Raw genomic sequence first — 52,062 nt, forward strand, 5'->3', positions numbered from 1 at the left:
CGTCCGGCAGGTTCGGCAGCGTGAGCTCGACGCCGCGCAGGTCGAGCGTGCCGGGCAGCGGCTGCTCGCGCTTCACGCTCGGCAGCGCGCGGCTCGCGTCGGGCCGCGCGGCGACGGGCGGCGCATTGCCGGTCGAGTTGTTCTGCGCGTCGGCCGGCAGCGATTCGACGTAGCGCAGTTCGTCGTCGGTGTCGTTGTAGCGGAGCACGGCGGGCGGCGCGCCGTCGACGACCACGTACGGGCGCGGGATCACGTCGCTGTAGCGCAGCAGCCAGTATTCGGCGACGAACGGCAGCTCGATGCGCTCGCCCGGTGCCAGCCGCACCGAGCCCGGTTGCGGCGTCAGTTCGTACAGGTCGCCGGTGAGCCGCCGCAGCGCGAAGCCGGGGCGGTCGATCCGCAGCAGGCGGCGGATGCTGTGCAGGTAGAGCTTCCAGCCGCCGTCGGCGATCGCCTGGTGGCCGCGGTTCTGCAGGATCAGGCGGCCGGTCGCGCAGGCCGCGCCGTCGGCGCCGAGATCGGCGCACGGCACGCCGGCCGCGGCTGCATGATTGTTGTCGACGGCGACGCGCAACGCGAGGCCGTTCGACAACTGCGCCGCGAGATCGGCCGGCGGCACGGGTGGACGGACGGTGCCGGCCGTCGCGAGCGCCGCGCTCGACGCTGGCGGTGCGCCGAGCGCGACCGGCGACAGCGCCGCGATCAGCAGGCCGGCAAACAGGGTGGACAAGGTTCGGTTCATGCGGACTCCTGAGACAAAAGGGGGCGTAGCGGCGTCACGGGATGACGTCGCTGCGAGCGGGTCTTTCAACGGAGCTGCGGGGACAACAGGGTGCGCGGGCGATGCGGCTGCCCCGCGCGAAGTCGGCACGCGGGCGCGTGCGTTACGGAACGGGTGGCGGGCAGGCGTGCCGGTCGGATCGGCGCGGGCGGGTACGCGTCTTCATCGGCGGTGCACGGCAGCGGCTGCTGCTGATGGTGACGCCGTGACGACGTGCCCATGGGCAGCGACGCGCGCGCGACCTGCGCGGTCGATGACGGCGACACTCGCCGACGACGCACAACCGGCCGCCACGCGCCGACGACGAGACGGCGCGCCAGCGCGCGCCACATTCGGGATTCGCATGTCTCCCCCACCCGGAAGGATTCGGCCTGTCAGCGGCCGTGTCCAAAGATCTTATGAAACCTTTTATTGGTATTCAAGTGGTATCAATCTGGCGCTAAATTGGCATCGCACCGGCGGGCCTGTCCAGCCGGCCGGAGGCGAAAAAAAACCTCGCGCGAGGCGAGGTTCCTTCCGGACGGCGGCGGCGCGATCGGCCGCGCGCGCATCAGTCGTGGCGAACGCGTGCTTCCTGCGTCTTCTGCCGCGCTTCGAGCCACATCGCATTGACGATGCCGAACGACAGCGCGACGCCGATACCGAGAATCCAGCTGAAATACCACATGATCCGACTCCTTGCGAAACGGTGGGCGAGGGCGCGTGCGCGCCCCGGCCCGGTTCAAAGCATCAATACAGCGAATGCTTGTTCTCTTCGAGCACCTCGCGCGTGACCTTGCCGCGCATCACGCGATACACCCAGCTCGTGTAGAGCAGGACGATCGGCAGGAACACGATCACCGCGAACAGCATCACCTGCAGCGTCATGTGGCTCGACGTGGAATCCCACACGGTCAGGCTGCTGCGCGGGTCGAGCGACGACGGCATGATGAACGGGAACATCGAGAAGCCGGCGGTCAGGATCACGCCGGTGATCATCAGGCCTGTGCAGAAGAACGCCGTCTTCTCCTGCTTCGAGCCGGCGAGCAGCAACGCGATCAGGCCACCCGCGATCGCGACGACGGGCGCCGCGATCATCCACGGGAATTCGCCGTAGTTCGCGAGCCACAGGCCCGAGCCGGCGGCGACGTCCTTGAGCAGCGGGTTCGCGACCGTATCGGTGGGCGCGGCGTGCGTGATGTGGAAGCCGCCGATGGTCGACGCGACCAGCACGCCGGCCAGCACGAACAGCACGACCGCGAGGAACGACGCCACGCGCAGCGCGACCGACGCACGGCGCGCGATCACGCCGTCCGTCTTCATCTTGATGAAGGCCGCACCGTGCGCGACGAGCATCGTGAGGCTGACGAGCCCGCACAGCAGCGCGAACGGGTTCAGCAGCGCCCAGAAGCCGCCGTAGTAGGTCACGCGCAGGTCGCTGTCGAACTTGAACGGCACGCCTTGCAGCAGGTTGCCGAACGCGACGCCGAACACGAGCGCCGGCACGAAGCCGCCGACGAACAGGCCCCAGTCCCAGCCCGCACGCCAGCGCGGGTCGGGCCGCTTGCTGCGGTAGTCGAAGCCCACCGGCCGGAAGAACAGCGCGAACAGCACGAGCAGCATCGCGAAGTAGAAGCCGGAGAACGACGCCGCGTAGACGAGCGGCCAGGCCGCGAACATCGCGCCGCCGGCCGTGATCAGCCACACCTGGTTACCTTCCCACGTCGCGCCGACGGTGTTGACGATGATGCGGCGCTCCTCGTCGGTCTTGCCGAGGAACGGCAGCAGCGCGGTCGCGCCCATGTCGAAGCCGTCGGTGACGGCGAAGCCGATCAGCAGCACGCCGACGAGCAGCCACCAGATCAGCTTGAGAGTTGCATAGTCCATAGCGATTCCTTGTTCCGTTTCAGGTGCGTGCTCACGCCGTGGCGCGCTCGCTGGCGGCCGCGATTTCGTGGTGATAGCGGCCGGTATGCAGCGACGACGGGCCGAGGCGCGCGTACTTGAACATCAGCTTGATCTCGATGACGAACAGCGCGGTATAGAACAGGATGAAGCCCGCGAGACTCAGGTACAGGTCGCTCGGCTGCAGGCTCGACGCGGACAGGTGCGTCGGCAGCACGCCGGCGATCGTCCACGGCTGGCGGCCGAGCTCGGCGACGATCCAGCCGAATTCGATCGCGATCCACGGCAGCGGGATCGCCCACACCGCATAGCGGAGGAACCAGCGGCGGTTGTCCTGCAGCAGTTCGCGGCGCGCGCAGAACCAGAACGCGGCGATGAACGTCGCGACGAACAGGAAGCCGAGGGCCACCATGATCCGGAACGAGAAGAACACGGGCGCGACCGGCGGGATCGTCTTCTTCGCGGCGGCCTTGATCTGCTCGGGCGTCGCGTCGACCACGTTCGGCGTGAACTGCTTGAGCATCAGCCCGTAGCCGAGATACTGCTTGTGCTGGTCGAACAGCGCGCGGGTCGCGTCGCTCGTGTCGCCCTGCTTGATCTTCTGCAGCGCGCCGTACGCGACCATCCCGCTCTGGATGTGCTCCTCGCTGTGCTTCGCGAGCTCGCGCAGGCCGATCACCGGTTCGTCGATCGAGCGCGTCGCGATCAGGCCGAGCGCGTACGGGATCTTGATCGCATAGTCGGTGCGCTGTTCTTCCTGGTTCGGGATGCCGATCAGCGTGAACGATGCGGGTGCCGGCTGCGTTTCCCATTCGGATTCGATCGCGGCGAGCTTCATCTTCTGCACTTCGCCGGTCGTATAGCCCGATTCGTCACCGAGCACGATCACGCACAGCGTCGCCGCGAGGCCGAAGCCGGCCGCGACCGCGAACGAGCGCAGCGCGAAGTCGACGTCGCGCTTCTTCAGCAGGTACCACGACGACACGCCGAGCACGAACATCGCCGCCGACACATAGCCGGCCGACACCGTGTGCACGAACTTCACCTGCGCGACCGGGTTGAACAGCACGTCGAACAGGCTCGTCATCTCCATGCGCATCGTCTGGTAGTTGAACTCGGCGCCGACCGGGTTGTTCATCCAGCCGTTCGCGACGAGGATCCACAGCGCGGACAGGTTCGAGCCGAGCGCGACGAGGAACGTGACCATCAGGTGCTTGACCTTCGACAGGCGGTTCCAGCCGAAGAAGAACAGGCCGACGAACGTCGATTCGAGGAAGAACGCCATCAGGCCTTCTACCGCGAGCGGTACGCCGAAGATGTCGCCGACATAGTGCGAGTAGTACGACCAGTTCGTGCCGAACTGGAATTCGAGCGTGATGCCGGTCGTCACGCCCATCGCGAAGTTGATCCCGAACAGCTTGCCCCAGAACTGGGTCATGTCCTTGTAGACCTGTTTGCCGGTCATCACGTACACCGCTTCCATGATGACGAGCAGCCAGGACAGGCCGAGCGTCAGCGGCACGAACAGGAAGTGGTAGAGCGCCGTGATGCCGAACTGCAGACGTGACAGATCGACGACTTCACTACTTATCATGGTGGTCTCCCTCGGTAGATGCAGGCGCCGGTACCGAGAGCAGCTTCTCGGCGACGGCGGCAGGCGGCAACGACATGTGCTCGGCCTGCGGATGATTGAAGAATGCGTATTTGAGCGACATCAGGAGGATCAGCTTGACGATCAGCACCAGGGTGATGTCGCGGGCGAGGGTCGGGCCGCGTGCCCACGCGGCGATGCGCGCGCGCCAGCCGATCGTGCCGGCCGGCCGCGCGGGCGGCGGCGCAGGCTCTTTATTGATCGAGATCAAGGCGAATATCCTGAATCGATTTAAATCTGATTTGGGGCGACTTTACGTCGGATTTATGACGGCCGTGAAGCTGTTTTAATCCTTTTGCGCCTGACATGCCAATTTTAAAAGGACGGCTTTCCGATGCCGAGTGCTGCGCTGCGGCAGACCGTCGCGAAACACGGGCCGAAACTTGAGGCAGATCAAGGTTATGCGGAAGGGGCCCCCAAACGGCCTATTACCTGACGAATCAGGTCAATTAATCCGCACTGAAACGCGCCGAGAAACGAACGAGGCAGCGAATGAAAAGCAGCGGAAAAGACGGGCGAAAAAAAACCGCTGCCGGTCGGGCAGCGGTTTTTGATGAAGCGCTCTAAATCGCAGCGATTTACGCGTATTCGGCGAGGGCGGTGCGCATCTTTTTCATCGCGCTCGCCTCGATCTGGCGGATGCGTTCCGCCGACACACCGAACTCGGCGGCGAGATCGTGCAGCGTCGAGCCGCCCGAGCCGTCGTCGTCGACGTGCAGCCAGCGCGCCTCGATGATGCGGCGGCTGCGCGCGTCGAGTGCGCCGAGTGCCTGCGCGATGCCGTCCGTCTGCAGCGTGTCGCGCTGACGCGCGGCCAGCACGGCGGTCGGTTCGTTGTGCGAGTCGGCCAGGTAGGCGATCGGCGCGTACGACTCCTCGCCGTCCTCGACCTGCCCTTCGAGCGCGATGTCGCCGCCCGACAGGCGCGTTTCCATTTCGGTCACGTCTTCGCGCTTGACGTTCAGTTCCTTCGCGAGGCCGTCGATTTCCTCGGGCGTCATCGCCTGCAGGCCTTTCTTGTGGCTGCGCAGGTTGAAGAACAGCTTGCGCTGCGCCTTCGTCGTCGCGACCTTCACCGTGCGCCAGTTGCGCAGGATGTACTCGTGAATCTCGGCCTTGATCCAGTGGATCGCGTACGACACGAGACGCACGTTCTGGGCCGGATCGAAGCGCTTCACGGCCTTCATCAGGCCGATGTTGCCTTCCTGGATCAGGTCGCCGTGCGGGAGACCGTAGCCGAGATAGTTGCGCGAGATCGACACGACGAGCCGCAGGTGCGACAGCACGAGGCGGCGTGCCGAGTCGAGGTTGTTGCCCTCGCGGAATTCGGTCGCGTACTGGCGTTCCTCTTCCGGCGTCAGCAGCGGAATGCGATTGACGGCCTGGATATACGCGTCGATGTTGCCAAGCTGGCCCGGCAACATCGATTGGGCTGCGAGCGCCAGCGAGCCTGCCGATGCGGCCTTGGCCGGCGTCGGGCTCAGGGTGTTCGGGAGGGTCAGGGCGTTGCTCACTAAAAACTCCTTTGGAATCAGGGACAAACCCCCGGTCTCGGATGAGATTCCGGGAGCCATCTTAGCACTCCCGGAAACCGAGTGCTAATTCCTTAGAGCAAGCGTGGGCATCGGAGTTCCCGCTTTTTCTATCGAGCAAGTCGAGTCGATAGTCTATTCTGCGACAGAGGGGGCGAAGCGAAGTTCCGTAAGCCGTTGTTTCTGATGGTAATCAGTAGACGATTTCAATTTTTGTCGTTTTGGAAGCAAGCCATTTCGCTTTGTGATGCCGATCCGAAAAGTCCTTTACCATACCATTCAGTTCGCTTGAGCCGGCCGATGCGGCTGGCTCCATTCAACCCCCAAAGTTGGAGTGACAGATGAACAATAAGAAGAATCGCCGGCCCCGCAGCCGGCTTGCGCTGCACGCGATGCTGGCGGCGTCCCTTCTGGCCGGATCGGGTGCGGCATGTGCGGATCGATGGGGGATTCAGGCGGGCGGTGGTTTTTCGGATCGCCGCGGGGTCGACAAGGCCGATCTCGGCGTGGTGTGGGATCCGGGCTGGAACTGGTGGGAAATCGGCGGCTGGCACTTCGCGTTCGTCGTGGAAGGGCACGCCGGCTACTGGCACACGGGCGGCAACGTCCACGGCAACATCGGCGAATTCGGCGTGACGCCGATGTTCCGCTTCATCAGGAGCGCCGGGGAGATCCGCCCGTTCATCGAGGCCGGCGGCGGCGTGAGGCTGCTGACGCACCCGACGATCTCGGATCACTTCTCGTTGGGCACCGCGTTCCAGTTCGCGCCGACGGCGGGGGTGGGCGTGCAGTTCGGCCAACGGCAACAGTATCAGGTCGGCTACCATTTTGAACATGTGTCTAACGCGGGTATCAAAGAGCCGAATCCTGGTATAAATTTCCACCAGTTCTACTTGCAGTACAACTTCTGATCCGCACGCCCGCGCACGGCGTGCGCGTTGCCGAGGAGTCAGGCGATGGCGAAGGTGGTCGATGCGATCCGCGCGCTCGAGCGCGATCGGTTCCGGGCGATGGTGGACGGGGACGGCGAGGCGCTCGACACGCTTTTGTCGGACAAGGTGTTCTTCGTCCACACCAACGGCAAACGCGAAACCAAGCAGCAGTTCATCGACGCCATCGTCGCCGGCCGCCGCCGCTATCGCCAGATCGAAATCCAGTCGCAGGACGTGCTGCCCGTCGGCGATGAAACCTGCGTCGTCACCGGGCGCGCGTTGATCGAGATGGAAACGAACAACGGCGGCCTGGTCTTCCCGATTGCCTATACCTCCGTCCACACCCACCAACAGGGCCGCTGGAGCCTGTTCGCGTGGCAGGCGACGCGGTGCGCGACCGAGACATGAGCGCGCGTGGCGCTTCTTTTCATGTCCCGACCGAAGCGGCCTTCTGGGCCGCTTTTTGCTGCCTCGTGCGACGCGGATCGCGCGGCGCACGGGCGGTCACGCCCCGCTCGCTGACGTTTGAACCCTGAAACGGAACCTGCCGCTCAGGCCGCCGCGCGGCGATCCGCGCAGTGCCATGCCGAGCGGTTGATCGCGCTGACCACCGCGTCGAGCGCGGCGCTCGCCGCATCGGCGTGCAGGCCGACGCCGTGCCGCAGCGGCGCATCGCCGACCCGGCAGCCGACCGATACCGCGATCCGTCCATCCGTCGTGCGGGCGTGTTCGCACGACGCGACGTCGATCGCGGCGCCGGCGGCCGCCGCGAATGCCGCGGCCAAACGTCGCACGGCCTCGTCGGGCGTCGTGTCTGGCGCGGGCACTGCCGCGATCTCGCGGTTCTGCCAGCGCACGCCGTTGCCGTGTCGCTCGGCCGGCCCGTCGGTGTCGAAGAATTCGCGCGCGAACAACGCGCAGATCGCGTCGCCGGTCACTTCCTCGCCGGACGCGTCGGCGAGCGTCTGCACCGCATGGCTGAATTCGATCTGCACGCGGCGCGTGGGCGTGAAGCCCATCCCGCGTTCGAGCAGGAACGTCGCGCCGCCCTTGCCGGACTGGCTGTTCACGCGGATCACCGCGTCATAGCTGCGGCCGAGGTCGGCCGGGTCGATCGGCAGGTACGGCACTTCCCAGGCCGCGTCGGGGCGCTGCTGCGCGAAGCCCTTGCGGATCGCGTCCTGGTGCGAGCCCGAGAACGCGGTGAACACGAAGTCGCCCGCATACGGGTGGCGCGGATGCACGGGAATCTGGTTGCAGCGTTCGACGACGCGGCGCACCGCGTCGATGTCGGAGAAATCGAGGCCCGGATCGACGCCCTGCGTGTAGAGATTCAGCGCGAGCGTGACGAGATCGACGTTGCCGGTGCGTTCGCCATTGCCGAACAGGCAGCCCTCGATGCGGTCGGCGCCCGCGAGCAGCGCGAGTTCGGCCGCCGCGACCGCGGTGCCGCGATCGTTGTGCGGATGCACGGACAACACGATGCTGTCGCGGTACGCGAGGTTGCGGTCCATCCACTCGATCTGGTCGGCGAACACGTTCGGGCTCGCGGCTTCGACGGTGGCCGGCAGGTTGACGATCATCTTGTGATCGCGGGTCGGCCGCCAGGTCTGCGCGACCGCGTCGCAGATCTCGCGCGCGAACGTCAGCTCGGTCATGCTGAAGGTTTCCGGCGAGTACTGGAAGGTCCACTGCGTGTCGGGGCGCGCGGCGGCGTGTTCCTTGATGATGCGCGTGCCGTCGATCGCGAGCGCCTTCACGTCGGCCTTTGACATCCCGAACACGATGCGGCGGAACGACGGGCAGACCGCGTTGTACAGGTGCACGATCGCGCGCGGCACGCCTTCGAGCGCATCGAAGGTGCGGGCGATCAGGTCCTCGCGCGCCTGCACGAGCACTTCGATCGTCACGTCGTCGGGAATCCGCTTGTCGTCGATCAGCTTGCGGACGAAATCGAAGTCGGTTTGCGACGCCGACGGAAAACCGACTTCGATCTCCTTGAACCCGATCGCGACCAGCATCTCGAAGAACTCGAGCTTCTGCTCGATGCTCATCGGCTCGATCAGCGATTGGTTGCCGTCGCGCAGGTCGGTGCTCATCCAGACGGGCGCGCGCTCGATGGTGCGCGACGGCCATTTGCGGCCATTGAGGCGGACGGGCTCGAACGGACGGTACTTGTCTTGCGGATTGCGCTGCATCTTCTGGACCTCGGGTCTCAAGTCGCGAGCGAAGACGGGCGGCATGGGCGACGGTTGGCGCTGCCTCGCTCCGCGGCACGTGAACGCGCTGCGGATGCGGATGATCTTCGCGAGTCGGCCGACGGATAGACGGACGAATGCTGACGACTTCGGGTTGTAAAAACTACGAGAGGGGTACTGCGAGGAACTGCTGGGAGGGACCGTGCGGACAGCACACGGCGCTACGAAAGCCTTAGGCTAGTCGTAGCGATAGCGGCCGCGCTAGGCGGCCGGAGGTAATTCGGAGGGGGTTCGGAAAGGAACGCATGAGGGCAACTCTATGCCAGGATGCGCTCGCGTGTCAAATGCCCTGCAAGCGGGGCCGGTTCGCGAGCGTGCCTTCAGCGTGCGATGCGGGCGATCTGCACGATCGTCGCGACCTGCCGGGCGACCGTGTCGGGCACCGGCACTTCGCCGCGCAATACGGCGTCGGTCCACGCGGCCGTCGTGGCCGCGTCGCGCGATTCGGGCAGGGCGACAGCAGGCGCATCGGTCGACGAGCGTTCTGCGTCGATCAGCGTGTCGCACACGCCGTCGTGCAGCCAGTCGACCTGCACCTGGCGCCGCGTGTCGGCAACGGCTTCGCCCTCGGTGCCGCGTGCCAGCAGCGCGCCGCCGAGCGCGGCATCCGGATGGTCGCGGAACAATTGCGCCAGGCTGTCGCGGTACGGCGGGTGCGTGTAGTTGACGAGCCGCAGGCCGGCCGGCGCGAACGGCTGCAGGATCTTCACGAGCGTGTGCGTCGAGTTGCGCACGCCGAGCACGCTGCGCATCGACAGCAGGCGTGCGATGCGCGGCGCCAGCACCTCGATCGACGCGAACGCGACGCGGCGCTCGGCGAGCATGTCCTCGATGGCATCGTGCGAAGCCGACGGTGCGAGCGACAACGCCGAGAAGATCTCGGCGCTCGTCACGCGGCCCGGATCCTGCTCGACGCCATGCACGAGCACCGGCACGCCTTCGCGCGCGAGCAGCAGCGCGAGCAGCGGCACGAGGTTCGGCTGCTTGCGCGCGCCGTTGTAGCTCGGGATCGACACGGGGCGGAACGCGGCATCCTGCACGTGCACCGGCTCGAACGACGCCTGCGCGGCGGCGAGCATCGCGGCCAGCTCGTCGGCGGATTCGCCCTTCAGCCGATAGGCGATCAGGATCGCGCCGAGTTCGACGTCCGACACGCGTGCGTCGAGCATCGCGCGATAGAGCTCGAACGTGTCCTCGGCGGACAGCGCGCGTGCGCCGTGCGGGCCGCGGCCGATTTCCTTGATGAAGCGGGCGCACGGGAACGGAACGGCGGCGGGATCGTGGGAAGCGGTCATCGGGGCGTGGGGCGGGCGGCCGGCATCGGGCCGCGCTGTGAGCGGTGAGGAATGCCCCGAGTATCGCACGGGTGCGGCTGCCGCCAAGCGAGGCCGCGCGGCGCGGCGCGCTACACTCTGAGTCCCGGCGGTGCGCGCCGGCTGCGCCGCGCCCGTGCCGTCGCCGGCCGAATACGACTACGAGAGACATCCCATGAAGCTTTACAGCTATTTCCGCAGTTCCGCGTCGTACCGCGTGCGGATCGCCCTGAACCTGAAGCAGCTGCCGTTCGACTATGTCCCCGTGCACATGCTGCGCGACGGCGGCGAGCAACTGAAGGACGCGTACCGCGCGCTGAATCCGGATGCGGTCGTGCCGACGCTGATCGACGGCGACGCGACGCTGCAGCAGTCGCTCGCGATCATCGAATATCTCGAGGAAACCCATCCGGAGCCGGCGCTGCTGCCGAAGCAGCCGGTCGATCGCGCGTATGTGCGTGCGGTCGCGCTGCAGATCGCGTGCGAAATCCATCCGCTCAACAACCTGCGCGTGCTGAAGTACCTGAAGCACACGCTGAAGGTGCCCGAGGAGGCGAAGAACGCGTGGTACCGGCACTGGATCGAGGCGGGCTTCGAGACACTCGAGACGCGTCTCGCGAGCGATCCGCGCACCGGTAAGCTGTGCTTCGGCGATGCGCCGACGCTCGCCGACATATGCCTCGTGCCGCAGGTGTTCAACGCGAACCGCTTCTCGATCGACACGACGCGCTATCCCACGATCCAGCGGATCGTCGACCATGCATCGACGCTCGATGCGTTCAAGGCCGCCGAGCCCGGCGCGCAACCCGACGCCGAATGAGCGTGATGCGCTCGGCATGCATGACCGGGCGCGCATGAAAAAGGGCGCCCGAAGGCGCCCTGTGCGATGCGTGCCGGCGATGTTCAGCCGAGCAGCGCGTCCGCGAATTCGACCGCGCTGAACGGCTGCAGATCCTCGACCTTCTCGCCAACGCCGATGAAGTACACCGGCACCGGGCGCTGCCGCGCGATCGCGGCGAGAATCCCGCCCTTCGCGGTGCCGTCGAGCTTCGTGACGATGAGGCCGGTGAGGCCGAGCGCGTCGTCGAATGCCTTGACCTGCGTGAGCGCGTTCTGGCCGGTGTTCGCATCGATCACCAGCAGCACTTCGTGCGGCGCACCGTCGTGTGCCTTCGAGATCACGCGCTTCACCTTCTTCAGCTCTTCCATCAGGTGGAGCTGCGTCGGCAGGCGGCCGGCCGTGTCGGCCATCATCACGTCGATCTTGCGCGCGCGCGCCGCGCTGACCGCGTCGAAGATCACCGCGGCCGGATCGCCGCTTTCCTGCTGCACGACCGTCACGTTGTTGCGCTCGCCCCAGACCGCCAGCTGTTCGCGCGCGGCCGCGCGGAACGTGTCGCCCGCGGCCAGCAGCACCGACTGGTCGAAACTCTGCAGGTGCTTCGCGAGCTTGCCGATGCTGGTCGTCTTGCCCGCACCGTTCACGCCGGTGATCATCATCACGAGCGGCTGCGCGCGGCCGAGCATCAGCGATTTCTCGAGCGGCGTCAGCAGTTCGACGAGCAGGTCGTGCAGTGCCGATTTCACCTGCTGCGGGTCGGTCAGGCGGCCCGTGCGCACCTTTTCGCGCAGCGCGCCGAGCAGGTACTCGGTCGCGTCGACGCCCGCGTCGGACATCAGCAGCGCGGTTTCGAGCTCCTCGTACAGATCCTCGTCGATCTTCGTGTTGACGAACACGCCGGTGATGCTCGAGCCCGTCTTGGCGAGCCCCGTTTTCAGGCGCGCGAGCCACGATTTCTTCGCGGTGGCGTCCTGCAGCGGCGGCGGGACGATTTCGACCGTCTCGACGACTTCGTCGCGGCCATCGTTGGTCGGCGTGACCGTCATCACGACGGCCGGCGCGGCCGGTTGCGCGGGCGCTTGCGGCACGTCGGCCGCGGGCGGGGCCTCGACCGCGGGCGCTTCGGACGGTTCGTCCGTTTGCTGCGCGTCGGCCGATTGCGATTCCGCCGGATCGGGCTCCTGCGTTTTCTTGAATCGTTTGAAGAAGCTGAACATGGTCTGACGTCGGGAAGAGGGCGGGCCGCCGCCAGGGGCGGGCACCGGACGGGCCGTTTTGCGTTCGCGCGGGCGCGGCGCACGGCGGCCGAAACCGTGCATTTTATCAGTGCGGCGTGGCGCTCGCGCCAGCGCGCATCGCCGCTGTGGTAACGTGCGCCTGTTTAGCGGTGCGCCCCCGCGCGCGCCCGGTCCCTCCGTCGTCGATATTCAGTATGTCCCGTTCCTCTCCCGGCCGCCCGGCGGCCCCTTCTGGCCGCGGCAAGCCGCACACGATCCGCATCATCGGCGGTGACTGGAAACGCACGCCGCTCGCGGTGCTCGATCTCGACGGCCTGCGGCCGACGCCCGATCGCGTGCGCGAGACGCTGTTCAACTGGCTCGGCCAGGATCTCGAAGGCCGGCGTTGCCTCGACCTGTTCGCGGGCACCGGCGCACTCGGTTTCGAGGCGGCGTCGCGCGGCGCGGCGAGCGTCGTGATGGTCGAGCGCCATCCGCGCGCCGCGCAGCAGCTGCGTGCGATCAAGGACAAGCTCGGCGCGCGTGCGGTCGAGGTTGCCGAGGCGGACGCGCTGCGGCTCGCGGCCGGGCTCACGCCGGGCGCGTTCGACGTCGTGTTTCTCGATCCGCCGTTCGACGATCTGGCCGCGCTCGAGCGCGCGATTGCGCTGGCGGCGCCGCTCGTCGCGGCGGGCGGCGCGCTGTACGTCGAGACGGGGGCGGAGCTCGATCCGGCCGCGCACGACGCACTCGCCGGCTGGGAGGTCGTGAAGCACGGCAAGGCCGGTGCGGTTCACTATCATTTGCTGCGGCGCGAAAATGATGAATAATGCGCGTTCCATACGAGGCGGCGCGCCGCAAAGGCGACGCATGCCCATCTCGGCAGCGGCGTGCGCATCGCACCGCTGCCATCCCGTTTGCGTGATGACAGGAGGAGCGACATGGTAGTCGCCGTGTATCCCGGTACGTTCGATCCGCTGACGCGCGGGCACGAAGACCTCGTGCGGCGTGCGTCGAGCATTTTTGATACGCTGGTGGTCGGTGTGGCCGACAGCCGCGCGAAAAAGCCGTTCTTCTCGCTCGAAGAACGTCTGACGATTGCGAACGAGGTGCTCGGCCATTATCCGAACGTGAAGGTGATGAGTTTCACCGGCCTCCTGAAGGATTTCGTCCGCACCAACAATGCGCGCGTGATCGTGCGCGGCCTGCGCGCCGTGTCCGATTTCGAATACGAGTTCCAGATGGCGGGGATGAACCGCTACCTGCTGCCCGACGTCGAGACGATGTTCATGACGCCGTCCGATCAGTACCAGTTCATCTCGGGGACGATCGTGCGCGAAATCGCGCAATTGGGCGGCGATGTCAGCAAGTTCGTGTTCCCGTCCGTCGAGAAGTGGCTGACCGAGAAAGTCGCTGCGATCGGAGGCCCTGCCGCGTGATGCGGCGCCGGCCGGTTTCGTTGCGAAGCCGGCCGTCGGCCTGAAGAAGTGAGATCAGTATGGCTTTGATGATTACCGACGAGTGCATCAATTGCGACGTGTGCGAGCCCGAGTGCCCGAACGGCGCGATTTCGATGGGCCCGGACATCTACGTGATCGACCCGAACAAGTGCACCGAGTGCGTCGGCCATTTCGACGAACCGCAGTGCCAGCAGGTGTGTCCGGTCGAATGCATTCCGCGCGATCCGCAGCATGACGAATCGCACGCGCAATTGATGGAGAAGTATCACGCGTTGACCGCCGAAAAGGGCGACGACGCGTCGTGACCCCGCGGTGACGCGCGCGCTCGAGTCCTTCGGCACGACCGTCACGCATCCGGATCGGCGCCGCCCGGCGCCGGTTCTTCCGTTTCAGGCCAGCAGCTCGCGCAACGCCGCGACGAGCGCATCGCATTCGGCGTCGGTGCCGACGGTGATGCGCAGGTGCTGGTCGATCCGCGGCAGCCGGAAGTGCCGCACGAAAATCTCCCGTTCCTTCAGTTTCGCTGCGATTGCGCCCGCGTCGTGCGCGGGATGGCGCGCGAACACGAAATTCGCGGCCGACGGCACGATGTCGAAGCCGAGCGCGTCGAGCGCATGCGTCAGACGCGACCGGCTGTCGATCACGCGCCGGCAGGTTGCGTTGAAATAGTCGGTGTCTTCATAGGCGGCCTGCGCGGCCACTTGCGCGAGCCGGTCGAGCGGGTACGAGTTGAAGCTGTCCTTCACCCGGTTCAGCGCGTCGATCAGCGCGGCATCGCCGAATGCGAAGCCGACGCGCATGCCCGCGAGCGAGCGCGCCTTCGACGTCGTGTGGACGACGACCAGGTTCGGGTAGCGGTCGATCAGCGTGATCGCGGACTGCGCGCCGAAGTCGACATACGCTTCGTCGATCACGACGACCGACGACGGATTCGCCGCTGCGATCCGCTCGACGTCAGCGAGCGGCAGCGCACGCCCGGTCGGCGCGTTCGGGTTCGGAAACAGCACGCCGCCGGCGTCGTCGAGATAGTCCTCGACACGGATCGAGAAGTCGTCCGCGAGCGGCACGATCGACGTCTGGACGCCGTACAGGCGCGCGTAGGTCGGATAGAAGCTGTACGTGATGTCGGGGAAGCGCAGCGGCCGGTCGTGCTTGAGCAGCGCCTGGAACGTGTGCGCGAGCACCTCGTCGGAACCGTTGCCGACGAACACCTGCTCGGGCTTGATCCGGTGATGCGCCGCGACCGTTTCGCGCAGCGCGCGCGCAACCGGGTCGGGATAGCGGCGTAGCGTGTCGCCGGTCTCGCCGAGTTCGCGTGCGATTGCCGCGACGACGCGTGGCGACGGCGGATAGGGATTCTCGTTGGTGTTCAGCTTCACGGGGTGTGCGAGCGCGGGCTGCTCGCCCGGCACGTAAGGCACGAGTTGCTGAACGATGTCGCTCCAGTAACGGCTCACCGCTTGGCTCCTGTCGGGCAAAGCGACCAGATTACCGCATGTGCGCGCAGGGCGGGGCCGCCCGGCGGCACCGGACGGCTCGATGCACCGGAGCGGTGCGATGCGGTCAGTTGCGATGCAGCTGCATCGTCGCGCGGTCGAGTTCGCCCTTGACGACCATCGGCATCACGGCGAGCGCACGTTCGATCGACGCGTCGATCACGTCCTGTTCCTCGCGGCGCGGCGGTTTCAGCACGAAGTTCGCGACGTCGGGCTTCGCGCCGGCGCGCGCGCTTTCCGGAATCAGGTCGCGCGGATGGCCGATGCCGATCCGCAGCCGCCAGTACTGCTGCGACGACAGGTGCGCGGTGATGTCCTTCAGGCCGTTGTGGCCCCCGCTGCCGCCGCCGAGCTTCAGCTTCACGGTGCCGGGCGGCAGGTCGAGCTCGTCGTGCGCGACGAGGATCTGGTCGGGCAGGATCTTGAAGAATTGCGCGAGCGCGACGACTGACTGGCCGGAGCGGTTCATGTAGGTTTGCGGCTCGAGCAGGTGGACTTCCTCGCCGTGCAGGCGCGCTTTCGCGTAGAAGCCATGGAAGCGGCGCTCGTCGCGCAGCGTCGCGCCGGCTTCGCGGGCGAGCTGGTCGATCAGCCAGAAGCCGGCGTTGTGGCGCGTCGCGGTGTATTCCGCCCCGGGATTGCCGAGGCCGACGATCAGTTTGATCATGACGTTTCGAAGGCGGCAACGGCCGCCTGGGCGCAGAAAAAGAAAAACCCGCCGGGCAAGCCGCGGCGGGTTGCGTCGACCGTTTCGAGAAACGGATCGATGGGGCGCGTGGGCAGCCCGCTCAGGCAGCCGGCGTTTCGCCTTCTGCTGCGTCCGACACGGCACCAGCCGGGACCGTCGCCGATGCGACAACCGGGTTTTCCGCGTCGATGTGCGCGACCAGCGCGACGCCCTTCGGCAGCGTGATGTCCTTCGCGTGCAGCGATTGACCGGCTTCGATCTTCGACAGGTCGACTTCGAGGAACTCCGGCAGGTCAGCCGGCAGGCACTCGATTTCGATTTCCGTCGCGACGTGCGAAACGATCGCGCTCGACAGCTTCACGGCCGGGCTGATTTCAGCGTTCAGGAAGTGCAGCGGAGCCTTCGTGTGCAGCTTCTTCTTCGCGTCAACGCGTTGGAAGTCCACGTGCAGCACCAGTTGCTTGAACGGGTGGTATTGCACGTCGCGCAGCAGAACCTGTTGCGACCGGCCAGCCACTTCGAGGTCGAGGATCGACGAGTGGAAAGCTTCCTTCTTCAGGGCGTGCCACAGGGCGTTGTGATCGAGTTCGATCTTTTGCGGGGCTGCTTCGCCACCGTAAACGATACCCGTGGTCTTACCAGCGTTGCGCAGGCGGCGGCTCGCACCCGTACCTTGCTCTTGGCGCTCGAAAGCGACGACTTTCATGTGATTCTCCAATAGCTGCCCGCGACCAGGCAGTAAAACGGGGCCGTCAAATTGCGGCCCCCGATGAAACGGCCGGGGTTTCGTCTATCCCGTCCGATTGTGCAAAAAGCGAAGCGTTGCCGCTTCGCTTTCCGCGCATGCTTTGTTCAGTCGATTCGCGATCAGGATTCCGCGAACAGCGACATCACCGAGTCGCCGCGGCGGATCCGCGAGAACGTTTCGGCCAGCAGGCTCGCGCTCGTCAGTGCACGGATCTTCGAGCAGCCGAGCGATTCGGCGGACAGCGGGATCGTGTCGGTGACGACCAGCTCGTCGAGTGCCGATGCGGCGATGCGGTCGCCTGCGCCACCCGACAGCACCGGGTGCGTCGCGTAGGCGAAGACCTGCTTCGCGCCGCGCTCTTTCAGCACTTGAGCAGCCTTGCAGAGCGTGCCTGCCGTATCGACCATGTCGTCCATGATCACGCAGGTGCGGCCTTCGACTTCACCGATGATGTTCATCACTTCGGAGACGTTCGCCTTCGGGCGACGCTTGTCGATGATCGCGAGATCGCAGTTGAGCTGCTTCGCGAGTGCCCGGGCACGCACCACGCCGCCGACGTCCGGCGACACGACGAGCAGATCCGGGTAGTTCTGCTTGCGCAGGTCACCCAGCAGGATCGGCGTTGCGTAGATGTTGTCGACCGGGATGTCGAAGAAGCCTTGAATCTGGTCGGCGTGCAGATCCATCGTGATGATCCGCTCGACGCCGGCGATTTCCAGCATGTTCGCGACGACCTTCGCCGAGATCGCGACGCGCGCCGAACGCGGGCGGCGATCCTGACGGGCGTAACCGAAGTAGGGGATGGCTGCAGTGATCCGGCCGGCGGATGCGCGCTTGAGCGCATCGACCATGATCATCAGTTCCATCAGGTTGTCGTTCGTCGGTGCGCACGTGGATTGCAGGACGAAGACGTCCTTGCCACGCACGTTTTCCTGGATCTCGACCTGGATCTCGCCGTCGGAGAAACGGCTGACCATTGCTTTGCCGAGGGGAATTCCAAGGATATTGACGACTTCCTGGGCGAGCGCGGGATTCGCGTTGCCAGTAAAAACCATCAGGCCGTCATGGCTGCTCATCGTGCACCTGCTTCGGGCTTAGGCGGGAAATGCGGGAAAATTTTTGGCAGGGGAGGAAGGACTCGAACCCTCGCATGCCGGAATCAAAATCCGGTGCCTTGACCAACTTGGCGACTCCCCTACACTTAACTGATAACTTCACCGAACTTGTGTAGGCCGTTCGGCAAAGTAAAACTTCATGACGCGAAAGCGAAGAGCGGATGCTCGTTCAGGCTCTCGGCAACTGCACCGTTCCAACTGGTGGGCAGCTTGGCTTGCGCCGCTTCTGCCTCATGCTTGCTGCGAAACGCTGCAAACACGCTTGCTCCGGAGCCGGTCATCCTCGCGGGGGTCACATCATACAACCATTTGACCACCTGCGCAACTTCCGCGTACTTACTTGTCACAACTTGCTGCATATCGTTCCGGCCGAAACTATCTGGCCATCCCGCGTCGCTGCTTTGCTGTGCAAGAAAGTCCGTAATTGTGACGCGCTTCGAATCTCTTGTCAACAACTCATCTGAAAATATTTCAGCGGTTGGGACGTGAACGCGGGGCGTTACAACCAAGAACCAGCGAGTCGGCAATTGTACCTCAGCTAATTCTTCTCCGATACCCTCTGCGAACGCATTTTTTCCAAAAATAAAAAACGGGACGTCTGCGCCGAGTTTTACCGCGAGCGACTGGAGTTCGGCGCGCGGCAGGTCGAGTTGCCACAGGCGGTTCAGCGCGAGCAGCGTCGTCGCCGCGTCGGAGCTGCCGCCGCCGAGGCCGGCCCCCATCGGCAGGCACTTGTCGATCTCGATGTCGACACCGTGCGCGGTGCCCGTATGCGCTTTCAGCAGGTTGGCTGCGCGCACGACAAGATCGCTTTCCTCGGGCACGCCGGGTACGTCGGTGACGCGTGCGACGCGGCCGTCGTCACGGAGCGTGAAGTGCAGCGTGTCACCCCAGTTCAGCAACTGGAACACACTCTGCAGATCGTGATAGCCGTTCGGACGGCGGCCGGTGATGTGCAGGAACAGGTTGAGTTTCGCGGGCGCAAGGCAGTTGCGCAGCGAGCGGGTCGAATCGGTCATGCGTATGTCTGGGCTGGGCCAGTGCTCACTGATCGAGCACGAGCTTGATGTCGAGCGGCGGTGTCGCGCGCACGAGGTTGACGCGTTTGACGCCCGTGGCCGGGGCATCCGCGTAGGCAAGGTAGTCGATCGTCCAGCCGTCCTGGCGGATCTGCTTGACGCGCGTACCGTCGGCCGGATCGCGCACCGTCTGCGCGGGCGTGGCGGGCGCGGCGGTCGGCAGCAGCCAGTAGCGCAGGCCCGCGAGCGGCAGTTCGAAACCGAGCGTTTTCTGCATCAGGTCGCCGACGTCCGGCGCATATTGCGTCGGACGGTTCGGCAATTCGAGCGACGCCGCGCGCGGCGTCGATTTCACGACCGCGAGCGTCTGGCCGAGCGGGCTGCGCAGCTCGAGCGACACGTCGTCGCCGTGCTCCTGCCAGTCGAAGTTGCCGTACACGTTCTGCGGATTGCCGAGACGGTCGTCGTACCGCACCGCGAAGCGGCCATGGTAAGCGTGCGTGGCGGCGGTCTGCAGCGCCGCGCCGGCCGGCGCGCTGGCCGACGGCGGCGTGCTCGCGCAGCCGGCGAGCACGAGTGCCGCGCCGGCTGCGACCAGCGTGCGCTGCGCGCGGAAGGACAGGGAAAACGTCGGGAACATCTGCATCAGAGACCGTTGATCTGGAGGCGTTTCAGCGTCTGCACGAGCGTGTCGTTGTCCGGCTCGAGCTTCTGTGCGTCACGCCATGCGGAACGCGCATCGTCCTGCGCGCCGCTCTTCCACAGCACTTCGCCGAGATGCGCGCCGATCTCGGCGTTCGGCTGCAGTTCGTACGCACGCCGCAGCACCTTCGCCGCGCCGGCCGTATCGCCCATCCGGTACTTCACCCAGCCGAGGCTGTCCATGATGTACGCGTCGTTCGGCGCGAGCGTCATCGCCTTGTCGATCAGCTTGCTGGCTTCGGGGAGCCGCTGGTTGCGGTCGGCGAGCGAATAGCCGAGTGCGTTGTACGCCTGCGGATTGTCGGGCTGCGTGCGGATCAGCTCGCGCAGCTGCTTTTCCATCGTCGTGTAGTGGCCGGTCTTTTCGGCCGCCATCGCGTAGTCGTAGCGCAGGTCGGGATCGTCGGGGAAGTCCTGGACCGCCTGCCCGAGCCGTGCCTCGGCTTCCGGGTAGCGCTTCGCGGTGAACAGGATCGACGCGTCGGTGCGTGCGACCACGGCCGCGTCGCGCGGATCCGTGATCGGCAGGTCGTCGAGCACCTTGCGCGCCTCGTCGGTCTTGCCCTGTTTCTGCAGCAATTGAGCGCGCGTGATCTGCGCGGGCAGGTAGTGCTGGCTCGTCTGGTCGACCTTGTCGAGCCACTGCGACGCCTGCGCGTCGTTGTTCTGGTCGATCGCGATCTGCGCGAGGTAGATGTAGCCCTGGCCGACGTCGAGATTCGGCTGCTTGTCGCCGAGCTGGACGTACTGCTTCAGGTAGCCGGTCGCTTCGTCGAGCTTCTTCTGCTGGATCTTGATCAGCGCGAGCGCCATCAGCGGCGTCGGATCCTTCGCGTCGAGCTTGCGCATCGTCTCGAACTGCTTCTGCGCGTCGTCGAGGCGATCGTCGGCGAGATAGAGCTGCGACAGCGCGAGCCGCGCATCGCGCGACTTCGGATTCTGCTGAACATACTTCTCGAACGACGTGATGCCCGCCGCGCGTTCCGCCGGCCCCATCTGCGACAGCATCAAAGCTGCCGGCAGGTAGTCGGGGCGGAGCTGCAGCGCCTGCTTCAGCGACTGCGCGGCGCCGTCCTTGTCGTCGACCGCGAGCTGCTGGCGCGCGATCGCGAGCTGGGCTTCGGGCCGGTTCAGGTCGTTCTTCAGCATGTCCTTCAGCACCGCGAGGCCGCCGACGCGGTCGGAGCCGCGCACGAGCAGCGCCTGCAGCGCGAGGATCGCCGGGCCGCGCGTCTCGCCGGTCGCCCGGGCCAGCTCGCGCGCGAGCATCGGCTGTGCATCGGCCGGCTTGCCGGCGAGCACCAGCAATGCGGCGTCGACCTGCGATGCGCGATTCGAATCGGGTGCGTACTGGCGCCACAGGTTCGCGGCGGACAGCGCGTCGGCCGGGCTCTGCGCGCCGAGCGCGATCTCGGTCGCACGCTGCGCCATGCGCGGATCGCGCGTGTCGCGGGCGAGCGCGAGGTAGGTCTGGTAGGCCGGCGCGGGCTGGTTACGCTGCAGCGCGACCTCGGCGGCGAGCACCTGGTAGACGATCTGGCTCGTCAGCGGAACGCCGGGGAGATCCTTTTTCTCGTCCGGCATCACATGCTCGAACGCGCCCTGCGACTCCGCGTCGTCCGATGCCGGATCCTGCGCGTGGGCCGGGAAGGCGGTGAGGGTCCAGGCGGCAAACAGCGCGGCGCCGAGTGCACGGCGGACCGGGAAGGCGCGCGCGCCGCGCACGGCGGCGGGACGCTTCTGAAGCAGCTTCGAGGGCAGAGTCATGGAAATCCGTTCGATGTTTCAACCGATTGTAACGCGCTCGCTACAATACACGCACGATCGTGAATCCAGTCTCAGACCCGCAAAACATGCCAGAGTTGCCAGAAGTCGAAGTCACGCGCCGGGGCATCGAGCCCTTTGTCGCGGGCCGCCGCGTCGAGCGTGTCGACGTCCGTACCGAGATGCTGCGCTGGCCCGTGCCGGCGGGGCTCGCCGAGCAGTTGCGCGCGCGCGAGGTGCGCGCCGTCGAGCGTCGCGGCAAGTACCTGCTGTTCGAGGTCGACGCGGGCTGGTTCATCGTCCACCTCGGCATGACGGGCACGCTGCGCGTGCTGCCCGCGGCCGGCGTGCCGGTCGCCGCGAAGCACGACCACATCGACTGGATCTTCGACGAATTCGTGCTGCGGTTCCGCGATCCGCGCCGCTTCGGCGCGGTGCTGTGGCACCCGCGCGAAGCGGGCGACGTGCATGCGCATCCGCTCCTCGCGAGCCTCGGCGTCGAGCCGTTCTCGCCGGCGTTCACCGGCGCGCTGCTGCACGCGCGCACGCGCGGGCGCACCGTGTCGGTCAAGCAGGCGCTGCTCGCGGGCGACATGGTCGTCGGCGTCGGCAACATCTATGCGTCGGAGAGCCTGTTTCGCGCCGGCATCCGGCCGACGACGGCCGCCGGCAAGGTGTCGCTGCCGCGCTACGAGCGTTTGGCCGACGCAGTGCGCGCGACGCTTGCCGACGCGATCGAGCGCGGCGGCAGCACATTGCGCGATTTCGTCGGCAGCAACGGCGAAAGCGGCTATTTCCAGCTCGACTGCTTCGTCTACGACCGTGCGGGCCAGCCATGTCGCGTATGCAACACGCCGATCCGCCAGATCGTGCAGGGCCAGCGGTCGACCTATTTCTGTCCGACCTGCCAGCGTTGAAACCTTTTTCCACAATTAGATAACTTGAAGCCGCCCCGCATCGCCCCCGCTCCGTTCCCCGTCACGCCGCTGCATCGCACGTTCGCCACGCGCCTGGTCGCGTGGCAGCGCGAGCATGGCCGCCACGACCTGCCGTGGCAGAACACCCGTGATCCGTACCGGATCTGGCTGTCGGAAATCATGCTGCAGCAGACGCAGGTATCGACCGTCATCCCGTATTACACGCGCTTTCTCGAACGCTACCCCGACGTCGCCGCGCTCGCGGCCGCGCCGACCGACGACGTGATGGCGCTCTGGGCGGGGCTCGGCTATTACTCGCGCGCGCGCAACCTGCATCGCTGCGCGCAGGTCGTCGTCGCCGAGCACGGCGGTGCGTTCCCGGCGACGCCCGACGCGCTGGCCGAATTGCCGGGCATCGGCCGTTCGACGGCCGCGGCGATCGCGTCGTTCGCGTACGGCGCGCGCGCGACGATCCTCGACGGCAACGTGAAGCGCGTGCTTGCGCGGGTGTTCGGCGTCGAGGGCTTCCCGGGCGAGAAGCGTGTCGAGAACGACATGTGGGCGCTCGCCGAATCGCTGTTGCCCGACGCCGCGAACGCGGCCGACGTGAGCGCGTACACGCAGGGGCTGATGGATCTCGGCGCGACGCTGTGCGTGCGCGGCAAGCCCGATTGCGCGCGCTGCCCGTTCGCGGGCGACTGCGTCGCGCAATCGACGGGCCGCCAGCGCGAACTGCCGGCCGCGCGGCCGAAGAAGGCCGTGCCGACCCGCAAGACCTGGATGCTCGTGCTGCGCGACGGTGACGCCGTGCTGCTCGAGCGGCGGCCGCCGACCGGCATCTGGGGCGGGCTGTGGAGCCTGCCGCAGGCGGACGGCGACGCCGCGCTCGCGGAACTCGCACGCGGCTTCGGCGGCGGCGGCACGGTGCCGCTCGCGCCGCTCACGCACACGTTCACGCATTTCCGGCTCGAGATCGAGCCGCGGCTGAGCGACATGGCCGACGGCGGCCTGCCTGCCGGCGCGCGGGACGCGGACACCGCCTGGGTGCCGCTGAGCCGGCTCGACGCGTATGGCGTGCCGGCGCCCGTGCGCAAGCTGCTCGATGCACTGAGCGGGCCGCTGCTGTAACGAAGGGGAGAGGCGCGGCGCATGCCGCGCTTTCAGGGAGACGTCGGACGCTCGTGGTTTTTCGTGCCGACGGAAGCCGCCTTGGGTTGGCTGGCGCGAAGTGGCTGTCTGGGGTGATACAGAAAACGCCGGCCCGGCTTTTCGCCCGGAAGGAAGCCCCTCGGGGGATGCCGTCTCCCGGATAGCTCAGGCAAAGCGACAGGTCCCGGGCACGCTATAACCAGCCATGCCGGTCGAGCACGTGGTGCACGGCGTCGATGCGTGCGCCGACGTCCGGAAACTCCATCAGCTTCTGCCGCGCGCGCAGGTCGAGCGGCAGCAGTTCCGCGAGACGGTTCGATACCCAGCTCGGATCGTCGAGGCGGAACGGTTCGCCGAATGGCATCTTCTCCGGATCGGACTTCTTCAGTGCGTCGATGATGCGCTCGAGCACCTCGGCGCACGAGCCGAACTGCGCGAGTGACTGCTCGCCTTCGAGCGGGATGTCGTCGGGCAGCGGCTCCGCGATGCCGACCAGCAGCCCGTTGCCTTCGACGCGATACGACAGCAGCTCGAAACGCTGCGTGCCGACCGCCTGCAGGTACAGCATGCCGAATTCACCGGTATCGCATTCGGTGATGCGCGCCATGCAGCCGATGGTCTCCGGCACCGATACGGCGCCGTCCTGCGCGACTTCCGGCCCGCTCTTCAGCAGGCACACGCCGAACGGTGCGTCGTCGCGCAGGCACGCGCGGGCCATGTCGAGATAGCGCGCCTCGAACACCTTGAGCGGGAGCAGGCCCCCCGGAAACAGCACCGTGTGCAGCGGAAACAGCGGCAGGTCGATCAGGGTGGTCGATAGGGAGGACATGGCGCGCGGGCGTTGGGGCGGGCGTCGCTAGGGTCGGTCGACCTCGGAGACGAGCCGCGACGACGCGTCGACATCCACTGGCGCGTCACGATGCCGCACGATCACGTTCGCGTCGTGCGCAAGGCGCGCGGCGAGCGTTTCCGCGATGAACACCGACCGATGCTGCCCGCCGGTGCAGCCAATGGCGACGGTCAGGTAGCTGCGGTTGTCATCGCGGAAGTGCGGCAGCCATTTCATCAGGAACGCATGGATGTCGTCGATCATCTGATGGACGATCGGCAGTGCGTCGAGAAAGGCGATGACCGGCTGGTCGAGCCCGGTGAGCGGGCGCAACTCGTGGTCGTAGTACGGATTCGGCAGCGCGCGCACGTCGAACATCAGGTCGGCGTCGAGCGGCACGCCGCGCTTGAAGCCGAACGATTCGAACATCACCATCAGGTCGTTGTTCTTCTGCTCGATGAAGCGCTTGACCCACGTCCGCAGCGCGTTCGCGCGCAGCGTGCTCGTGTCGATCTGGTGGCCGAATTCGGCGAGCGGCGCGACGAGGTGCCGTTCGCGCTCGATCGCTTCCTCGAGCGACGACAGCAGGCCGACGTCCGCATCGTGCGACAGCGAGCCGGACAGCGGATGGCGGCGGCGCGTCTCGGAGAAGCGCTGGATCAGCGCCTGGGTGCTCGCGTTGAGGAACAGCACGCGCACGTCGTGCTCGCGCGACAGGTCGCGGATCAGGCCGGGCATTTCGTCGAGCGACGCACTCGAGCGCGCGTCGATCGCGACCGCGAGCCGGCGCTGGCCATCCTCGGCGAGGTAGCGGGCGAGTTCGGGGAGCACGTGCGGCGGCAGGTTGTCGACGCAGTAATAGCCTGCGTCTTCGAGCGCGTTCAGCGCGACGGACTTGCCTGAGCCGGAGATGCCGGTGATGAGGACGATGCGCATGGGAAGCAGAGAATCCTGACGTTTCATCATAGCACCGGCTCGACGCGTCGGCGTTGCGTGGCCGGCGCGTGCGGTTACACCAGTTTGCCGGGGAACTGACTGTCGGGATCTTGCATCGCGAGTCGTTGCCGATCCATGAAATCGCGCAACGTGTCGATTCCGCGCAACTGCAGGATCGTGTTCCGGACGGCCGCCTCGACGAGCACCGCGAGGTTGCGGCCGGCCGCGACCTGGATCGTGACCTTGCTGATCGGCAGGCCGAGCACGTCGACGGTCTGGCTTTCGAGCGGCAGGCGCTGGAATTCGCCGTCGGGGCGCCGCACGAGCTGGACGATCAGCTTCAGCTTCATTTTCCGCCGCACGGCGGTTTCGCCGAAGATCGTCTTGATGTCGAGCAGGCCCAGACCGCGCACTTCGAGCAGGTTCTGCAGCAGCGGCGGGCAGCGCCCTTCGACGAAATCGGGGCCAAGTCGAACGAAATCGACCGCGTCGTCGGCGACGAGGCCGTGGCCACGGCTGATCAGCTCGAGGCCGAGCTCGCTCTTGCCGAGGCCCGAATCGCCGGTCAGCAGCACGCCCATCCCGAGGATGTCGATGAACACGCCGTGCAGCGTCGCGCGCGGCGCGAGGATGCGCGACATGTAGAGCCGCAGGCTGTCGATCACCGCGGCGGCCGACATGGGCGTGGTGAACAGCGGGGTCGACGAGCGCGTGCAGCGCAGCACGAGTTCGGGCGGCGCCGCGGCCCCGCCGGCGACGACGAGGAACGGCGGCTCGAGCGCGATCAGCTCGGCCATGTGGCGCGAGCGGTCTTCGTCGGTTTGCCGCTGGTAGTAGTCGATTTCGGCTTCGCCGAGCACCTGGATCCGGTTCGGGTGGATCAGGTTCAGGTGGCCGACGAGGTCGGCGCTCGAGGTTGCATTGCCGACGGTGTCGGCCGAAAAACCGCGCTCCCAGCCTTCATGCCCCGTCAGCCAGCTCAGTTTCAGCGTGGCCGCGTTGTCGTCGAAGATGCTCTGGGCGTTGATGCTGGACGTATCCATGACTCTCGTCACTCCAATGGGCCGGTGCGTGCGCGCGGCGACGGACGTCGCCATGCCGGGCCGGCGCCGGGCGGCCCTGAACGGCGGCGTGTGCCGCCGCGTACGGGAAAATATTCCGCCCGGATCAACTCAAGGTTGCCACTGAGTGAGCAGGCGATGCAACTCGGCGATATCCGTTTCGTTGTGCAGACGCTCGCGCGCGTCGCGATCGGACAGCAGTTGCGCGATTTCCGACAGGATCTCGAGGTGCTGCTGGGTGGCTTGCTCGGGCACGAGCAGGAAGATCAGGAGACCGACCGGCTGGCCGTCGGGGGCTTCGAACGGGATCGCATCGGCGAGCCGGACGAACGCGGCGAGCGGGTGCTTGAGCCCCTTGATGCGCCCGTGCGGAATCGCGACGCCTTCGCCGAGCCCGGTCGAGCCGAGGCGCTCGCGCGCGAACAGGTTGTCCGTGACGGTGCTGCGGGCGATGCCGTTCTGATTCTCGAACATCAGCCCGGCTTGTTCGAACACGCGTTTCTTGCTGGTGACTGAGAGGTCGATGACGACGTTCTCTATGGGCAGGATTTTGGCTAGGCGATTCATGTTGGCAGGCGATTGGGCGGCCTGGGGTCTCCTTGCGGCGGCAGACTGACTATCCATGTTCGGCGATATCAAGGCGTTCGGCATCGGCAACCTGCAAGGCAGCTACCGCATCCAGCGCCCCCCGGCGATAACCGGAACATTATAGAGCACAGCCGCGTGCGTGGCGCAGCGCGGACGGACCGGTTGCACCCCTGCGCGGAGTCGCAAAAAAAACGCCCGGCGAACCGGGCGACGTGTGTGTTGCGGTGAAGGTTACTGCGGCGGCAGTTCGATCTGGTCGATCGACGGTTGAAGCTTGATCGGGTCGTGCGCGTGCGTTTGCAGACGCTCCATGTGCTTGACGACCTGGCGATCCAGCTTGTCGATCAGCAGGTCGATCGCTGCATACAGGTTACCGTTCGCGCTTTCGACGAAGATGTCCTTGCCCTTCAGGTGCAGGTTGATTTCCGCGCGCTGCTGCTTGTCCTTTTCCTTGTGGTTGTCGACCGAGAGGATCACAGTGCCATCGATCACCTGATCGCTATGCCGTAGCACCCGGTCCAGCTTGGTGATCACGTATTCGCGAATTGCAGGCGTGACTTCGAGATGATGTCCACTGATCTTCAGGTTCATAGTGCTTCTCCAAGCGAGTGACCACCCGGCCGCATCGAGGCGGCGCTCCGGTCGACTTGCCCGTGCCGCATGAAGGCGGCGTATCGCGGACAGGTCGCCCGGCCTGTTCCCCGTGTGCGCGGTGGTCGGGACACGCCTGCCGCCGGGCAGGCAGCAGGCTTAAAGAGACTTGCGCAGATTCACTGCCGGGATCTTGAGGGCTTCGCGATACTTCGCAACCGTGCGGCGCGCGACCACGAATCCCTGTTCTGCCAGCAGCTCGGCAATGCGGCTGTCCGAAAGTGGCGATTTAGGGTCTTCAGCTCCTATCAGTTGCTTGATGAGGGCTCGGATGGCTGTCGACGAAGCGGCGCCACCGGTGTCGGTCGAGACGTGGGATCCGAAGAAGTACTTAAATTCAAGCGTCCCGAACGGGGTCAGCATGTACTTCCCGGTTGTCACACGGCTGACAGTCGACTCGTGTAGGCCCAGCGTATCAGCAATTTCCCGCAAAACCAAGGGGCGCATGGCAATTTCACCGTGCGCAAAGAAGTTCTTTTGACGCTCGACAATGGCCTGCGCGACACGCAGGATCGTGTCGAAACGCTGCTGGATGTTCTTGATCAGCCAGCGTGCTTCCTGGAGCTGCTGCTTGAGCGAACCGGCCGACGGATCGCCGCGGCTGTTGCGCAGGATGTTCGCGTAAAGGTTGTTGATCCGCAGGCGCGGCACGACCTCCGGATTGAGCTCCGCGAGCCATCCCTGGCCGGCCTTCTTCACGATGATGTCGGGTACGACGTAGTCGGCCTCGGCCTTGCCGTATGCGGCGCCGGGGAACGGCTCCAGCGAGCGGATCAGCGTGTGCGCGTCGCGCAGCGCGTCGTCGCTCGCCTTCAGGTGCTTGCGCAGCCGCGTGAAGTCGCGGGCGGCGAGCAGCTCGAGATGCTGCGACACGATCTCGAGCGCGAGCGTGCGTGTCGGGGACGGATCGAGGCGCAGCAACTGCAGCTTCAGGCATTCGGACGCCGAACGGGCACCGACCCCGGCCGGATCGAAGCTGTGCAGCAGCGCGAGCGCCGCGTTGAGTTCGTCGCAGTCGATCTCCAGCTCGGGCGGCAGGTCGGCGAGCACTTCATCGAGCGTGGCGGTCAGGTAGCCGTCGTCGTCGAGCGATTCGATCAGGAACATCACGAGCGCGCGGTCGCGCGGGCCGGCCTGCGTGACGCGCAACTGCGCGGACAGGTGGTCGCGCAGCGACGTCGCCGCTTCCTGCACCTGCAGCGGCGGGAGGTCGTCGTCGTCGGATGCGCCGCTCGAGCGGCCGTATTCGTCGAGGTTCCACTGCGGGCCGTCGTTGCCGTCGCCGGAGGCATAACCGTCGTATTCGTCCGCGCCGGCCGGCTCGTCGCGCTCGGCACGATCGCTCGACGAACTGCTGCCGTTGGTCGCAGCGGGCTCGGTGTTCTGCGCGGGAGGCGTCTGCGCGATCAGCGATCCGTCCGCAGCGACACGCAGCGGGCTCGCGATCCATTCATCCTCGTTCTCGAGCAGCGGGTTCTGCGCGACGGCCATCGCGACTTCCTGCTGCAATTCGAGCGTCGACAACTGCAGGAGCCGGATCGACTGCTGTAGCTGGGGCGTCAGCGCCAGATGTTGCGACAGGCGGAGTTGAAGGCTGGCTTTCATGGCAAGGAGGGAGTCATACCGGCAGTTTGCCACGACCCAGGCGCGTTGAGCCATCCGCGATTACGCGCGGCGCGCCGCCCGGCCGCGGGCATGGCCGCGAAGCGGGGCGCGGCCCCGCGCGGCGACGCCGGGCGGGGTGCAGCCAGCCACGAGGAGGAGTTACATCCGGAAGTGTTCGCCGAGGTACACGCGGCGTACGCTTTCGTTTTCGATGATTTCGCTCGGCGCACCGGCGGCGAGCACCGAGCCGTCGCTGATGATGTAGGCGTGGTCGCAGATGCCGAGCGTTTCGCGGACGTTGTGATCGGTAATCAGCACGCCGATGTTGCGCTGCTTCAGGAACTTGACGATCTTCTGGATCTCGAGCACCGCGATCGGGTCGACGCCGGCGAACGGTTCGTCGAGCAGGATGAAGTTCGGGTTGGTGGCCAGCGCGCGCGCGATTTCGACCCGGCGCCGTTCGCCGCCCGACAGCGACAGCGCGGGATTCTCGCGCAGGTGGGCGATCTGCAGCTCGTCGAGCAGCGCTTCGGCGCGCGACGAGATCGCGTCCTTCGACAGCCGCTTGCCGTCTTCGCCGTGCTGCAGCTCGAGCACCGCGCGGATGTTCTCCTCGACGGTCAGCTTGCGGAACACGGACGCTTCCTGCGGCAGGTACGACAGGCCGAGCGACGCGCGCTTGTGGATCGGCAGCAGGCTGATCGAGCTGCCGTTCAGCGAGATCTCGCCCGCGTCGAGCGGCACCAGGCCGACGATCATGTAGAACGACGTGGTCTTGCCGGCGCCGTTCGGGCCGAGCAGGCCGACGACTTCGCCGCTTTTCACGTCGAGCGACACGTCCTTGACGACCGTGCGCGAGCCGTAGCGCTTCTTCAGGTTGCGGACGACGAGCGAGCTCGTCGTGCCGGCCGGCTGGCGGTTCGGTAGCGCGTTCATTGGCCCGGCGCCCCCTGGATCGTGGTCGACGGCGACAGCTTTGCCGGCGCGCCGTTCAGCGGCGCGGGGCCGCCGTTCTTCGGCGACAGCATCGCGCGCACGCGGCCGTTCGGGTTGCCCGGCGCGGCGACGTCCTTGCCGCCCTTCGCGGTGTAGAAGTCGCGCTGGCCGTCGTACGTGATCACGCTGCCGTGCACGGTATCGGCGACGGTCGACGTGCCCTGCAGGCGGCGCACGGTCGCGGCGGTGGTCAGCGTGGTCAGGTCCTGCTTGCCGTCGTAGTCGATGCGCTCGGCGTCGCCGTCGATGTACTCGTCGAGGCCTTCGCGCTTCTGGCGGAACGTCGCGTGCTTCTTGCCGCTGCCGAACGAAGTGGCGTACTGATAGCCTTCCGGGTCCTGGCGCACTTCGACGCGATCGCCCTTGATGATGATCGTGCCCTTCGTGATCACGACGTTGCCGGTCGCGACCGTGACCTGCTTCAGGTCGTCATAGGTCAGGTTGTCGGCCTCGACGTTGATCGGCTTGCCTTGGTCGGCCTTCTCGGCATGGGCGAGCGGCGCCAGCCCGACCAGCGGGAGCGCCACGAGCGTCGCGGCAAGCGCGGCGCGGACGGCGCGCGCAGCGCCGCCGGAAATCTGTCGAGGGAACGATTCGTTCATGCAGTCACGTGAGGGATGCGTCACTTGGGTTGAGCTTTCGAGCCGCCGGACGTGTCCTGCGCGGCGATCGTGCCGCGCACGTTGCCGTAAAGCTCGATGACCCGGGTGACGTTGTTGTACTTCATGCCGTCGGTCGCGTTGACGAGCGACAGGCCGCGCTGAAGTTTAACCGGCTTTTCGGTCTGGATCACATCGTCATTGACGAAGATCCGGAAATGCTGGGAATCAGCCTGCATCTGCGGATCGCCGCCGCCGGCCGCGCGCAGGATGCGCGCGTCGTCGTACAAGTCGACGATCGACACGTCGCCGTTGACGGTGCCGCGCTTCGACGTGGTCGTCACGACCGGCTTGCCGGGCTGGAACGCGCGCATGGCCGGATCGGTCAGGTCGCTGTCTTCGGTGTCTTCGTAATGGACCAGCTTCGCGGCCGTCAGCCGGTACTGGGTCGCGCCCGACTGGTCGAGCTCGGTGACCGAGAAGTTGTCGGCGAAATAGTCGGGCGTGTGGCGCTTCGGCTGCACGGTGCCCTCGCCGGGCGGCGGCAGCGTGGCCTGCAGCAGCCACCAGGTGATGCCCGCGAGCGCGGCGACCGCGACGAGCGGCAGCAGCTGGGTCCAGCGGAAATGCGTGTTCATCCGTCAGGCTCCGCAGGCGGCCGCGAGCAGCGCGTCGTAGCGGCGCTGCGCGCGCAGGATCGCGTCGCAGACTTCGCGTACGGCGCCATGGCCGCCGCGGGCCTCGGCCACCCAGTGCGCGCGGGCGATCACCTCGGGGTGCGCGTTCGCGGGGGCCGTCGCGAAGCCGCAGCGCAGCATCACGGGCAGGTCGGGCCAGTCGTCGCCCATGTAACCGCACTGGTCGGCGGTGAGGCCGAGCGAGGCGATCAGGTCGGTGAACACGGCGAGCTTGTTCTCGACGCCCTGGAACAGGTGCGCGATCTTCATTTCCTTCGCGCGCGCCGCGACGATCTCCGAGCGGCGGCCCGTGATGATCGCGGTCGCGATGCCGGCTTCGCCGAGCAGCTTCACGCCGTGGCCGTCGAGCGAATTGAACGACTTCATCGCGTCGCCGGCCGCGGTAAACAGCAGGCCGCCGTCGGTCAGCACACCGTCGACGTCGAAAATCATCAGCTTCACGCGGCTCGCGCGTTCGGCCGCAGTCAGCGCTGCGCTCATCAGATCACCTTCTTCGAAAACAGGTCGTGCATGTTCAGCGCGCCGATCAGCACGCCGTCGGCATCGACCACCAGCATCTGGTTGATCCGGTGGCGCTCCATCAGTTCCACGGCCTCGACCGCCAGGTGATCCGGAGCAACCGTGCGCGGGTCGCGCGTCATCACGTCGGTGATTGGCAGCGTGCGGAAGTCGCCGTCACGCGCGAGCACGCGGCGCAGGTCGCCATCGGTGAAGATGCCCGCAACCTTGCCGCCGGCGTCGACCACCGCGGTCATGCCGAGGCGCTTCGCGGTGATCTGGAACAGGGCGTCCGACAGCGTCGCGTCGAGCCCGACGGACGGGACGTCGTCGCCCGAGCGCATCACGTCGCGCACGTAGGTGAGCAGGCGCCGGCCGAGCGCGCCGCCCGGGTGCGAGCGCGCGAAATCCTCGGAGCCGAAGCCGCGCGCGTCGAGCACCGCCACGGCGAGCGCGTCGCCGAGCGCGAGCGCGGCGGTCGTGCTCGCGGTGGGCGCGAGGTTCATCGGGCAGGCCTCTTTCGAGACCGCGGCGTTCAGGTTCACGTCGGCGAGCGTGCCGAGGCTCGATTCCGCGCGGCCCGTGATCGCGATCAGCTTCGCGCCGATCCGCTTCACGAGCGGCAGGATCGCCACGAGTTCTTCGGATTCGCCGGAATAGGAGATGCCGATGAAGACGTCGTCGGAGGTGACCATCCCGAGGTCGCCGTGGCTGGCCTCGGCCGGGTGGACGAAGAAGGCCGGCGTGCCGGTGCTGGCCAGCGTGGCCGCGATCTTGCGGGCAATATGCCCCGATTTGCCGATACCGGACACCACCACGCGGCCGCGGCAGCCGAGCAGCAGCGCGACGGCCTGGACGAAGCCGCCGTCGAGCTGGTCGCGCAGCGCGCGCACGGCGTCCGCCTCGATGTCGAGCACGTCGCGGGCGAGCGCGAGCGCCCGGTCATCATTGATTTTCGCTATCATGCGCGGAGTATAGCAAAGGCGTTTGTTCGCCGCGCCGGGCCTTCGGACTCGTCCGAGGTCGCCTGACCACCGCCACCACCCGCGCCCGCATTGCCGTGGCCCCGACGAACGAGGACGCTTCGCCCGTGATTTCCCCGCTCGAAATGACCCTGCTGCTGCTGCTGGCCTCAGTGGTGGGCGTCGTCGTATTCCGCTCGTTGAACCTGCCGCCGATGCTCGGCTACCTGACCGTCGGCATCCTGGTCGGCCCGCATGCGTTCGGCATCGCCGCGGATCTGGAGCGGGCCGAGCATCTCGCGGAATTCGGCGTGGTGTTCCTGATGTTTTCGATCGGCCTCGAGTTCTCGCTGGCGAAGCTGAGGGCGATGCAGCGGCTCGTGTTCGGGCTCGGGCTGCTGCAGGTCGTCGCGACGCTCGTGCTCGCGCTCGTGCTCGGCATGCTGTTCGAGCACTGGGTGCACATCACGTGGCAGGGCAGCATCGCGCTCGGCGGTGCGCTCGCGATGTCGTCGACGGCGATCGTGTCGAAGATGCTCGCCGAGCGGCTCGAGATCGAGACCGAGCACGGCCGCAACATCTTCGGCGTGCTGCTGTTCCAGGATCTCGCGGTGGTGCCGCTGCTGATCGTGATCGCCGCGTTCGGCGCCGAATCGTCGAAGGACCTCGCGATCACGCTCGGCTTCGCGGCCGTCAAGATCGTGATCGCGCTCACGCTGCTGCTGGTCATCGGCCAGCGCTTCATGACGCGCTGGCTCAACGTCGTCGCGCGGCGCCGCTCGCAGGAACTGTTCGTGCTGAACCTGCTGCTCGTCACGCTCGGCGCCGCATTCATCACCGACCGCTTCGGCCTGTCGCTCGCGCTCGGCGCGTTCATCGCGGGGATGCTGATCTCCGAGACACCGTTCCGCCACCAGGTGGAGGAGGACATCAAGCCGTTCCGCGACGTGCTGCTCGGCCTGTTCTTCGTGACGACCGGGATGCTGCTCGACCCGCGCGTGATCTGGGAGCACCCGTTCCTCGTGCTCGGTTTCTTCGTCGGGCAGATCCTGTTCAAGGGGACGATGATCGCCGGGCTCGCGCGGCTGTTCGGCGCGACACCGGGTGTCGCGATGCGCACCGGCATCGGGCTCGCGCAGGCTGGCGAATTCGGCTTCGTGCTGCTGAACCTGATCCTCGACCGGCACCTCGTCGATTCGACGCTGCTGCAGGCGATTCTCGCGTCGATGCTGCTGTCGATGCTCGCGGCGCCGTTCCTGATCCAGAACGCCGACCGGATCGTGATGCGGCTGTCGTCGACCGAATGGATGCAGCAGTCGCTGCAGATGACGCGGATCGCGACGCAAAGCCTCAAGCAGCGCGGCCACGTGATCATCTGCGGCTACGGCCGTGCAGGGCAGAACCTGGCGCGGATGCTCGAACAGGAAGGCATTTCGTACGTCGCGCTCGACCTCGACCCCGATCGCGTGAGCGCGGCCGCGGCGGCCGGCGAATCGGTCGTGTTCGGCGACGCGGCGCGCCGCGAGTCGCTGCTCGCGGCCGGTATCCACCGCGCGGCAGCGGTGGCGATCACCTATGCGAACACGCCGTCCGCGCTGCGCGTGCTGCATCACGTGCACGAACTCGAGCCGACGCTGCCCGCGATCGTGCGCACCGTCGACGACGCCGATCTCGAGAAGCTGCTTGCGGCCGGTGCGACCGAGGTGATTCCGGAGATCGTCGAGGGCAGCCTGATGCTCGCGTCGCACACGCTGGTGCTGGTCGGTGTGCCGATGCGCAAGGTCGTGCGGCGCGTCGAGGAGATGCGCGACGAACGCTACAGCCTGCTGCGCGGCTATTTCCGCGGCGCGGACGACGCGGACGACGACGACCACGAGCAGGTGCGGCTACAATCGGTGCCGGTCGATGCGCGCGCGGACGCGGTCGGGCGTTCGCTGGAAGAACTGGGGCTGTATGCGCTCGGGCTCGAAGTCACGGCGATTCGCCGGCATGGTATCCGCGGCGTCGAACCCGATCCGCAAACCAAGCTGCGCGCGAGCGACATCGTCGTGCTGCGCGGGCTGCCCGAGGCGCTCGCGCTCGCGGAGGAGCGGCTGTCGCGCCATCGGCGCGAACCGCCAGCCGCGGCCGCCTGAGCCGCGCCTGGTTTGATAACCTGACCCGTATTTATTCGAAACGGTGCCCGATCTTCGCGCACCGTTTTTTTCGGAGAGTTTCATGCCGCATTCGTCGTCGGGCGCACCGCTCGATCCGGTCGCCTTCATCCACAGCCAGATCCGCACGGTGCCCGACTGGCCGCAGCCGGGCGTGATGTTCCGCGACATCACGACGCTGCTGCAGAGCCCGAAGGCGCTGCGCATCCTCGTCGACCTGTTCGTCGAGCGCTATGTCGATGCGAAGCTCGACTACGTCGCGGGCCTCGATGCACGCGGCTTCATCATCGCGCCGATCGTCGCGTACGAACTGAGCGTCGGCTTCGTGCCGATCCGCAAGGTCGGCAAGCTGCCGTACAAGACGCGCTCGGAATCGTACGACCTCGAATACGGCAGCGCGACGGTCGAGATCCATGAAGATGCGTGCCGCCCCGGCGACCGCGTGATCATCATGGACGACCTGATCGCAACCGGCGGCACGATGATGGCGGGGCGCAACCTGCTGCAGCGGCTCGGCGCGGAAGTCGTCGAAGGCGCGGCGATCATCGACCTGCCCGATCTCGGCGGCTCGGCGCTGCTGCGCAATGCGGGACTGCCGGTTTATACCGTCACCGAATTCGCCGGCCACTGAACGCCGGCCAGCCTGAGCTTCCACGTTACGCAGCGAGGTCACGATGCCCAACTTCATGCTGTTTCTCGCCACGTCCATCGCGATCACGTTCGCGCCGGGGCCCGACAACCTGCAGGTGCTCGCACGCGGCATCTCGCAAGGCCGCGCGGCCGGCTTCGTCGCCGCGCTCGGCTTCACGGCCGGGATCCTGTTCCACACGACGCTCGCGGCGCTCGGCGTCGCGGCCGTGCTGCGTTCGTCGCCGATCGCGTTCCAGATCCTGAAGCTCGCGGGCGCCGCTTACCTCGTGTGGATCGGCATCAAGGCGCTGCGCAGCCAGGGACTCTCGAATGCGCATACGCGCCCGCCGCAGCCGCTCGGCACGATCTTCCGGCAGAGCGTGATCGGCAACCTGATGAACCCGAAGGTCACGCTGTTCTTCGTCGTGTTCCTGCCGCAGTTCGTCGATCCGCACGGCGCGCAAAGCGTCACGCTGCAGATGTTCGAACTCGGCGCGCTGTTCATGCTGCAGACGGCCGCGGTCTTCTCGCTGTTCGGCATCGGCGCGGGCATGATCGGCGCATGGCTGAAGCGCCGCCCGAAGGCCGGCGTGTGGCTCGACCGGATCGCCGGCGCGACGTTCATCGCGATCGGCATCCGCGTGGCGCTGAAGGACTGACCGACGATGACGTTTCCGTGCATTGCGGCCGCGCGCCGCTTCGATCCCGCTGCGCACCTGCGCTTCGAGATTGCCGGCCAGGCGGTCGGCTGGGTGCGCCGCGAGGACGTCGCGATGCTGGTGCGCTGGCCCGACGTGTTCGAGCTGGCCGATGAGCGCGTCGTGCTGTCGGCGCGCTACGACTCGGTCGACGCACGCAGCATGGCGCTGGCGAGCGCGATCGGCGCGCTCGCGGCCGAAGGCGCGATTCCCGGCTGGCGCGACGAGATCTACGCGATCCGCAACCGCTTCGACGATCCGCCGCTCGCGTACATCGAGCGCGCCGCGTCGCGCTTCTTCGGCACGCAGACTTACGCGGTGCATCTGAACGGCATCGTAGAATATGCGGTTGCGCCGGGCGAGCCGTCCGCCGCGGCCGTCCCGCAGATGTGGCTCGGCCGCCGCAGCGAGACCAAGGCAACCGACCCCGGCATGCTCGACAACGTCGTCGCCGGCGGAATCGGCTGGGGCCTGGGCGTTCACGAGACGCTCGCGAAGGAATGCTGGGAAGAGGCCGGCATTCCGGCCGAACTGGCCGCGCGCGCGATCGCGGGCCGCGCGGTGCAGGTGCTGTGCTCGCTGCCGGAAGGCACGCAGTCCGAACTGATCTTCGTGTACGACCTGCCGTTGCCGCGCGACTTCGCGCCGCGCAACCAGGACGGCGAAGTGGCCGAGCACCTGCTGGCCGGCGTGCCCGAGGTGATCGGCTGGCTGCGCGCCGGCCGCGCGACGATGGATGCGAGCCTCGCGACGCTCGACACGCTGCTGCGCCACCGCTGGATCCCGGCGGCCGACGCGGCGGGCATCGACGCCCTGTTCGCACCGGCCGCGTGACGCGTGCCGCGCACGCAGCCTGGCGGCGCGAACGGGCAATTTGACGAATACGGAAACGAAGGGAGTAGCGGTCATGCCGACCGATCACAGCTTTATCTTGAAACTGTCGTGCCCCGACCGGCACGGCATCGTCCATGCGGTCTCGGGCTTCCTGTTCGAGCGCAGCAACAACATCCTCGATTCGGCGCAGTTCGGCGACAGCCGTACCAGCGAGTTCTTCATGCGCGTGCATTTCGAGCAGGACGGCGGCGGCGCGGATGCCGCGACGGCGCTCGACACGCTTCGCAAGGAATTCGCGCCGCTCGCCGAACAGTTCTCGATGCGCTGGGAGCTGCATGACGCGGCCGTGAAGCCGCGCGTCGTGATCATGGTGTCGAAGATCGGCCACTGCCTGAACGACCTGCTGTTCCGCTATCGCACCGGCCAGCTGCCGATCGAGATCCCGGCGATCGTGTCGAACCACAAGGAGTTCTACCAGCTCGCCGCGAGCTACAACATTCCGTTCCATCACTTTCCGCTGATCGGCGGCTCGTCAGATGCCGCGAAGGCCGCGCAGGAAGCGCGCGTGCTGGAAGTGATCGACGAGCACCAGGCCGATCTGGTCGTGCTCGCGCGCTACATGCAGATCCTGTCGCCGAACCTGTGCAAGCAGCTCGCCGGCCGCGCGATCAACATCCACCATTCGTTCCTGCCGAGCTTCAAGGGCGCGAAGCCGTACTACCAGGCGTTCGATCGCGGCGTGAAGCTGATCGGCGCGACCGCGCACTACGTGACGACCGATCTCGACGAAGGCCCGATCATCGAGCAGGAAGTCGAGCGCGTCGACCACAGCATGACGCCCGACCAGCTGACCGCGATCGGCCGCGACGTCGAATGCGTGACGCTCGCGCGTGCGGTGAAGTGGCACGTCGAGCACCGGATCGTGCTGAACGGGACGAAGACGGTCGTGTTCCGCTGATGTGTTGAGTGCCGATTGCCGGCCGTCGGCTGGCGGGCAATCACAGACAAAAACGCCGCGCCCTTCACGGGGCGCGGCGTTTTTTTATCGCTGTTGGTGGGCGGGCTGCTTCAGATCAGCCGCAGCAGGTACAACTCGCGTTTCAGGTACGCGTAGAAGATCGGCGCGGCGATCACGCCCGGCAGCCCGAACGCGGCCTCCATGATCAGCATCGCGAGCAGCAGCTCCCATGCGCGCGACTCGATCTGGCCGCCGATGATCTTCGCGTTCAGGAAGTATTCGAGCTTGTGGATGACCACGAGGAACGCCAGCGACGCGATCGCGGTGCCCATGCTGACCGACAGCGACACGGCGACGATCAGCGTGTTCGAGATCAGGTTGCCGATCACGGGCAGCAGGCCGACGATGAACGTGACGAGCACGAGCGTTTTCGACAGCGGCAGCCGCTGGTGGAAGATCGGCAGCGCGACGAGCAGGTAGATGCCCGTGAACACCGCGTTGATCGCCGAGATCTTGATCTGTGCGAACACGATCCGGCGGAATGCGTCGGCGAAGCGCGACACGCGCGTGACGAGCGCGGTGGACAGCGGCCGGCGTACCTTGCCGTGCTCGACGCCGATCGCGATCATCGCGCCGATGATCATCCCGAACAGCACGTGGCCGAAGCCGCGCGCGACGCTCTTGCCGCTTTGCTGAAGCTGGTCCATGTGCGAGTGCATCAGCACGGCGGCCTTCGTCTTCATCTGCTCGACGTCGACGGGCAGCAGGTTCGCGATCCAGGCCGGCGTGCGGGCGCGGGTCTGCTCGACGATCTGCATCAGCTGGTCGAGCAGGCTTTGCAGGTTCGGCACCGTGCGCTCGAAGTGTTCGATGATGCCGATCGTCAGGCCCGTCAACGCGCCGACGATCGCGATCGACAGCAGCACGACGGCGACCCAGCGCGCGCGCATGCTCGTGGTGTGGCGTTCGATCACGGGGGCGATCGTGTGGATCAGCTGGTAGACCAGCAGGCCGGCCAGCAGCCCGCCGAGCAGCTTGAGTTCGATCACGAGCCACATCGCGAGGATCGCGAACGCATAGCTGCCGATCTCGAGCGCCGACAGCTTCGGCAGGCTGAAGTCGCTCGTCAGCCGCACGCTGCGCAGGTGCGGTTCGCGATTCTGCGCATCGCGCGACGAGTCTGGTTGCTTCTCCATCGTGGATTCCTGTCGTTCGTGTGTCATGCCGCGGAATGCGCGGCAGAGCCGTGTTCGCCCGGCGCCGCACCGGATTGGTGCGTACGGCGAACCTTACGACCGTAAAGTATAGCTGCCATTATGGTCCGCAACGGGGCCGTTTGGCGCATGGTGTAAACGCAGGAGGGAAAACGAGAAGGGGCCGGTTCGGCGGGGCGGAAAGGCGCGCGGCCGGGCGGCCGCGCGGGAGGGGAGGCAGGCGGGACGCGTCAGCCGGCCGCGACCTTGCGGGCCGTGCGCTTGAGCAGCGGCGCGAGGTATTTGCCGGTGAAACTCGCCTTTGTCTTCGCGACCTGCTCTGGCGTGCCCTGCGCGATGATCTGGCCGCCGCCGGCACCGCCTTCGGGGCCGAGGTCGATCACCCAGTCGGCGGTCTTGATCACGTCGAGGTTGTGCTCGATGATCACGACCGTGTTGCCCTGGTCGCGCAGCCGGTGGATCACTTCCAGCAGCAGGGCGATGTCGTGGAAGTGCAGGCCGGTGGTCGGCTCGTCGAGGATGTACAGCGTGCGGCCGGTGTCGCGCTTGGAGAGCTCGAGCGACAGCTTCACGCGCTGCGCCTCGCCGCCCGACAGCGTCGTGGCCGACTGGCCGAGGCGGATGTAGCCGAGGCCGACGTCGAGCAGCGTCTTCAGCTTGCGCGCGATGACCGGCACCGCGCTGAAGAATTCGTACGCGTGCTCGACCGTCATGTCGAGCACTTCGCTGATGTTCTTGCCCTTGTACTGCACTTCGAGCGTTTCGCGGTTGTAGCGCTTGCCGTGGCACACGTCGCACGGCACGTAGACGTCCGGCAGGAAGTGCATTTCCACTTTCAGCACGCCGTCGCCCTGGCACGATTCGCAGCGGCCGCCCTTCACGTTGAACGAGAAACGGCCCGGATCGTAGCCGCGCTCCTTCGAGGTCGGCACGCCCGAGAACAGCTCGCGGATCGGCGTGAACAGGCCCGTATACGTGGCCGGGTTCGAGCGCGGCGTTCGACCTATCGGCGACTGGTCGACGTTGATCACCTTGTCGAAGTGCTCGAGGCCCTCGATCGCCTCGTGCGGCGCCGGCTCGGCCGACGAGCCGTACAGGTGGCGCGCGACCGCGTGATACAGCGTGTCGTTGATCAGCGTCGACTTGCCGGAGCCCGACACGCCGGTGATGCAGGTCAGCAGGCCGACCGGCAGCTCCAGATCGACGTGCTTCAGGTTGTTGCCGTGCGCGTCGACGATGCGCAGCATCCGCTCGGGATCGGGGGCCAGCCGCTCGTCCGGGTACTCGATCGTGCGCTTGCCGACCAGGTACTGGCCGGTGAGCGACTGCGGGTTCGACTGCACCTGCTTCGGCGTGCCCTCGGCCACGATCACGCCGCCGTGCTCGCCGGCGCCCGGACCCATGTCGACGACGTAGTCGGCCGTGCGGATCATGTCCTCGTCGTGCTCGACGACGATCACCGAGTTGCCGAGGTCGCGCAGGTGCTTGAGGGTCGCGATCAGGCGGTCGTTGTCGCGCTGGTGCAGGCCGATCGACGGCTCGTCGAGCACGTACATCACGCCCGTGAGGCCCGAGCCGATCTGCGACGCGAGCCGGATGCGCTGCGCCTCGCCGCCCGACAGGGTTTCCGCGCTGCGCTCGAGCGACAGGTAGTCGAGGCCGACGTTGTTCAGGAAGGTGAGGCGCGCGACGATTTCCTTGATGACCTTGTCGGCGATCTCGCGCTTCGCGCCGTCGAGCGACAGGCCGTCGAAATAGCCGAGCGCGTCGCGCAGCGGCCAGCCGCTGATTTCGAAGATGCCGCGCGCGTAGTCGCCCGTGCCGATCCGCACGTGGCGCGCTTCGCGGCGCAGGCGCGTGCCGTCGCACGACGGGCACGGCTGGTTGTTCTGGTACTTCGACAGCTCTTCGCGCACCGCGACCGAATCGGTCTCGCGGTAGCGGCGCTCGAGGTTCGGGATGATCCCCTCGAACACGTGCTCGCGGATCGTCGTGCGGCCGCGCTCGTTGATGTACGAGAACGGGATCGTCTGCTTGCCCGAGCCGAACAGCAGCACCTTCCGGATCTTTTCCGGCAGATCCTCGAACGCGGCGTCGATGTCGAATTCGTAGAACGCCGCGAGACTCTGCAGCATCTGGAAGTAGAACTGGTTGCGGCGGTCCCAGCCTTTCACGGCGCCGGCGGCGAGCGACAGCGACGGGTGCGCGACGACCCGCTTCGGGTCGAAGAACGTGATCTGGCCGAGGCCGTCGCATTCCGGGCACGCGCCCATCGGGTTGTTGAACGAGAACAGGCGCGGCTCGAGCTCCTGCAGCGAGTACGAGCAGATCGGGCACGCGAACTTCGAGCTGAACAGGTACTCGCGGTCGGTGTCCATCTCGAGCGCGATCGCGCGGCCGTCGGCGAGGCGCAGCGCCGTCTCGAACGATTCGGCGAGCCGCTGCTTCATGTCCGGGCGCACCTTGAGACGATCGACGACGACGTCGATCGTGTGCTTGTCGTTCTTCTTCAGCTTCGGCAGCGACTCGACCTCGTAGATCTTCGCGACGCCTTCGTTCGCGGCGCCGCCGCCCGAGCGCACGCGAAAGCGCACGAAACCCTGCGCCTGCATGTCCTCGAACAGCTCGGCATGCTCGCCCTTGCGGTCCGCGACGACGGGCGCGAGGATCATCAGCTTGGTTTCCTCGGGCAGCGCGAGCGCCGCGTCGACCATCTGCGACACGCTTTGCGCTTCCAGCGGGATGTCGTGGTCGGGGCAGTACGGCGTGCCGACACGTGCGAACAAAAGTCGCAGGTAGTCGTGGATTTCCGTGACCGTGCCGACGGTCGAACGCGGGTTGTGGGACGTCGCCTTCTGCTCGATCGAGATCGCCGGCGACAGGCCTTCGATCAGGTCGACGTCGGGTTTCTCCATCAGCTGCAGGAACTGGCGGGCATACGCGGACAGGCTTTCGACGTAGCGGCGCTGGCCTTCGGCATAAAGGGTATCGAACGCGAGCGACGACTTGCCCGATCCGGACAACCCGGTAATCACGACCAGCTTGTGGCGCGGCAGGTCGAGATTGACGTTTTTCAGGTTGTGGGTACGCGCCCCACGGATGCGGATCTGTTCCATGAACCTGGCGAAAATGGAGGGAACCAAACCTGCTACTATAACGGCTTTTCGAGGCCGTCGTTTGGGGTCCCCAGCCTTAGCAGCAGGTGGCAGCAAGATGGCGCCTGCGCCGGGAAAAGTGGCCGCAGCGGCCGCGCCGCGCGGTTCCGGGCGGCCTGCGGGCTGCCTGAATCCTGCCCCGACGTGTTGCCGGCCAAGCCTCCCGGCCCGCTGGTCCTGATCTTCCGCCGCCCGGTGTCGGGCGGACATTCCGATCATTCGAAATTCATTCCCGATGTCCAATCCGTCTGCCACGTCTTCCCGCATGACCGCGCCCGAATTGCGCGCGACCACGTCGCTCGCGGCGATCTTCGCGCTGCGCATGCTCGGCCTGTTCATGATCATGCCGGTGTTCTCGGTCTACGCGAAAACCATCCCGGGCGGCGACAACGTGCTGCTCGTCGGCATCGCGCTCGGGGCCTACGGCGTCACGCAGTCGCTGTTCTATATCTTCTACGGCTGGGCGTCCGACAAGTTCGGCCGCAAGCCGGTGATCGCGACCGGCCTCGTGATCTTCGCGATCGGCAGCTTCGTCGCCGCGTCCGCGCACGACATCACGTGGATCATCGTCGGCCGCGTGATCCAGGGGATGGGCGCGGTGTCGTCCGCGGTGCTCGCGTTCATCGCCGACCTGACCTCCGAGCAGAACCGCACGAAGGCGATGGCGATGGTCGGCGGCTCGATCGGCGTGTCGTTCGCGGTCGCGATCGTCGGTGCGCCGATCGTGTTCCACTGGGTCGGGATGAGCGGGCTGTTCGCGATCGTCGGCGTGCTGTCGATCCTCGCGATCGGCGTCGTGCTGTGGATCGTGCCCGATGCGGCCAAGCCCGTGCACGTGCCCGCGCCGTTCGCCGAGGTGCTGCACAACGTCGAGCTGCTGCGCCTGAACTTCGGCGTGCTGGTGCTGCACGCGACGCAGACGGCGCTGTTCCTCGTCGTGCCGCGCCTGCTCGTCGACGGCGGCCTGCCGGTCGCCTCGCACTGGAAGGTCTACCTGCCGGTGATGGGGCTCGCGTTCGTGATGATGGTCCCGGCGATCATCGTCGCGGAAAAACGGGGCAAGATGAAGCCGGTGCTGCTCGGCGGCATCCTGGCTATCCTGATCGGCCAATTGCTGCTGGGCAGCGCGCCGCATACCATCCTGATTGTGGCGGCGGTTCTTTTCGTCTACTTCCTCGGCTTCAACATCCTGGAAGCGTCGCAGCCGTCGCTCGTGTCGAAGCTCGCGCCCGGTTCGCGCAAGGGCGCGGCCACGGGTGTTTACAACACCACGCAGTCGGTCGGGCTCGCGCTCGGCGGCATCGTGGGCGGCTGGCTGCTGAAACACGGTGGGGCCAATACGGTCTTCTACACGTGTTCGGGGCTCGTTGCCGCGTGGCTTATAATCGCGGCCAGCATGAAAGCGCCGCCGCGCAAGGCCTGAACTTACTTCGGGCAGGCCCCGGCGACTTTCGCCGGCTTGCCCGGCGGGCCGCACCGACAGCATGAGCGGGCGGCCCGGCATCGAATTTACTGGAGAAACACATGGCATCCGTCAACAAGGTCATCCTCGTCGGCAATCTCGGCGCCGATCCTGAAGTCCGTTACCTGCCGAGCGGCGACGCGGTTGCGAACATCCGTCTCGCGACGACCGACCGCTACAAGGACAAGGCTAGCGGCGATTTCAAGGAAATGACCGAGTGGCATCGCGTCGCGTTCTTCGGTCGCCTGGCGGAAATCGTCAGCGAGTACCTGAAGAAGGGGTCGTCGGTCTATATCGAAGGCCGCATCCGCACGCGCAAGTGGCAGGGTCAGGACGGCCAGGATCGTTACTCGACCGAAATCGTCGCTGACCAGATGCAGATGCTCGGCGGCCGCGGTGCGGGCGGCGGCGGCGGTGGTGGCGGTGACGAAGGCGGTTACGGCGGCGGCTACGGTGGTGGCGGCGGCGGTGGCCGTGGCGAGCAGATGGAGCGTGGCGGTGGCGGCGGCGGTCGTGCCGGCGGCGCAGCGCGTGGCGGTGCAGGCGGCGGCGCGCAAAGCCGTCCGAGCGCACCGGCAGGCGGCGGCTTCGACGAGATGGACGACGATATTCCGTTCTGATCGGCAAGTCGGCATCCCGCACACGATGGGCCCGAACGTCCGAGTCAAGCCAGCTGCTTGGCCCGGGCCTTCGGGCCTTGTTTCGTTTACGTCGATGTTCCTTGCTCGCCAGGCAAACCGTGGCTGACGAACTTCCCGACCTCATCGCTCCGCATCTCGACGTGCTGTTTTGCGGGATCAACCCGGGCCTGACCGCGGCCGCCACCGGGCACCACTTCGCGGGGAGAAGCAACCGCTTCTGGCGCGTGATCCATCTCGCGGGCTTCATGCCGGCGGAAATCTCGCCGCAGGACGATCGCGCGATTCTTCGATATGGCTGCGGCCTGACCGCGGTGGTGAAGCGGCCGACCGCGAGCGCCGATCAGCTTTCGCGCGCGGAATTCATCGCGGCGGCTGCCGAGTTCGACCAAAAGCTGGCGCGCTACGCGCCGCGCTTCGTCGCCTTTCTCGGCAAGGCGGCGTACTCCGCGCTTTCCGGGCAGCGAGAAATCGAGTGGGGGCTGCAACCGGCCCGGATGCAGGGGGCGAGCGTCTGGGTGCTGCCCAATCCGAGCGGGCGAAACCTCGCGTTCAGTCTCGACGATCTGGTCGACGCATACCGTCAGCTTCGGCTGCAGGCGAAGGCCGTTTCCGGTCTCCAACTGGAGGGGCAGGATGCGGCGCGGTGAACCTTCGCCCCGGTGGCCGGGCACCGGGCTGCCCCGCGCATTCTTCGACCGAGTCGCCACCGACGTCGCGCCGCAACTGCTGAACAAGATCCTCGCGGCCACGGACGGCCGTGCCGGGCGGATCGTCGAAGTGGAAGCCTATGCCGGTGCGATCGACCCGGCTGCGCATACCTACCGCGGCAAGACGCTGCGCAATGCGACGATGTTCGGGCCGCCGGGGCACCTGTACGTCTATTTCACCTATGGCATGCACTGGTGCTGCAACTGCGTGTGCGGCCCGGATGGCGCGGGAACGGGCGTGCTGATTCGCGCGCTCGAGCCGCTGCAAGGGCTCGAACAGATGCGTGCGGCACGGCCACCGCGGACGCGCGATCGCGACCTGTGCCGGGGGCCGGCACGGCTGACCCAGGCGATGGGGATCACCGGCGCGCAGGACGGTGTCGACCTGATCGGTGCGCACGAAGGGTTCGCGATCGTCGACGATGGCATCGCGCCGCCCGCTGATCTGGCGGGCGGGCCGCGCATCGGCATTCGTGTCGGCACGGAGCTGCCGTGGCGTTGGAGCGTGGCGGGCAACGAGTACGTATCGGGGCCGGTGACGCGCCGCTGATACACCCCGTGCCAGAATGCGCACAATTCGACCTGCGTCACGCGACCGCCATTATTGACCGGCTAAGCTTGTCTTTTCGACGTATTCGATCGAGGAGACACAATGCGGCGGGTGGTATTCAACCAGAAGGGCGGCGTGGGCAAATCGACGATCGTCTGCAACCTGGCGGCGATCAGCGCGAGCGAAGGGCTGCGCACGCTCGTCATCGACCTCGATGCGCAGGCGAACTCCACGCGCTACCTGCTCGGCGACGCCGCAGCCGACGCGCAGCCGGGTGTCGCCGATTTCTTCGAAACCGCGCTGACCTTCAACTTCCGCCCGGTCGACGTCGCGTCGTTCATTCATCCGACCCCGTTCGAAGGGCTCGACGTGATGCCTGCGCACCCGGAGCTCGACACGTTGCACGGCAAGCTCGAGTCGCGCTACAAGATCTACAAGCTGCGCGACGCGCTGAACGAGCTCGACACCTACGACGCCGTGTACATCGACACGCCGCCCGCGCTGAATTTCTATACGCGCTCGGCGCTGATCGCGGTCGAGCGCTGCCTGATCCCGTTCGACTGCGACGATTTCTCGCGCCGTGCGTTGTACACGCTGCTCGAGAACGTGAAGGAAATCCAGCAGGACCACAACGCGGCGCTCGAGGTGGAAGGGATCGTGATCAACCAGTTCCAGCCGCGGGCGAGCCTGCCGCAGCGGCTGGTCGACGAACTCGTCGAGGAAGGGCTGCCGGTGCTCGCGTCGAGGTTGTCGGCGTCGGTGAAGATTCGCGAGTCGCATCAGCAATCCAAGCCGGTGATCCATCTGGAACCCGGGCACAAGCTCGCGCAGGAGTTCCTCGCGCTGCATCGCGAACTGGCCGGCTGATTCCGCACCTGCCTGACGAATCCGCGGCCGCATCATGCGGCTTTTTTTGCGACCGTAATTCATCCGATCATTGATTTCGTCATTAATAATCCCGAAAACGATTTCATAATAAATCCAGAAAAAACGATTACATAAGTGATCGCTACATTTTCAATGCGTCCCGGTTTTCTAATAAACGGAATAATGAATTGGTAAATGTTGCGCGACGTCATGATTCGTTATCCTGTAAAAAGGTAAAAATGCATTGCGGGACGGAGTGATGCGCGGCCTCGTATGCGATGTCGGCGCATCCCGGGTTCCAGCGGTCGCCTGGATGGAAATAAGGGTTTACACCTAGCATTAATGCCATTTAATTGACAATTAATCGATCTAGAATGGGCTCCTTCAACTTCCCGCACTCAAATAAGTGCCGGGTTGTCAATAAGGAAGCCTGCTGTCGATCCGGCTTCCAATTTTCTTTACGTCGTCTCTCGCATTGCTAACAGGAGCGTGCCCGATGTCCGTATTTGCCCCCGAAAAAATCAACGCCGAATATCAATCCGGTATTGCAGCGTGGTTCGCGATTGCCCGTCCGGCGATCCAAGGTTTCGAGGCTGTCGTCGAACTCAACCTGCAAGCGGCCCGGACGGCGCTCGAGGAATACGAGGACAAGCTGAAGAACGCATTCAACAGCAGCAACCCGGCCGTGGGCTTCGCGCAGCAGGTCGCCGTACCGCAGGAAGCGGCCGGCAAGGCCGTGTCGTACGGTCGCCATCTGTTCGACATCGCGGTGTCGACGCAGGCCGAATGGGCGAAGGTCGCGCAAGCGCAATACGAACAGAACGACAAGCGCCTGAAGGACGTGCTCGGCGAACTGTCGAAGCATGCGCCGGCCGGCTCGGCACCGGTGGTGGCCGCGCTGAACTCGGCGCTGTCGGCGGCGACCGCCGCAGCCGATTCGGTTCGCGCCGCGACCGGCCAGGCAATCGAAGCCGCGCAGAGCGGCTTCGATGCGGTCAGCGAAACGGCCACGCGTGGTGCGAAGCAAACGGCTGCCGCCGCACGCAAGGACGCCGCGGCCGCACGCGAATCGGCTGCGTAATCGCGTAGCCACGCAAGCACGTGTCGCGCACGGGCGCGACACGAATTGATCGGCGCCGGATGGCGCCGGACGCCGCGTGTGCCGCGTGGCGTCCGGCGAACGTCCGGTATGCCGCAAGGCGCCGGTGAACCGGCGAGCCGTACCGGTGTGCCGCCCGTTCGAACGGGTGCCGCGCGCCGTACGACGGCGTGCGATCGCTATCGCGCCGAATGGCCCGGGATGCGCGATCGCCAGCCGAGGCCGGCACGCGCCGGCGTCAAAACGACGAACTGATTTCGATGCAGGAACTGGACATGACGGATGTAGTGATCGTATCGGCCGCGCGGACCGCGGTCGGCAAATTCGGCGGCTCGCTTGCGAAGATTGCGGCGCCCGAGCTGGGCGCGACGGTGATCCGCGCGGTGCTGGAGCGTGCGGGCGTGAAGCCCGAGCAGGTCAGCGAAGTGATCATGGGCCAGGTGCTGACGGCCGGTTCCGGGCAGAACCCGGCGCGGCAGTCGCTGATCAAGGCCGGGCTGCCGACGGCAGTGCCGGGGATGACGATCAACAAGGTGTGCGGCTCGGGCCTGAAGGCCGTGATGCTGGCGGCGAACGCGATCGTCGCGGGCGACGCGGACATCGTGATCGCGGGCGGCCAGGAGAACATGAGCGCGTCGCCGCACGTGCTGCCGGGCTCGCGCGACGGGTTCCGGATGGGCGATGCGAAGCTGGTCGACACGATGATCGTCGACGGCCTGTGGGACGTGTACAACCAGTACCACATGGGCATCACGGCGGAGAACGTCGCGAAGGAATACGGGATCACGCGCGAGGAGCAGGACGCGTTCGCGGCGCTGTCGCAGAACAAGGCGGAAGCCGCGCAGAAGGCCGGCCGCTTCGACGACGAGATCGTGCCGGTGGCGATTCCGCAACGCAAGGGCGAGCCGCTGCAGTTCGCCACCGATGAATTCGTGCGTCACGGCGTGACGGCGGAGTCGCTGGCCGGGCTGAAGCCGGCGTTCTCGAAGGACGGCTCGGTGACGGCGGCGAACGCGTCGGGGCTGAACGACGGCGCGGCGGCGGTGCTGGTGATGTCGGCGCAGAAGGCGGCGGCGCTGGGCCTGACGCCGCTGGCGCGGATCAAGGCGTATGCGAACGCGGGCGTGGATCCGAGCGTGATGGGGATGGGCCCGGTGCCGGCATCGCGCCGGTGCCTGGAGCGCGCGGGCTGGACGCCGGGCGACCTGGACCTGATGGAGATCAACGAGGCATTCGCGGCGCAGGCGCTGGCGGTGCACAAGCAGATGGGCTGGGATACGTCGAAGGTGAACGTGAACGGCGGGGCGATCGCGATCGGGCACCCGATCGGCGCGTCGGGTTGCCGGATCCTGGTGACGCTGCTGCACGAGATGGCCAAGCGCGATGCGAAGCGCGGGCTGGCGTCGCTGTGCATCGGCGGCGGGATGGGTGTCGCGCTCGCGGTCGAGCGCGCCTGAGCAGGGTCTGACGACTCGTCCCGCGTGCGGCAGCGGCCAGCACCGCACGCGGGCGCAGCGGTTTTCGCGCACGACAAGCAGTCAACAACAAGCGCGAGGTGCCGGTGCGTGCCGCACCCGCGACGCGGGCGGCTGCGCATCGAAGCGGTGGGGCGGCAGCGTGAGCGACGCCGCCGCTCCGCCTTGATCGATTACTTTTTTTGTCGGTAATTAATAGGATGACTAAGCGAATTGCAGTAGTGACTGGTGGAATGGGCGGCCTCGGCGAAGCGGTCAGCATCAGGTTGAACGACGCGGGCCACCGGGTAGTCGTCACGTATTCGCCGAACAACACCGGCGCGGACCGCTGGCTGACCGAGATGCACGCGGCCGGCCGCGAGTTCCACGCGTATCCGGTGGACGTGGCCGATCACGATTCGTGCCAGCAATGCATCGAGAAGATCGCGCGGGACGTCGGCCCGGTCGACATTCTCGTGAACAACGCGGGCATCACGCGCGACATGACGCTGCGCAAGCTCGACAAGGTCAACTGGGATGCGGTGATCCGCACCAACCTCGATTCCGTGTTCAACATGACGAAGCCGGTCTGCGAAAGCATGGTCGAGCGCGGCTGGGGCCGCATCGTCAACATCTCGTCGGTGAACGGCTCGAAGGGTTCGGTCGGCCAGACCAACTATGCGGCCGCGAAGGCCGGCATGCACGGCTTCACGAAATCGCTCGCGCTCGAGATCGCGCGCAAGGGCGTGACGGTGAACACGGTGTCGCCGGGCTACCTCGCGACGAAGATGGTCACGGCGATCCCGCAGGACATCCTCGACTCGAAGATCCTCCCGCAGATTCCGGCGGGCCGGCTCGGCAAGCCCGAGGAAGTCGCGGCGCTGGTGGCTTACCTGTGCTCGGAGGAGGCCGGCTTCGTGACGGGCTCCAACATCGCGATCAACGGCGGCCAGCACATGCATTGACGCGGGGCGGCCCGGCGGCGTGCGCGCACCTGCCGGGCCGCGTTCCGCACTATCCAGTGCCGAGGCGGCGGCAGGCGCGCCGCTTCGGCTTCGCATTCCGGAGAAGGCATGGGCGATACCTGGATGGGACTCGCGATCGGCGGCACGGCACTGGCCGTCGCGCTGACGATGGCAGTCTCGCTCTACTGGCTCGAGCGGCGTCGTGCGCGGCTGCTGCGCAACTTCGATCATCGCGATTGCTCGCTCGTCGCGTACGGCAGGTGCTTCGCACGCGGGCGGGCCCGGCCGGCACGCCGCCTGCGCGGCGCGCGTTGACGGCGGCGGCATTGCGGCAGTGACGCGTCAGGATTGACGAGCGGTCACGCATCGCGCGCCTGCCTGCGGCGATGCGCGCGATGCCCTTGATCAATCGTTCTTTTCGCTCTTTCCACCCGACTCGCCCGAGTCGTTCTTGTGGAAGATCCGCTTCGTCGTGCGCTTGGTGGCATCCCAGCCTTCGCGCGACGCGTGTGCGACCCCGTGCCCGACGGCCTTCGCGGCGCTCGCGGTCGCGTGGCCGAAGCTGCGGGCCGCCTCGCCGGTCTTGTGCGCGGCTTCCTTCGAATCGCGCTTGATGTCCTGCTTCACTTCCGACATGTCCGCGTGCGCGATCGGGCTGATCAGCGCCAGAACGAGCGCGGTGCCAATGAACTGACGAACTTTCACGACCTGGTTTCCTTCTCTTGAGTAAGCGGCTTCATCGAGGATTCGCATCGCCGGCTGCCAACGCGTCGAGCATCACCGCGGCGCGGCCGGACAGCAGTACGCGATCGCCGCAGCGCAGTGCGAAGCCGTACAGCACCGAGCGGGTGTCGCCGCTCACGCGTTCCGCCTCGACGACGAGCGGCTGCGCGAACGTGTCGAGCCGGTCGACGAATGCGTCGACGTTGCGCACGCTCGCCAGATAGCCGACGCGCGGGCGCGCTTCGTGCGCACCGAGCAGCGCGCCGTGCACGGCCATCGCCTGCGCCGCGTATTCGATCCCGCAGACGGAGGCAAGCCGTCCGTGCGCGCGCAGCGGGTTGTGCGGATCACGGTGGCTCGTCGCGGTGCAGCGGATGCGGGCGGCATCCCAAGCATCGACCGTATCGAGCACGCACATCGCGCCGCCGTGCGGAATGTGCGCGGCGATCCATGCATGGTCGAGCGGCGGCGCGAGCGGGATCGTCGCGGTCATCACGCGCGCTCCGCGAACGTATCCGGCATCGCGACGTCGACCTGCACGCGCGTATCGGCCAGGTAGTCGAGCACGACGCGCGTCGAACGCTGCGCGGCGATGGCGTCGAGCAGCGGCAGCACGCGCGCGGCCGGATTGCCGGCGCGCAGTGCGTCGAGTTCGGCACGCGCGAGCGGCGTGGCGGGCGCGTCGGCGAGCTGCACGTCGATGCGGGCGAGCGCGCGCTCGCTTGCTTCGGGCGCGAGCACGAGTGCCACGCCGAACGCGTCGCCGATCGGGCGCACTGCGTGCAGCGGTTCCGGATAGTCGGTGTCGTACGCGATCAGCAGGGTCGGCACGCGATCGACCACGACCTGGCACAGGCTTTCCAGCAGGCCCGCGGCAAAGCTGCCGTCGTGCGCGCACAGCACGTTCGACGTCGCCATCGCGCGGGTCGCGATGCTCCAGTAGCCGGCCGGCGCGTTGTGCACGGAGTTGTGGAAGCGCGTCGGCGACAGCTGGCGATCGTCGCCCGCCAGCGTCTCGCAGATCGCGTGGCAATTCTGGCCGTCGCCGCCCGACGCGCTGAA

Annotated in this window: 54 protein-coding genes and 1 tRNA gene; 22 read left to right on the forward strand and 33 right to left on the reverse strand. The window is 66.6% G+C overall.

The genetic code is table 11. The features are described 5' to 3' along the window. The 6 genes from G3N98_RS15305 to rpoH form a co-directional block, all read right to left on the reverse strand. Positions 1 to 742: carbohydate-binding domain-containing protein (locus G3N98_RS15305; RefSeq protein ID WP_206148603.1), on the reverse strand; the 742-nt coding region annotated here is incomplete at its 3' end. Positions 743 to 1,331: 589 nt separating this feature from the next. Next, complete coding sequence (cydX, locus tag G3N98_RS15310) at positions 1,332 to 1,448, reverse strand: cytochrome bd-I oxidase subunit CydX (RefSeq protein ID WP_011353251.1); 117 nt, start codon at positions 1,446 to 1,448, stop codon at positions 1,332 to 1,334. Between the two features lie 62 nt (positions 1,449 to 1,510). Further along, positions 1,511 to 2,647, reverse strand: a complete 1,137-nt coding sequence (gene cydB / locus G3N98_RS15315) for a cytochrome d ubiquinol oxidase subunit II (protein WP_089431705.1) — start codon at positions 2,645 to 2,647, stop codon at positions 1,511 to 1,513. Positions 2,648 to 2,678: 31 nt separating this feature from the next. Then, a complete protein-coding gene (locus G3N98_RS15320; protein WP_089431704.1) occupies positions 2,679 to 4,259 on the reverse strand; it encodes a cytochrome ubiquinol oxidase subunit I in 1,581 nt (526 codons plus the stop codon). Further along, the gene (cydP, locus tag G3N98_RS15325) at positions 4,249 to 4,527 is read right to left on the reverse strand and encodes a cytochrome oxidase putative small subunit CydP (RefSeq protein WP_089426366.1); all 279 of its coding nucleotides are present in this window, start codon (positions 4,525 to 4,527) and stop codon (positions 4,249 to 4,251) included. The genes G3N98_RS15320 and cydP overlap by 11 nt, the downstream gene beginning before the upstream one ends. Before the next feature lie 367 nt (positions 4,528 to 4,894). Beyond that, a complete protein-coding gene (gene rpoH / locus G3N98_RS15330) occupies positions 4,895 to 5,830 on the reverse strand; it encodes an RNA polymerase sigma factor RpoH (protein ID WP_089426365.1) in 936 nt (311 codons plus the stop codon). 359 nt (positions 5,831 to 6,189) lie between these two features. Between rpoH and G3N98_RS15335 the strand changes: the two genes are divergently transcribed. After that, the gene (locus G3N98_RS15335; protein ID WP_206148604.1) at positions 6,190 to 6,759 is read left to right on the forward strand and encodes an acyloxyacyl hydrolase; all 570 of its coding nucleotides are present in this window, start codon (positions 6,190 to 6,192) and stop codon (positions 6,757 to 6,759) included. A gap of 45 nt (positions 6,760 to 6,804) precedes the next feature. After that, the gene (locus G3N98_RS15340; protein WP_069248904.1) at positions 6,805 to 7,188 is read left to right on the forward strand and encodes a nuclear transport factor 2 family protein; all 384 of its coding nucleotides are present in this window, start codon (positions 6,805 to 6,807) and stop codon (positions 7,186 to 7,188) included. 143 nt (positions 7,189 to 7,331) lie between these two features. Here G3N98_RS15340 and leuA read toward each other — a convergent pair whose 3' ends face one another. Next, positions 7,332 to 8,978, reverse strand: a complete 1,647-nt coding sequence (gene leuA, locus G3N98_RS15345; RefSeq protein WP_206148615.1) for a 2-isopropylmalate synthase — start codon at positions 8,976 to 8,978, stop codon at positions 7,332 to 7,334. Between the two features lie 380 nt (positions 8,979 to 9,358). Beyond that, complete coding sequence (gene ybiB / locus G3N98_RS15350; RefSeq protein ID WP_089473585.1) at positions 9,359 to 10,333, reverse strand: DNA-binding protein YbiB; 975 nt, start codon at positions 10,331 to 10,333, stop codon at positions 9,359 to 9,361. Between the two features lie 193 nt (positions 10,334 to 10,526). Here ybiB and maiA point away from each other — a divergent pair, with 193 nt between their 5' ends. Further along, the gene (maiA, locus tag G3N98_RS15355) at positions 10,527 to 11,171 is read left to right on the forward strand and encodes a maleylacetoacetate isomerase (RefSeq protein ID WP_206148605.1); all 645 of its coding nucleotides are present in this window, start codon (positions 10,527 to 10,529) and stop codon (positions 11,169 to 11,171) included. Between the two features lie 83 nt (positions 11,172 to 11,254). Here maiA and ftsY read toward each other — a convergent pair whose 3' ends face one another. Further along, positions 11,255 to 12,409: a signal recognition particle-docking protein FtsY gene (gene ftsY, locus G3N98_RS15360; protein WP_089473584.1), complete on the reverse strand. Its 1,155-nt coding sequence runs from the start codon at positions 12,407 to 12,409 to the stop codon at positions 11,255 to 11,257. 215 nt (positions 12,410 to 12,624) lie between these two features. On the opposite strand from ftsY, the gene rsmD reads away from it, so the two are divergent. The 3 genes from rsmD to G3N98_RS15375 all read left to right on the forward strand — a co-directional run bounded on the left by rsmD (position 12,625) and on the right by G3N98_RS15375 (position 14,174). Next, a complete protein-coding gene (gene rsmD / locus G3N98_RS15365; RefSeq protein ID WP_089426360.1) occupies positions 12,625 to 13,239 on the forward strand; it encodes a 16S rRNA (guanine(966)-N(2))-methyltransferase RsmD in 615 nt (204 codons plus the stop codon). A gap of 111 nt (positions 13,240 to 13,350) precedes the next feature. Beyond that, positions 13,351 to 13,848 carry a pantetheine-phosphate adenylyltransferase gene (coaD, locus tag G3N98_RS15370; RefSeq protein ID WP_039346084.1) on the forward strand — a complete coding sequence of 166 codons (498 nt, stop codon included), beginning with the start codon at positions 13,351 to 13,353 and terminating at the stop codon, positions 13,846 to 13,848. 59 nt (positions 13,849 to 13,907) lie between these two features. Further along, entirely contained in the window at positions 13,908 to 14,174 is a 267-nt protein-coding gene (locus G3N98_RS15375) for a YfhL family 4Fe-4S dicluster ferredoxin (protein ID WP_069248899.1), read from the forward strand. Between the two features lie 84 nt (positions 14,175 to 14,258). Here the strand turns inward: G3N98_RS15375 and hisC are convergent, their stop codons facing one another. The 8 genes from hisC to G3N98_RS15415 all read right to left on the reverse strand — a co-directional run bounded on the left by hisC (position 14,259) and on the right by G3N98_RS15415 (position 21,404). Further along, the gene (gene hisC / locus G3N98_RS15380; protein WP_206148606.1) at positions 14,259 to 15,326 is read right to left on the reverse strand and encodes a histidinol-phosphate transaminase; all 1,068 of its coding nucleotides are present in this window, start codon (positions 15,324 to 15,326) and stop codon (positions 14,259 to 14,261) included. 106 nt (positions 15,327 to 15,432) lie between these two features. Then, positions 15,433 to 16,032: an aminoacyl-tRNA hydrolase gene (gene pth, locus G3N98_RS15385; protein ID WP_021163050.1), complete on the reverse strand. Its 600-nt coding sequence runs from the start codon at positions 16,030 to 16,032 to the stop codon at positions 15,433 to 15,435. 121 nt (positions 16,033 to 16,153) lie between these two features. Next, entirely contained in the window at positions 16,154 to 16,759 is a 606-nt protein-coding gene (locus G3N98_RS15390) for a 50S ribosomal protein L25/general stress protein Ctc (protein WP_206148607.1), read from the reverse strand. Between the two features lie 161 nt (positions 16,760 to 16,920). Next, positions 16,921 to 17,877 carry a ribose-phosphate pyrophosphokinase gene (locus G3N98_RS15395; RefSeq protein WP_089426358.1) on the reverse strand — a complete coding sequence of 319 codons (957 nt, stop codon included), beginning with the start codon at positions 17,875 to 17,877 and terminating at the stop codon, positions 16,921 to 16,923. Positions 17,878 to 17,921: 44 nt separating this feature from the next. Next, positions 17,922 to 17,998, reverse strand: a tRNA-Gln gene (locus tag G3N98_RS15400). Positions 17,999 to 18,053: 55 nt separating this feature from the next. Beyond that, positions 18,054 to 18,935, reverse strand: coding sequence for a 4-(cytidine 5'-diphospho)-2-C-methyl-D-erythritol kinase (ispE, locus tag G3N98_RS15405; protein WP_206148608.1), 882 nt, complete (start codon positions 18,933 to 18,935; stop codon positions 18,054 to 18,056). 25 nt (positions 18,936 to 18,960) lie between these two features. Then, positions 18,961 to 19,581, reverse strand: coding sequence for a lipoprotein insertase outer membrane protein LolB (gene lolB, locus G3N98_RS15410; RefSeq protein ID WP_206148609.1), 621 nt, complete (start codon positions 19,579 to 19,581; stop codon positions 18,961 to 18,963). Next, positions 19,581 to 21,404, reverse strand: a complete 1,824-nt coding sequence (locus G3N98_RS15415) for a tetratricopeptide repeat protein (RefSeq protein ID WP_089456955.1) — start codon at positions 21,402 to 21,404, stop codon at positions 19,581 to 19,583. The genes lolB and G3N98_RS15415 overlap by 1 nt, the downstream gene beginning before the upstream one ends. An 86-nt stretch (positions 21,405 to 21,490) precedes the next feature. On the opposite strand from G3N98_RS15415, the gene mutM reads away from it, so the two are divergent. Beyond that, positions 21,491 to 22,318 (forward strand): bifunctional DNA-formamidopyrimidine glycosylase/DNA-(apurinic or apyrimidinic site) lyase, encoded by an 828-nt coding sequence (gene mutM / locus G3N98_RS15420; RefSeq protein WP_089426354.1) that lies wholly within the window; start codon positions 21,491 to 21,493, stop codon positions 22,316 to 22,318. Between the two features lie 24 nt (positions 22,319 to 22,342). Continuing rightward, positions 22,343 to 23,446 (forward strand): A/G-specific adenine glycosylase, encoded by a 1,104-nt coding sequence (gene mutY, locus G3N98_RS15425; RefSeq protein WP_089426353.1) that lies wholly within the window; start codon positions 22,343 to 22,345, stop codon positions 23,444 to 23,446. Positions 23,447 to 23,660: 214 nt separating this feature from the next. Here the strand turns inward: mutY and G3N98_RS15430 are convergent, their stop codons facing one another. From G3N98_RS15430 to kdsD, 11 genes are all read right to left on the reverse strand, one after another. Further along, the gene (locus G3N98_RS15430) at positions 23,661 to 24,296 is read right to left on the reverse strand and encodes an LON peptidase substrate-binding domain-containing protein (RefSeq protein ID WP_089426352.1); all 636 of its coding nucleotides are present in this window, start codon (positions 24,294 to 24,296) and stop codon (positions 23,661 to 23,663) included. 27 nt (positions 24,297 to 24,323) lie between these two features. Further along, on the reverse strand, positions 24,324 to 25,232 hold the full coding sequence (gene rapZ, locus G3N98_RS15435; RefSeq protein ID WP_089473581.1) for an RNase adapter RapZ: 909 nt from the start codon (positions 25,230 to 25,232) through the stop codon (positions 24,324 to 24,326). Between the two features lie 74 nt (positions 25,233 to 25,306). After that, positions 25,307 to 26,275 (reverse strand): HPr(Ser) kinase/phosphatase, encoded by a 969-nt coding sequence (gene hprK, locus G3N98_RS15440; protein ID WP_011353227.1) that lies wholly within the window; start codon positions 26,273 to 26,275, stop codon positions 25,307 to 25,309. A gap of 129 nt (positions 26,276 to 26,404) precedes the next feature. Further along, complete coding sequence (locus tag G3N98_RS15445) at positions 26,405 to 26,944, reverse strand: PTS sugar transporter subunit IIA (RefSeq protein WP_089426657.1); 540 nt, start codon at positions 26,942 to 26,944, stop codon at positions 26,405 to 26,407. A gap of 168 nt (positions 26,945 to 27,112) precedes the next feature. Beyond that, on the reverse strand, positions 27,113 to 27,472 hold the full coding sequence (gene raiA, locus G3N98_RS15450) for a ribosome-associated translation inhibitor RaiA (protein ID WP_006477786.1): 360 nt from the start codon (positions 27,470 to 27,472) through the stop codon (positions 27,113 to 27,115). Between the two features lie 159 nt (positions 27,473 to 27,631). Then, positions 27,632 to 29,137 carry an RNA polymerase factor sigma-54 gene (locus G3N98_RS15455; protein ID WP_089431697.1) on the reverse strand — a complete coding sequence of 502 codons (1,506 nt, stop codon included), beginning with the start codon at positions 29,135 to 29,137 and terminating at the stop codon, positions 27,632 to 27,634. Positions 29,138 to 29,296: 159 nt separating this feature from the next. Then, complete coding sequence (lptB, locus tag G3N98_RS15460) at positions 29,297 to 30,073, reverse strand: LPS export ABC transporter ATP-binding protein (RefSeq protein ID WP_039346017.1); 777 nt, start codon at positions 30,071 to 30,073, stop codon at positions 29,297 to 29,299. Further along, positions 30,070 to 30,735 (reverse strand): lipopolysaccharide transport periplasmic protein LptA, encoded by a 666-nt coding sequence (gene lptA / locus G3N98_RS15465; protein ID WP_089426349.1) that lies wholly within the window; start codon positions 30,733 to 30,735, stop codon positions 30,070 to 30,072. The genes lptB and lptA overlap by 4 nt, the downstream gene beginning before the upstream one ends. Before the next feature lie 20 nt (positions 30,736 to 30,755). Beyond that, complete coding sequence (lptC, locus tag G3N98_RS15470; protein WP_089473579.1) at positions 30,756 to 31,370, reverse strand: LPS export ABC transporter periplasmic protein LptC; 615 nt, start codon at positions 31,368 to 31,370, stop codon at positions 30,756 to 30,758. A 3-nt stretch (positions 31,371 to 31,373) separates the two neighbouring features. Beyond that, a complete protein-coding gene (locus G3N98_RS15475) occupies positions 31,374 to 31,910 on the reverse strand; it encodes an HAD family hydrolase (RefSeq protein ID WP_089473578.1) in 537 nt (178 codons plus the stop codon). Then, positions 31,910 to 32,893 (reverse strand): arabinose 5-phosphate isomerase KdsD, encoded by a 984-nt coding sequence (kdsD, locus tag G3N98_RS15480; RefSeq protein WP_039345999.1) that lies wholly within the window; start codon positions 32,891 to 32,893, stop codon positions 31,910 to 31,912. The genes G3N98_RS15475 and kdsD overlap by 1 nt, the downstream gene beginning before the upstream one ends. Before the next feature lie 125 nt (positions 32,894 to 33,018). Here kdsD and G3N98_RS15485 point away from each other — a divergent pair, with 125 nt between their 5' ends. From G3N98_RS15485 to purU, 5 genes are all read left to right on the forward strand, one after another. After that, positions 33,019 to 35,025, forward strand: coding sequence for a monovalent cation:proton antiporter family protein (locus G3N98_RS15485; protein WP_089426656.1), 2,007 nt, complete (start codon positions 33,019 to 33,021; stop codon positions 35,023 to 35,025). Between the two features lie 82 nt (positions 35,026 to 35,107). Further along, the gene (locus G3N98_RS15490) at positions 35,108 to 35,674 is read left to right on the forward strand and encodes an adenine phosphoribosyltransferase (protein ID WP_011353218.1); all 567 of its coding nucleotides are present in this window, start codon (positions 35,108 to 35,110) and stop codon (positions 35,672 to 35,674) included. Between the two features lie 43 nt (positions 35,675 to 35,717). Next, on the forward strand, positions 35,718 to 36,332 hold the full coding sequence (locus G3N98_RS15495; protein ID WP_206148610.1) for a LysE family translocator: 615 nt from the start codon (positions 35,718 to 35,720) through the stop codon (positions 36,330 to 36,332). Between the two features lie 6 nt (positions 36,333 to 36,338). Next, positions 36,339 to 37,205, forward strand: a complete 867-nt coding sequence (locus tag G3N98_RS15500; RefSeq protein ID WP_206148611.1) for a DUF4743 domain-containing protein — start codon at positions 36,339 to 36,341, stop codon at positions 37,203 to 37,205. 73 nt (positions 37,206 to 37,278) lie between these two features. Then, positions 37,279 to 38,163, forward strand: a complete 885-nt coding sequence (gene purU / locus G3N98_RS15505; RefSeq protein WP_175237339.1) for a formyltetrahydrofolate deformylase — start codon at positions 37,279 to 37,281, stop codon at positions 38,161 to 38,163. 110 nt (positions 38,164 to 38,273) lie between these two features. On the opposite strand, the gene G3N98_RS15510 is transcribed toward purU, so the two are convergent. Both G3N98_RS15510 and uvrA read right to left on the reverse strand, forming a co-directional pair. Then, positions 38,274 to 39,359 (reverse strand): AI-2E family transporter, encoded by a 1,086-nt coding sequence (locus tag G3N98_RS15510; protein ID WP_174973068.1) that lies wholly within the window; start codon positions 39,357 to 39,359, stop codon positions 38,274 to 38,276. Between the two features lie 248 nt (positions 39,360 to 39,607). Then, entirely contained in the window at positions 39,608 to 42,493 is a 2,886-nt protein-coding gene (uvrA, locus tag G3N98_RS15515) for an excinuclease ABC subunit UvrA (RefSeq protein ID WP_089473576.1), read from the reverse strand. Between the two features lie 274 nt (positions 42,494 to 42,767). On the opposite strand from uvrA, the gene G3N98_RS15520 reads away from it, so the two are divergent. The 9 genes from G3N98_RS15520 to G3N98_RS15560 all read left to right on the forward strand — a co-directional run bounded on the left by G3N98_RS15520 (position 42,768) and on the right by G3N98_RS15560 (position 50,592). After that, positions 42,768 to 43,955 carry an MFS transporter gene (locus G3N98_RS15520; RefSeq protein WP_089426342.1) on the forward strand — a complete coding sequence of 396 codons (1,188 nt, stop codon included), beginning with the start codon at positions 42,768 to 42,770 and terminating at the stop codon, positions 43,953 to 43,955. A gap of 101 nt (positions 43,956 to 44,056) precedes the next feature. After that, complete coding sequence (locus tag G3N98_RS15525) at positions 44,057 to 44,614, forward strand: single-stranded DNA-binding protein (protein ID WP_059233184.1); 558 nt, start codon at positions 44,057 to 44,059, stop codon at positions 44,612 to 44,614. Positions 44,615 to 44,733: 119 nt separating this feature from the next. Then, positions 44,734 to 45,282: a G/U mismatch-specific DNA glycosylase gene (gene mug / locus G3N98_RS15530; protein WP_206148616.1), complete on the forward strand. Its 549-nt coding sequence runs from the start codon at positions 44,734 to 44,736 to the stop codon at positions 45,280 to 45,282. Further along, the gene (locus G3N98_RS15535) at positions 45,269 to 45,892 is read left to right on the forward strand and encodes a DNA-3-methyladenine glycosylase (protein WP_206148612.1); all 624 of its coding nucleotides are present in this window, start codon (positions 45,269 to 45,271) and stop codon (positions 45,890 to 45,892) included. The genes mug and G3N98_RS15535 overlap by 14 nt, the downstream gene beginning before the upstream one ends. Before the next feature lie 102 nt (positions 45,893 to 45,994). After that, on the forward strand, positions 45,995 to 46,759 hold the full coding sequence (locus tag G3N98_RS15540) for a ParA family protein (protein WP_039345972.1): 765 nt from the start codon (positions 45,995 to 45,997) through the stop codon (positions 46,757 to 46,759). 496 nt (positions 46,760 to 47,255) lie between these two features. After that, complete coding sequence (gene phaP, locus G3N98_RS15545) at positions 47,256 to 47,840, forward strand: TIGR01841 family phasin (RefSeq protein ID WP_069248866.1); 585 nt, start codon at positions 47,256 to 47,258, stop codon at positions 47,838 to 47,840. 293 nt (positions 47,841 to 48,133) lie between these two features. Beyond that, on the forward strand, positions 48,134 to 49,315 hold the full coding sequence (locus tag G3N98_RS15550) for an acetyl-CoA C-acetyltransferase (RefSeq protein ID WP_089473794.1): 1,182 nt from the start codon (positions 48,134 to 48,136) through the stop codon (positions 49,313 to 49,315). A 218-nt stretch (positions 49,316 to 49,533) separates the two neighbouring features. Continuing rightward, the gene (gene phbB / locus G3N98_RS15555) at positions 49,534 to 50,277 is read left to right on the forward strand and encodes an acetoacetyl-CoA reductase (protein ID WP_041492959.1); all 744 of its coding nucleotides are present in this window, start codon (positions 49,534 to 49,536) and stop codon (positions 50,275 to 50,277) included. A 108-nt stretch (positions 50,278 to 50,385) separates the two neighbouring features. Then, a complete protein-coding gene (locus G3N98_RS15560) occupies positions 50,386 to 50,592 on the forward strand; it encodes a hypothetical protein (RefSeq protein ID WP_175237342.1) in 207 nt (68 codons plus the stop codon). 90 nt (positions 50,593 to 50,682) lie between these two features. Here the strand turns inward: G3N98_RS15560 and G3N98_RS15565 are convergent, their stop codons facing one another. The 3 genes from G3N98_RS15565 to G3N98_RS15575 all read right to left on the reverse strand — a co-directional run. Continuing rightward, positions 50,683 to 51,030: a hypothetical protein gene (locus G3N98_RS15565; protein ID WP_089426337.1), complete on the reverse strand. Its 348-nt coding sequence runs from the start codon at positions 51,028 to 51,030 to the stop codon at positions 50,683 to 50,685. Next, a complete protein-coding gene (locus G3N98_RS15570; RefSeq protein ID WP_206148613.1) occupies positions 51,014 to 51,493 on the reverse strand; it encodes a hotdog family protein in 480 nt (159 codons plus the stop codon). Before G3N98_RS15570 ends, G3N98_RS15565 begins: the two co-directional genes overlap by 17 nt. Then, positions 51,493 to 52,062, reverse strand: a 570-nt coding sequence (locus G3N98_RS15575; RefSeq protein WP_206148614.1) for a beta-ketoacyl synthase chain length factor, incomplete at its 5' end; no start/stop codon positions are given. The genes G3N98_RS15575 and G3N98_RS15570, both read right to left, overlap by 1 nt.

This window comes from Burkholderia sp. Tr-20390 (assembly GCF_017104595.1).
Lineage (GTDB): Bacteria > Pseudomonadota > Gammaproteobacteria > Burkholderiales > Burkholderiaceae > Burkholderia.

What these genes read in the sequence shown, in the direction of transcription:
- kdsD (WP_039345999.1), bottom strand. Translation starts at nt 32,893, where the DNA reads ATGATAGCGAAAATCAATGATGACCGGGCGCTCGCGCTCGCCCGCGAC.
- purU (WP_175237339.1), top strand. Translation starts at nt 37,279, where the DNA reads ATGCCGACCGATCACAGCTTTATCTTGAAACTGTCGTGCCCCGACCGG.
- rapZ (WP_089473581.1), bottom strand. Translation starts at nt 25,232, where the DNA reads ATGCGCATCGTCCTCATCACCGGCATCTCCGGCTCAGGCAAGTCCGTC.
- G3N98_RS15475 (WP_089473578.1), bottom strand. Translation starts at nt 31,910, where the DNA reads ATGAGCGCAGCGCTGACTGCGGCCGAACGCGCGAGCCGCGTGAAGCTG.
- G3N98_RS15375 (WP_069248899.1), top strand. Translation starts at nt 13,908, where the DNA reads ATGGCTTTGATGATTACCGACGAGTGCATCAATTGCGACGTGTGCGAG.
- lptC (WP_089473579.1), bottom strand. Translation starts at nt 31,370, where the DNA reads ATGAACACGCATTTCCGCTGGACCCAGCTGCTGCCGCTCGTCGCGGTC.
- mutM (WP_089426354.1), top strand. Translation starts at nt 21,491, where the DNA reads ATGCCAGAGTTGCCAGAAGTCGAAGTCACGCGCCGGGGCATCGAGCCC.
- G3N98_RS15500 (WP_206148611.1), top strand. Translation starts at nt 36,339, where the DNA reads ATGACGTTTCCGTGCATTGCGGCCGCGCGCCGCTTCGATCCCGCTGCG.
- lptB (WP_039346017.1), bottom strand. Translation starts at nt 30,073, where the DNA reads ATGAACGCGCTACCGAACCGCCAGCCGGCCGGCACGACGAGCTCGCTC.
- lolB (WP_206148609.1), bottom strand. Translation starts at nt 19,581, where the DNA reads ATGCAGATGTTCCCGACGTTTTCCCTGTCCTTCCGCGCGCAGCGCACG.
- maiA (WP_206148605.1), top strand. Translation starts at nt 10,527, where the DNA reads ATGAAGCTTTACAGCTATTTCCGCAGTTCCGCGTCGTACCGCGTGCGG.
- G3N98_RS15520 (WP_089426342.1), top strand. Translation starts at nt 42,768, where the DNA reads ATGTCCAATCCGTCTGCCACGTCTTCCCGCATGACCGCGCCCGAATTG.
- phbB (WP_041492959.1), top strand. Translation starts at nt 49,534, where the DNA reads ATGACTAAGCGAATTGCAGTAGTGACTGGTGGAATGGGCGGCCTCGGC.
- pth (WP_021163050.1), bottom strand. Translation starts at nt 16,032, where the DNA reads ATGATCAAACTGATCGTCGGCCTCGGCAATCCCGGGGCGGAATACACC.
- G3N98_RS15560 (WP_175237342.1), top strand. Translation starts at nt 50,386, where the DNA reads ATGGGCGATACCTGGATGGGACTCGCGATCGGCGGCACGGCACTGGCC.
- hprK (WP_011353227.1), bottom strand. Translation starts at nt 26,275, where the DNA reads ATGGATACGTCCAGCATCAACGCCCAGAGCATCTTCGACGACAACGCG.
- G3N98_RS15320 (WP_089431704.1), bottom strand. Translation starts at nt 4,259, where the DNA reads ATGATAAGTAGTGAAGTCGTCGATCTGTCACGTCTGCAGTTCGGCATC.
- G3N98_RS15430 (WP_089426352.1), bottom strand. Translation starts at nt 24,296, where the DNA reads ATGTCCTCCCTATCGACCACCCTGATCGACCTGCCGCTGTTTCCGCTG.
- G3N98_RS15570 (WP_206148613.1), bottom strand. Translation starts at nt 51,493, where the DNA reads ATGACCGCGACGATCCCGCTCGCGCCGCCGCTCGACCATGCATGGATC.
- ftsY (WP_089473584.1), bottom strand. Translation starts at nt 12,409, where the DNA reads ATGTTCAGCTTCTTCAAACGATTCAAGAAAACGCAGGAGCCCGATCCG.
- G3N98_RS15540 (WP_039345972.1), top strand. Translation starts at nt 45,995, where the DNA reads ATGCGGCGGGTGGTATTCAACCAGAAGGGCGGCGTGGGCAAATCGACG.
- G3N98_RS15395 (WP_089426358.1), bottom strand. Translation starts at nt 17,877, where the DNA reads ATGAGCAGCCATGACGGCCTGATGGTTTTTACTGGCAACGCGAATCCC.
- G3N98_RS15340 (WP_069248904.1), top strand. Translation starts at nt 6,805, where the DNA reads ATGGCGAAGGTGGTCGATGCGATCCGCGCGCTCGAGCGCGATCGGTTC.
- cydX (WP_011353251.1), bottom strand. Translation starts at nt 1,448, where the DNA reads ATGTGGTATTTCAGCTGGATTCTCGGTATCGGCGTCGCGCTGTCGTTC.
- lptA (WP_089426349.1), bottom strand. Translation starts at nt 30,735, where the DNA reads ATGAACGAATCGTTCCCTCGACAGATTTCCGGCGGCGCTGCGCGCGCC.
- cydB (WP_089431705.1), bottom strand. Translation starts at nt 2,647, where the DNA reads ATGGACTATGCAACTCTCAAGCTGATCTGGTGGCTGCTCGTCGGCGTG.
- coaD (WP_039346084.1), top strand. Translation starts at nt 13,351, where the DNA reads ATGGTAGTCGCCGTGTATCCCGGTACGTTCGATCCGCTGACGCGCGGG.
- G3N98_RS15510 (WP_174973068.1), bottom strand. Translation starts at nt 39,359, where the DNA reads ATGGAGAAGCAACCAGACTCGTCGCGCGATGCGCAGAATCGCGAACCG.
- uvrA (WP_089473576.1), bottom strand. Translation starts at nt 42,493, where the DNA reads ATGGAACAGATCCGCATCCGTGGGGCGCGTACCCACAACCTGAAAAAC.
- phaP (WP_069248866.1), top strand. Translation starts at nt 47,256, where the DNA reads ATGTCCGTATTTGCCCCCGAAAAAATCAACGCCGAATATCAATCCGGT.
- G3N98_RS15415 (WP_089456955.1), bottom strand. Translation starts at nt 21,404, where the DNA reads ATGACTCTGCCCTCGAAGCTGCTTCAGAAGCGTCCCGCCGCCGTGCGC.
- G3N98_RS15535 (WP_206148612.1), top strand. Translation starts at nt 45,269, where the DNA reads ATGCGGCGCGGTGAACCTTCGCCCCGGTGGCCGGGCACCGGGCTGCCC.
- G3N98_RS15490 (WP_011353218.1), top strand. Translation starts at nt 35,108, where the DNA reads ATGCCGCATTCGTCGTCGGGCGCACCGCTCGATCCGGTCGCCTTCATC.
- G3N98_RS15565 (WP_089426337.1), bottom strand. Translation starts at nt 51,030, where the DNA reads ATGCGAATCCTCGATGAAGCCGCTTACTCAAGAGAAGGAAACCAGGTC.
- leuA (WP_206148615.1), bottom strand. Translation starts at nt 8,978, where the DNA reads ATGCAGCGCAATCCGCAAGACAAGTACCGTCCGTTCGAGCCCGTCCGC.
- raiA (WP_006477786.1), bottom strand. Translation starts at nt 27,472, where the DNA reads ATGAACCTGAAGATCAGTGGACATCATCTCGAAGTCACGCCTGCAATT.
- G3N98_RS15390 (WP_206148607.1), bottom strand. Translation starts at nt 16,759, where the DNA reads ATGAAAGTCGTCGCTTTCGAGCGCCAAGAGCAAGGTACGGGTGCGAGC.
- G3N98_RS15445 (WP_089426657.1), bottom strand. Translation starts at nt 26,944, where the DNA reads ATGCCGAACGCCTTGATATCGCCGAACATGGATAGTCAGTCTGCCGCC.
- G3N98_RS15335 (WP_206148604.1), top strand. Translation starts at nt 6,190, where the DNA reads ATGAACAATAAGAAGAATCGCCGGCCCCGCAGCCGGCTTGCGCTGCAC.
- ybiB (WP_089473585.1), bottom strand. Translation starts at nt 10,333, where the DNA reads ATGACCGCTTCCCACGATCCCGCCGCCGTTCCGTTCCCGTGCGCCCGC.
- G3N98_RS15455 (WP_089431697.1), bottom strand. Translation starts at nt 29,137, where the DNA reads ATGAAAGCCAGCCTTCAACTCCGCCTGTCGCAACATCTGGCGCTGACG.
- G3N98_RS15525 (WP_059233184.1), top strand. Translation starts at nt 44,057, where the DNA reads ATGGCATCCGTCAACAAGGTCATCCTCGTCGGCAATCTCGGCGCCGAT.
- ispE (WP_206148608.1), bottom strand. Translation starts at nt 18,935, where the DNA reads ATGACCGATTCGACCCGCTCGCTGCGCAACTGCCTTGCGCCCGCGAAA.
- G3N98_RS15550 (WP_089473794.1), top strand. Translation starts at nt 48,134, where the DNA reads ATGACGGATGTAGTGATCGTATCGGCCGCGCGGACCGCGGTCGGCAAA.
- G3N98_RS15495 (WP_206148610.1), top strand. Translation starts at nt 35,718, where the DNA reads ATGCCCAACTTCATGCTGTTTCTCGCCACGTCCATCGCGATCACGTTC.
- rsmD (WP_089426360.1), top strand. Translation starts at nt 12,625, where the DNA reads ATGTCCCGTTCCTCTCCCGGCCGCCCGGCGGCCCCTTCTGGCCGCGGC.